The 41465-nt window shown below is 63.8% G+C and carries 40 protein-coding genes and 1 pseudogene; 13 read left to right on the forward strand and 28 right to left on the reverse strand.

Features of this window, described 5'->3' with window-relative positions; translation table 11 throughout:
• Positions 1–242: pseudogene (locus AABE10_RS34545) on the forward strand (amino acid:proton symporter); the annotation flags it as partial.
• A gap of 83 nt (positions 243–325) precedes the next feature.
• Here the strand turns inward: AABE10_RS34545 and AABE10_RS34550 are convergent.
• The 7 genes from AABE10_RS34550 to AABE10_RS34580 form a co-directional block, all read right to left on the reverse strand.
• The gene (locus AABE10_RS34550; RefSeq protein ID WP_342937567.1) at positions 326–1111 is read right to left on the reverse strand and encodes a class III extradiol ring-cleavage dioxygenase; all 786 of its coding nucleotides are present in this window, start codon (positions 1109–1111) and stop codon (positions 326–328) included.
• A 165-nt stretch (positions 1112–1276) separates the two neighbouring features.
• Positions 1277–1876 (reverse strand): UbiX family flavin prenyltransferase, encoded by a 600-nt coding sequence (locus tag AABE10_RS34555; protein WP_342937568.1) that lies wholly within the window; start codon positions 1874–1876, stop codon positions 1277–1279.
• Between the two features lie 25 nt (positions 1877–1901).
• Entirely contained in the window at positions 1902–2213 is a 312-nt protein-coding gene (gene grxD / locus AABE10_RS34560) for a Grx4 family monothiol glutaredoxin (protein ID WP_087732440.1), read from the reverse strand.
• Positions 2214–2323: 110 nt separating this feature from the next.
• Positions 2324–3172 carry a peptide chain release factor N(5)-glutamine methyltransferase gene (gene prmC / locus AABE10_RS34565; protein ID WP_342937569.1) on the reverse strand — a complete coding sequence of 283 codons (849 nt, stop codon included), beginning with the start codon at positions 3170–3172 and terminating at the stop codon, positions 2324–2326.
• Positions 3173–3179: 7 nt separating this feature from the next.
• Positions 3180–4262 carry a peptide chain release factor 1 gene (prfA, locus tag AABE10_RS34570; RefSeq protein WP_342937570.1) on the reverse strand — a complete coding sequence of 361 codons (1083 nt, stop codon included), beginning with the start codon at positions 4260–4262 and terminating at the stop codon, positions 3180–3182.
• Positions 4263–4403: 141 nt separating this feature from the next.
• The gene (gene hemA, locus AABE10_RS34575; protein WP_342937571.1) at positions 4404–5693 is read right to left on the reverse strand and encodes a glutamyl-tRNA reductase; all 1290 of its coding nucleotides are present in this window, start codon (positions 5691–5693) and stop codon (positions 4404–4406) included.
• Positions 5694–5747: 54 nt separating this feature from the next.
• A complete protein-coding gene (locus AABE10_RS34580) occupies positions 5748–6494 on the reverse strand; it encodes a response regulator transcription factor (RefSeq protein ID WP_342937572.1) in 747 nt (248 codons plus the stop codon).
• Between the two features lie 197 nt (positions 6495–6691).
• Here AABE10_RS34580 and AABE10_RS34585 point away from each other — a divergent pair, with 197 nt between their 5' ends.
• The 4 genes from AABE10_RS34585 (at position 6692) to AABE10_RS34600 (ending at position 10077) form a co-directional block, all read left to right on the forward strand.
• Positions 6692–6946, forward strand: coding sequence for a hypothetical protein (locus tag AABE10_RS34585; RefSeq protein ID WP_342937573.1), 255 nt, complete (start codon positions 6692–6694; stop codon positions 6944–6946).
• 19 nt (positions 6947–6965) lie between these two features.
• Positions 6966–8780, forward strand: a complete 1815-nt coding sequence (locus tag AABE10_RS34590; RefSeq protein ID WP_342937574.1) for an aminopeptidase P family protein — start codon at positions 6966–6968, stop codon at positions 8778–8780.
• 125 nt (positions 8781–8905) lie between these two features.
• Positions 8906–9457: an isochorismatase family protein gene (locus tag AABE10_RS34595; protein ID WP_342937575.1), complete on the forward strand. Its 552-nt coding sequence runs from the start codon at positions 8906–8908 to the stop codon at positions 9455–9457.
• Entirely contained in the window at positions 9454–10077 is a 624-nt protein-coding gene (locus AABE10_RS34600) for an HAD family phosphatase (RefSeq protein WP_342937576.1), read from the forward strand. Before AABE10_RS34595 ends, AABE10_RS34600 begins: the two co-directional genes overlap by 4 nt.
• 35 nt (positions 10078–10112) lie before the next feature.
• Here the strand turns inward: AABE10_RS34600 and AABE10_RS34605 are convergent, their stop codons facing one another.
• On the reverse strand, positions 10113–11270 hold the full coding sequence (locus AABE10_RS34605; RefSeq protein ID WP_342937577.1) for a DUF748 domain-containing protein: 1158 nt from the start codon (positions 11268–11270) through the stop codon (positions 10113–10115).
• A gap of 98 nt (positions 11271–11368) precedes the next feature.
• Entirely contained in the window at positions 11369–13036 is a 1668-nt protein-coding gene (gene ettA, locus AABE10_RS34610; RefSeq protein ID WP_342937578.1) for an energy-dependent translational throttle protein EttA, read from the reverse strand.
• On the opposite strand from ettA, the gene AABE10_RS34615 reads away from it, so the two are divergent.
• Entirely contained in the window at positions 12984–13505 is a 522-nt protein-coding gene (locus AABE10_RS34615; protein WP_342937603.1) for a hypothetical protein, read from the forward strand. The genes ettA and AABE10_RS34615 overlap by 53 nt on opposite strands.
• 602 nt (positions 13506–14107) lie before the next feature.
• Here AABE10_RS34615 and AABE10_RS34620 read toward each other — a convergent pair.
• The 5 genes from AABE10_RS34620 to ychF form a co-directional block, all read right to left on the reverse strand.
• Complete coding sequence (locus AABE10_RS34620) at positions 14108–15196, reverse strand: sn-glycerol-3-phosphate import ATP-binding protein UgpC (RefSeq protein ID WP_342937579.1); 1089 nt, start codon at positions 15194–15196, stop codon at positions 14108–14110.
• A gap of 76 nt (positions 15197–15272) precedes the next feature.
• Complete coding sequence (gene ugpE, locus AABE10_RS34625) at positions 15273–16118, reverse strand: sn-glycerol-3-phosphate ABC transporter permease UgpE (RefSeq protein WP_342937580.1); 846 nt, start codon at positions 16116–16118, stop codon at positions 15273–15275.
• Complete coding sequence (gene ugpA / locus AABE10_RS34630) at positions 16115–16999, reverse strand: sn-glycerol-3-phosphate ABC transporter permease UgpA (RefSeq protein ID WP_342937581.1); 885 nt, start codon at positions 16997–16999, stop codon at positions 16115–16117. Before ugpA ends, ugpE begins: the two co-directional genes overlap by 4 nt.
• 84 nt (positions 17000–17083) lie before the next feature.
• Positions 17084–18409 carry a sn-glycerol-3-phosphate ABC transporter substrate-binding protein UgpB gene (ugpB, locus tag AABE10_RS34635; RefSeq protein WP_342937582.1) on the reverse strand — a complete coding sequence of 442 codons (1326 nt, stop codon included), beginning with the start codon at positions 18407–18409 and terminating at the stop codon, positions 17084–17086.
• Between the two features lie 268 nt (positions 18410–18677).
• Positions 18678–19772, reverse strand: a complete 1095-nt coding sequence (ychF, locus tag AABE10_RS34640) for a redox-regulated ATPase YchF (RefSeq protein ID WP_342937583.1) — start codon at positions 19770–19772, stop codon at positions 18678–18680.
• Between the two features lie 431 nt (positions 19773–20203).
• On the opposite strand from ychF, the gene AABE10_RS34645 reads away from it, so the two are divergent.
• The 4 genes from AABE10_RS34645 to AABE10_RS34660 all read left to right on the forward strand — a co-directional run bounded on the left by AABE10_RS34645 (position 20204) and on the right by AABE10_RS34660 (position 24989).
• Positions 20204–21376 (forward strand): UbiH/UbiF family hydroxylase, encoded by a 1173-nt coding sequence (locus tag AABE10_RS34645; protein WP_342937584.1) that lies wholly within the window; start codon positions 20204–20206, stop codon positions 21374–21376.
• A 207-nt stretch (positions 21377–21583) separates the two neighbouring features.
• On the forward strand, positions 21584–22309 hold the full coding sequence (locus AABE10_RS34650; protein ID WP_342937585.1) for a DsbC family protein: 726 nt from the start codon (positions 21584–21586) through the stop codon (positions 22307–22309).
• A 128-nt stretch (positions 22310–22437) separates the two neighbouring features.
• Complete coding sequence (locus AABE10_RS34655) at positions 22438–24228, forward strand: PDZ domain-containing protein (protein ID WP_342937586.1); 1791 nt, start codon at positions 22438–22440, stop codon at positions 24226–24228.
• Between the two features lie 164 nt (positions 24229–24392).
• Positions 24393–24989: an FMN-dependent NADH-azoreductase gene (locus tag AABE10_RS34660; RefSeq protein ID WP_342937587.1), complete on the forward strand. Its 597-nt coding sequence runs from the start codon at positions 24393–24395 to the stop codon at positions 24987–24989.
• 180 nt (positions 24990–25169) lie between these two features.
• Here the strand turns inward: AABE10_RS34660 and AABE10_RS34665 are convergent, their stop codons facing one another.
• From AABE10_RS34665 to rpe, 8 genes are all read right to left on the reverse strand, one after another.
• Complete coding sequence (locus AABE10_RS34665; protein WP_342937588.1) at positions 25170–25979, reverse strand: uracil-DNA glycosylase; 810 nt, start codon at positions 25977–25979, stop codon at positions 25170–25172.
• 87 nt (positions 25980–26066) lie between these two features.
• Positions 26067–26705: a CYTH domain-containing protein gene (locus AABE10_RS34670; RefSeq protein WP_342937589.1), complete on the reverse strand. Its 639-nt coding sequence runs from the start codon at positions 26703–26705 to the stop codon at positions 26067–26069.
• 28 nt (positions 26706–26733) lie between these two features.
• On the reverse strand, positions 26734–27519 hold the full coding sequence (gene trpC, locus AABE10_RS34675; RefSeq protein ID WP_342937590.1) for an indole-3-glycerol phosphate synthase TrpC: 786 nt from the start codon (positions 27517–27519) through the stop codon (positions 26734–26736).
• Between the two features lie 63 nt (positions 27520–27582).
• Positions 27583–28611, reverse strand: a complete 1029-nt coding sequence (gene trpD, locus AABE10_RS34680) for an anthranilate phosphoribosyltransferase (RefSeq protein WP_342937591.1) — start codon at positions 28609–28611, stop codon at positions 27583–27585.
• A 23-nt stretch (positions 28612–28634) separates the two neighbouring features.
• Positions 28635–29222: an aminodeoxychorismate/anthranilate synthase component II gene (locus AABE10_RS34685; protein ID WP_342937592.1), complete on the reverse strand. Its 588-nt coding sequence runs from the start codon at positions 29220–29222 to the stop codon at positions 28635–28637.
• Positions 29223–29234: 12 nt separating this feature from the next.
• The gene (gene trpE, locus AABE10_RS34690; RefSeq protein ID WP_342937593.1) at positions 29235–30728 is read right to left on the reverse strand and encodes an anthranilate synthase component I; all 1494 of its coding nucleotides are present in this window, start codon (positions 30726–30728) and stop codon (positions 29235–29237) included.
• A 387-nt stretch (positions 30729–31115) separates the two neighbouring features.
• Entirely contained in the window at positions 31116–31859 is a 744-nt protein-coding gene (locus tag AABE10_RS34695) for a phosphoglycolate phosphatase (protein ID WP_342937594.1), read from the reverse strand.
• Between the two features lies 1 nt (position 31860).
• Positions 31861–32544, reverse strand: coding sequence for a ribulose-phosphate 3-epimerase (gene rpe, locus AABE10_RS34700; protein ID WP_087732413.1), 684 nt, complete (start codon positions 32542–32544; stop codon positions 31861–31863).
• 308 nt (positions 32545–32852) lie between these two features.
• On the opposite strand from rpe, the gene apaG reads away from it, so the two are divergent.
• Positions 32853–33227 (forward strand): Co2+/Mg2+ efflux protein ApaG, encoded by a 375-nt coding sequence (gene apaG / locus AABE10_RS34705; RefSeq protein ID WP_087732412.1) that lies wholly within the window; start codon positions 32853–32855, stop codon positions 33225–33227.
• Positions 33228–33251: 24 nt separating this feature from the next.
• Here apaG and AABE10_RS34710 read toward each other — a convergent pair whose 3' ends face one another.
• Positions 33252–33422 carry a hypothetical protein gene (locus AABE10_RS34710; protein WP_342937595.1) on the reverse strand — a complete coding sequence of 57 codons (171 nt, stop codon included), beginning with the start codon at positions 33420–33422 and terminating at the stop codon, positions 33252–33254.
• Here AABE10_RS34710 and mltA point away from each other — a divergent pair.
• The gene (gene mltA, locus AABE10_RS34715) at positions 33343–34575 is read left to right on the forward strand and encodes a murein transglycosylase A (RefSeq protein WP_342937596.1); all 1233 of its coding nucleotides are present in this window, start codon (positions 33343–33345) and stop codon (positions 34573–34575) included. The two genes, AABE10_RS34710 and mltA, sit on opposite strands and share 80 nt — an antisense overlap.
• 128 nt (positions 34576–34703) lie before the next feature.
• Here the strand turns inward: mltA and paaK are convergent, their stop codons facing one another.
• The 5 genes from paaK to paaN all read right to left on the reverse strand — a co-directional run bounded on the left by paaK (position 34704) and on the right by paaN (position 40416).
• Complete coding sequence (gene paaK / locus AABE10_RS34720) at positions 34704–36008, reverse strand: phenylacetate--CoA ligase PaaK (protein WP_342937597.1); 1305 nt, start codon at positions 36006–36008, stop codon at positions 34704–34706.
• 77 nt (positions 36009–36085) lie between these two features.
• Positions 36086–36547: a hydroxyphenylacetyl-CoA thioesterase PaaI gene (paaI, locus tag AABE10_RS34725; RefSeq protein WP_342937598.1), complete on the reverse strand. Its 462-nt coding sequence runs from the start codon at positions 36545–36547 to the stop codon at positions 36086–36088.
• Between the two features lies 1 nt (position 36548).
• Positions 36549–37340 (reverse strand): 2-(1,2-epoxy-1,2-dihydrophenyl)acetyl-CoA isomerase PaaG, encoded by a 792-nt coding sequence (gene paaG, locus AABE10_RS34730; protein WP_342937599.1) that lies wholly within the window; start codon positions 37338–37340, stop codon positions 36549–36551.
• A gap of 43 nt (positions 37341–37383) precedes the next feature.
• On the reverse strand, positions 37384–38586 hold the full coding sequence (gene pcaF, locus AABE10_RS34735) for a 3-oxoadipyl-CoA thiolase (RefSeq protein WP_342937600.1): 1203 nt from the start codon (positions 38584–38586) through the stop codon (positions 37384–37386).
• 138 nt (positions 38587–38724) lie between these two features.
• A complete protein-coding gene (paaN, locus tag AABE10_RS34740) occupies positions 38725–40416 on the reverse strand; it encodes a phenylacetic acid degradation protein PaaN (protein ID WP_342937601.1) in 1692 nt (563 codons plus the stop codon).
• A 136-nt stretch (positions 40417–40552) separates the two neighbouring features.
• Here paaN and AABE10_RS34745 point away from each other — a divergent pair, with 136 nt between their 5' ends.
• Positions 40553–41329 (forward strand): enoyl-CoA hydratase, encoded by a 777-nt coding sequence (locus tag AABE10_RS34745; protein ID WP_342937602.1) that lies wholly within the window; start codon positions 40553–40555, stop codon positions 41327–41329.
• Positions 41330–41465: the final 136 nt, after the last annotated feature.

A 41465-nucleotide genomic window follows, 5' to 3' on the forward strand; every position in this document is an offset into this window, starting at 1 on the left:
TCAACCAGGATCTGAAGGCGGCGTGGTGGCTGGTGGCGTACCTGCCGGGCATGGCGATCCTGTCGCTGATCGGCAGCAAGCAGTTCGGCGGGATGGGTGTGCTGCCGTATGGCTGGGACATGCTGGTGGTGATCGTGTTCTCGCTCGTGTTCTACTACTGGGGCGTGCATACGGGCTATCGCACCGGGTATCTGGACGAGCGCGAAGCGCACGACGAGATTCTCGAAGGCATTGGCGCCTGATCGCCGCGAATTGCCTGACTCGCTATAAAGCAAAAGCCCGCCAGAATCCTGGCGGGCTTTTTTTCGTCCGACGACGGCGGCGCTTACGCGTTGCCGAACAAGTAGTTCGTCATCGCCAGAGAGCGCTGGAACGTTCCGAGCGATTGAATGCCGAGCTTGTAGTCGTCGGCTGCTGCGCCGAGCGCCGCGAATACCGGCAACAGGTGCTCATCGGTCGGATGCATGAACGCGGCGTGCGGCGCCTGGCGTCGATAGTCGAGCAGTGCGTCGATATCGCGGGCGACCAGGCGCGTCTCGAACCAGTCGGTGAATTCGATCACGCGCGGATCGGCATCCTCGGGCCGCGCGAAAAAATCCGCCTCGCGCAGATTGTGCGTGATCTGGCCGGAACCGACGATCATTACGCCTTCGTCCTGTAGCGGACGCAGCGCGCGCCCCACGCGGAAGTGATGCGCGGGATCGAGCCGCGGCTGGATCGACAACTGGGTTATCGGCACATCGGCATGCGGGAACATCAGCAGCATCGGCACCCATGCGCCGTGATCGAGGCCGTGCGGTTGCGTTGCCGTCGGCATGCCCTGTTCGCCGAGCAGTTCCGCCGCGCGTCGCGCGACGTCGGGCGCGCCCGGCGCCGGGTACTGGATCTCATACAGCTGGCGCGGAAAGCCGTAAAAGTCGTGAATCGTCTCAGGCGCGTCCGATGTGCTGGCGGCGGGCTGCAGCGTGCCCCAATGCGCGGACAGCATCAGGATCGCCTTCGGGCGCGGCACCTCAGCGGAAAGCGACGCGAATTGCTCGCGCGGCATCGACGGATCGATTGGCAGCGTCGGCGCGCCGTGCGACAGGAAGAGGGAAGGCAAGCGGGTCATGGCGGTGCGGGCCGTTGAGGCCGGAAAGGTTTGGTTGATCCGAATATACGGCCGCACTCGCGATTGATAAACGGCGCCAGGCGGATTTGATTGTCTCGCCGCTGTTGCGAATCACATCGAATGGCCGGATCGCGCGGCAAGTGAGATGAGACAACCGCGCCCGGCTTATTGCGCCGGACTATTCAGCCCTTGCCACGCTGGCGCGAGCGCCGGGCCCAGCGCGAACAGATCGAGCACGCGCGCGACAGTGTCGTCGACCATCTGGTCGATCGTCGCCGGGCGGTTGTAGAACGCGGGCAACGGCGGAAAGATCACGCCGCCCATTTCCGTGACGGCTGTCATGTTGCGCAGATGCGCGAGATTGAACGGCGTTTCGCGAACCATCAGCACGAGCCGCCGACGCTCCTTGAGCGTGACGTCGGCGGCGCGCGTGATGAGATTGTCGGAGAGCCCGTGCGCCACGCTCGCGAGCGTTTTCATCGAGCAGGGCGCGACGATCATGCCGTCTGTCGTGAATGAGCCCGACGCGATGCTTGCGCCCACGTCGCGCACTGAATGAACGACATCCGCGAGCGAATGCACGTCTTCACGCGACAGTTGGAGTTCGTGCTGGATATTGAGCCACCCTGCGCTGGAGATCAGCAGATGGCTTTCGACGCCGCCGAGTTTGCGCAGCGTTTGAAGCAGCCGGACGCCGTAGATCGCGCCCGTCGCTCCCGTGATGGCGATGATGAGACGACGTGGCGCCGCGGCGCGATGTTCCATGGCGTGCGGCGCCCGTCTGCGTGAATCAGGCTGCGGCGAACAGTTGCTGCAATTCGCCCGACTGATACATCTCCATCATGATGTCCGAGCCGCCGACGAATTCGCCCTTGACGTACAACTGCGGGATGGTCGGCCAATTCGAGAATTCCTTGATGCCCTGGCGCACGGCTTCGTCTTCGAGGACGTTGACCGTCTTGAACTGATCGACGCCGCATGCCTTCAGGATTTGCACTGCACGGCCCGAGAAGCCGCACATCGGGAATTGCGCGTTGCCTTTCATGAAAAGCACGACGGAGTTTTCGTCGACGATTTGCTTGATGCGTTGTTGCGTGTCCATGACTGACCTTGCGGTTCCGGTATGTGTTGGGGATAGAGTCAAATGATAGCGGATTTCGCAGATGCCGGCCGGTGGCGGAATCCCACACGGCGCGGGATGTCGTCGCGGTGTCAGCCCGGCCAGCGCCCGCCGCTGATGCGCTCGATGCCCGCCAAGTCGCACTCGGAGCGGACATCCGCGAAACCTTGCGCCGACAGAATCGCGCGGACGGCTTCCGCCTGATCGTAGCCGTGTTCCATCCACAGCACGCCATTCCGCGCCAGTCTCGACGGCGCGCCTGCGACGATCGCGCGGATCGCCGATAGTCCATCGGCCTCGTCGGTGAGCGCGCCGCGCGGCTCGAAACGCAAATCGCCTTGTGACAGATGCGGATCGCCGCTCGGGATATACGGCGGGTTGCTGACGATCACCTCGAACGTAAGCGACGCGTCGAGCGCGCCGTACCAGTCGCCCTGCGCGAACTGCACGTCACCCCCCGGGCGCTTCGGCTCGAGCAGCCGGATCGCGTTGCGCGCGGCGACGGCCAGTGCTTCCGCCGAGCGGTCGACGGCCCAGACCCGCGCATCCGGGCGCGACCACGCAATCGACACGGCGATCGCACCCGTGCCCGTGCCGAGATCGAGCACGCGGGCGCGCGCGGCGTGCGCTTCAAGCGCTTGCACCGCCGTTTCGACGAGCAATTCGGTTTCGGGACGGGGAATGAGCACATCGCGCGTGACGTCGAAATCGAGTCCGAAGAATTCACGCGATCCGATGAGTTGCGCAATCGGCTCGCCGGCGACGCGTTTCGTCTGAAGCTCGCGGAACGCCACGACTTTTTGCGGATCGAGCGCGACGTCGGCGCGCGTGATCAGTTCCGTGCGGCGCCAGCCGAGCGCGTGCCCGAGCAGAATGCGTGCTTCGAGCGCAGGCAGCGGCGATGCGCGCAGCAGCGTGGCGACGGTATCGGCTGTATCCATGCGCGGCTCAGTCCGCGTCGCCGAGCGATGCCAGCAATTCCGCCTGATGCTCGGACACCAGCGCCGCGATCAGTTCGTCGAGATCGCCTTCCATGATCGCTTCGAGGCGATACAGCGTCAGGTTGATCCGATGATCGGTGAGACGGCCTTGCGGAAAGTTGTAGGTGCGAATGCGCTCCGAGCGGTCGCCCGAGCCGATCAGGCTCTTGCGCGTCGCGGCTTCCTTCGCGTGCTGCTCGTGGTACTGCTTGTCCTTGATGCGCGCTGCGAGCACCTTCAGCGCGCGATCCTTGTTCTTGTGCTGCGAGCGGTCGTCCTGGCATTCGACGACGATGCCCGTCGGCAGGTGCGTCACGCGCACGGCCGAATCGGTCTTGTTGATGTGCTGGCCGCCCGCGCCGGACGCCCGGAACGTGTCGATGCGCAGATCGGCGGGATTGATTTCGACTTCGCCGATTTCATCCGCTTCCGGCATCACCGCAACCGTGCACGCCGACGTGTGGATGCGGCCCTGCGTTTCCGTTGCCGGCACGCGCTGCACGCGATGGCCGCCCGACTCGAACTTGAGCTTCGAGTACGCGGCGTCGCCTGCGATCCGCACGATCACTTCCTTGTAGCCGCCCAGATCCGATTCGCTCGCCGACATCATCTCGACCTGCCAGCGGTTGCGCTCCGCGTAGCGCAGGTACATGCGCAACAGGTCGCCCGCGAACAGCGCGGACTCGTCGCCGCCCGTGCCCGCGCGGATTTCGAGGAAGATATTGCGGTCGTCGTTCGGATCCTTGGGCAGCAGCATCTTCTGCAACTCGCCTTCGAGCTTTTCCATCTGTTCGCGCGACGTGCGAATTTCCTCTTCCGCGAAATCCTTCATCGATGCGTCCGACAGCAGTTCCTGCGCCGTCGCTGCGTCGCTCAGCGCCTGGCGCCACAGACCGTAATGTTCGACGACAGGCTGCAGTTCCGCGTGCTCGCGCGTGAGCTTGCGATATTGGTCGATGCTCGACGTGACGTCTTCGCGGCTCAACAGGTCGTTCAGTTCGGCCAGCCGGGTGGTGAGCTGGTCGAGCTTGGCTTGCATGCTCGTTTTCATTGGGGCTGTCGGAGCGGACTCCGGAAAGGACGGCTGGATTCGGGATTCGGGACGAAAACCGGGACGAATGCCCGGGATACTGCGGGTAACGCATCGTGCGAGCCTGGGCGGCAACACGCGATGTGTCAGCGTGGAGCGCCGCTAACGCTCCGTCGAAGAGTGAGCGTGTTTGTAGAAGCCGCCCATCAGCTCGATCAGCTGATCGCGGTTCTCGCTACTGGCGCGATTGAGCGCGTGCGTCGGGCCGTGGATCAGTTTGTTCGTCAGCGCTTGAGACAGCGCTTCCAGCACGACGGCGGGATCTTCGCCGCGCGCGAGCATCTTCTGGGCTTTCTCGACTTCGGCGCGACGCAGCGCGTCGGCCTGCGTATGCATGTGGCGAATGACGGGCACGATGCTGCGCGCGTCGAGCCACTGCATGAAATTCTGCACGCGCGTCTCGATGATCGTCTCGGCTTGCGCGACGGCGGCTTGCCGCGACGCATTGCCTTCGCGGACGATCGCGCCGAGATCGTCGACGGTGTACAGGAACACGTCTTCGAGCTGGCCGACTTCCGGTTCGATGTCGCGCGGAACGGCGAGATCGACCATGAAGATCGGCCGGTGACGGCGCGCCTTCACCGCGCGCTCGACGGCGCCGAGGCCGATGATGGGCAGCGTCGATGCCGTGCACGACACGATGATGTCGAATTCGTGCATGCGGGCGGGCAAGTCGGACAACGGAATCGCGCGGCCGTTGAAGCGGCCAGCGAGGCGTTCGCCGCGCTCGGCCGTGCGGTTCGCGACGACCAGTTCACGCGGCTGTTGCGCGGCAAAGTGCGTCGCGCATAGCTCGATCATTTCGCCCGCGCCGATGAACAGCACGCGCTGGTTCGACACCTTGTCGAAAATGCGCTGAGCGAGGCGCACCGAGGCCGCCGCCATCGAAACCGACTGCGCCCCGATTTCCGTCGTGGTGCGCACCTCTTTCGCGACCGCGAACGTGCGCTGGAACAACTGGTTCAGGTACGTGCCGAGCGCGCCCGCTTCCGAAGCAGTGCGCACGGCATCCTTCAGCTGGCCGACGATCTGCGTCTCGCCGAGCACCATCGAGTCGAGCCCCGACGCGACGCGAAACGCATGGCGTACGGCTTCGGACTGCGGCAGCGCATACACGTGCGGCGCGAGTTCGTCGGAGGCGATGTTGTGATACTTCGACAGCCAGTGGATCGCGGCTTCGCGGGCGGCGTGGTCGTCGGTGGCGCAGTACAGCTCGGTGCGGTTGCAGGTCGACAGGATCGCCGCTTCCGGCGCAGTGCGAGCCGTGCGGCCGACAAAGATGTCCTTGAACGTCGACAGTGCGGGCTTGATCTGTTCGAGCGGAAACGCCACGCGCTCGCGCAGGGCGACGGGCGCGGTGTGGTGATTGATTCCGATCGTTAAGAGTTGCACGGGGACGCTACGGCCTTGCAAGGCGACGTATTGGGGCTATGGTTAGGCCCAATATTATAGCGTTTCCACGAATCTTTCATTGGCGAGCGCCTTATCCGCGCCATCCGCCGTTTCTACGGGAATCTGGTCCAGACGGTAGCCGTACCCATACAGCGGAACCAGCGTGTAGCCGAATTCCGGGCGCAATTCGAGCTTGGTTCTGATGCGCGACGCATGGGTATCGAGCGTACGCGACTTAACGTCGCGGCGGCGCGACCAGACCGTTTCGAGGATGTGCGCCCGCGAAACGGCCCGCGACATATTCGTGAACAGCAGCAGCGCGAACTGAAGTTCCTTCGGGGTCAGCGCTACGCTCTGGCCCCGAAAGGTTACGGTCGAGCGGCCTGCATCGAACGCGTATTCGCCGAACATTTCGCGCGCGCGGTTGCGCGGGCGGCGGATGCCGGCGCGGCGCATCAGCGCGTCGATGCGCGCCAGCATTTCGGGACCGCGCGCCGGCTTCGCGAGACAATCGTCGGCGCCCGCCTGGAATGTCGCAACCAGTTCGCTTTCGCGCGGCGATGTCATCAGCACGACGACGGGCAGACCGGGCAGCACCTCGCGCACCCGCGCGATCACGTCCTCGGCGGCTGCGTCGCCGCAAAACGCGTCAGTGACGAGAAGATCGAAGAATTCGCGCGCAGCGCCTGCCAGAAACGGCGCGCTGGCGGAAAAGTGGTGACAGGCATGCCCACCGGCAAACAGTAGCCGGCCGACGATTTCCGCATGCCGCAGGTCTGGCTCAATAAGGGCGATTCGCATGGAACGAAGGGCGGGACGCAGCGGCCTGGCGCGGGGAGGCTTTCGGCTTGCCTAACCTTGCCCCGGGCCCCTAAACTCAACCGCTACGCAGAAAGCCGTGCTGACCTTCTAGTGAAAGAGAAAAAAATGCTAGCCATCGATAAAACAGCCGCCTATCAGAAGAGTCTTAAATTGATGATCAGCGGCGGAGTGCGCTGATGGGCTGGCCTGGGCTGATCCTCCTTGGCGCTGCTGTCGGTCTGGTCAGCTGGTGGCTGCATCCGCTGCGGCGCGCGAGCCGCGTGAGCCTTTGGGTGGCGCTCCTCGTCGGCGTGGCGGGGGCGGCCATCGCGCACATGGCTGGCAACGTCGTCCAGCTCTTTCATGACGGCGATACGCTCGAATGGCCCGTCTGCACTGCTTTCGCTCTTGTTGCCGTTGCCGTGACGGTCGGCTTGTTATCCCGTCGATGACTCTTTGCAGGTGAAACCGATGAACGTACGACTCCCCGAAACCGCCTCGATCCCCGAGCGCATTGCGCAACTGCGCAGCGCGATGACGCAGCAAGGGCTCGCCGCCTGGCTCGTGCCGTCGGCCGATCCGCATCTCTCCGAATATCTGCCGGGCCGCTGGCAGGGCCGCGAATGGCTGTCCGGCTTCACCGGCTCAGTCGGCACGCTGGTCGTGACGGCCGACTTTGCCGGCCTGTGGGTCGACAGCCGCTATTGGGTTCAGGCCGAAGCGCAACTGGCGGGCACGGGCATCCAGCTGATGAAAATGTTCGGCGGCCAACTGACGGCGCCGCACATCGACTGGCTCGCGCAGAACGTGCCGGCGGGCGCGACGGTCGGCGTCGACGGCGCGGTGCTCGGCGTCGCGGCGGCGCGCGCGCTGAGCGATGCGCTGACGGCGCGCGGCGTCAACCTGCGCACCGACCTCGATCTGCTCGACACTGTTTGGCCGCAGCGTCCGGACTTGCCGATGGGCGCCGTCTACGAGCACGTCGCGCCGCACGCCAGCGTCTCACGCGCGGAGAAACTGGACCGGATTCGCCGCGCGATGCAGGAAAAGGGCGCGCAGTGGCACTTCATCTCGACGCTCGACGATCTCGCCTGGCTGCTGAATCTGCGTGGCGCGGACGTGAACTACAACCCGGTGTTCGTCGCGCATGCGCTGATCGGGCTGGAACGCGCGTCGCTCTTCGTGACGAACGGCAAAGTGCCCACGGAACTGGCAGAGTCGCTGGCCCGTGACGGCATTCTCGTCGAGCCGTACGCCAAGGCCGCCGACGCGCTCGCCGCGCTGCCTGGCGGCCAGACGCTGCTGATCGACCCGCGCCGCATCACGTATGGTTTGCTGCAATCGGTGCCGGCGGCGGTGGAAATCGTCGAGTCGGTGAATCCGTCGACGTTCTTCAAGTCGCGCAAGACGGAAGCCGAGGCCGCGCACGTGCGCGCGACGATGGAGCAGGACGGCGCAGCGCTCGCCGAATTCTTCGCGTGGTTCGAGGGCGCGCTCGGCCGCGAAAAGATCACCGAACTGACGATCGACGAAAAGCTGACGGCGGCGCGCGCGCGTCGGCCGGGCTTTGTCACGCTGAGCTTCGCGACGATCGCCGGTTTCAACGCGAACGGCGCGATGCCGCACTATCGCGCGACACCCGCTTCGCATTCGACGATCGAAGGCAACGGCCTGCTCCTTATCGATTCGGGCGGCCAGTACCTGAGCGGCACGACCGACATCACGCGCGTCGTGCCCATCGGCACGATCGACGACGAGCATCGCCGCGACTTCACGACGGTGCTGAAGGGTACGATGGCGCTTTCGCGCGCGAAGTTTCCGCGCGGCATCCGTTCGCCGATGCTCGACGCCATCGCGCGCGCGCCGATCTGGGAAATGGGCGCCGACTACGGGCATGGCACGGGGCACGGCGTCGGCTACTTCCTGAATGTCCACGAAGGTCCGCAGGTGATCTCGCACTACGCACCCGCCGAAGCGTGGACGGCGATGGAAGAGGGCATGATCACGTCGATCGAGCCGGGCATCTATCGTCCGGGCAAGTGGGGCATTCGCATCGAAAATCTGGTGCTGAACCGTCCGGCGCAGAAAACCGAGTTCGGCGATTTCCTCGAATTCGAAACGCTGACGCTGTGCCCGATCGACACGCGCTGCGTCGCGTTGAACCTGCTGCGCGACGACGAGCGCGCGTGGCTCAACGCGTATCACGAGATGGTGCGCGCGCGCGTGTCGCCGCATGTGTCGGGCGACGCGAAGGCGTGGCTCGACACGCGCACGCAGCCGGTCTGACGCGCAGGACGCCGCCGCACAGCCGCATGTTGCGGCGGCGTCTCGCGCATCGGCGCTGCCGCCTTTTCGCCGTATCGCCTTTTCGCCGTATCGCAACCAAAAGACCAACGAATAGCGAGGCCCGCATGCCCGGTGTTGCCGTCATCGTCATCGACGTCCAGCAGATGTTCTTCAGCGGCCCGTCGGCCGCTCATCGCGCCGTCGATGTGATCGACGGCATCAACAAGCTCACGTCGGCTGCGCGCCATGCGAATGCGCCCGTCTTTTTCGTGCAGCACGAAAGCGATGCAAATGGGCCGCTCGCGCGCGGCAGCGACGCGTGGCAATTACCCGCCGCGCTCGTTCGCGAGCCGCAGGACCGTTCCATCTTCAAGAGCGTCGGCGATTCGTTCCAGGACACGCCGCTCGCAGCGCAACTTCAACAACGCGGCATCGACGGCGCGATCCTATGTGGCTACGCAACGGAGTTTTGCGTCAATGCCACCGCGTGCCGCGCCGAACTGCTCGGCCTGCGCACGACGGTCGTGTCCGACCTTCACACGACCCAGCACAAGCCGCATCTCGCCGCCGACAAGATCGTCGAGCACCAGAACTTCGTCTGGGCCAATTCGTCGATGACGGGCAAGCGCGTCAAAGTGCGTCCCCTCGCCGATATTCTGCAATCGGAGTTCGCATGACCATCAAGGCAGTCGTGTTCGATTTCGGCGGCGTGCTGATCGACTGGAGTCCGGAATATCTGTACCGCGCGCTGATTCCCGACGACGCCGAGCGCCGCTGGTTCCTGACCAATGTCTGCACGATGGACTGGGTGATCCGCCAGGACGGCGGCCAGCCGATCGCGGAAGGCACGGCAGAACTGATCGAAAAGTTTCCGGAGCACGAGCCGCTGATTCGCGCGTTCTACGAGCGCTGGCACGAAATGGTCGCGGGCGTCCTCGACGACGGCGTCGCGACCGTCGAGAAACTCGAAGCCGCTAACGTGCCGCTCTTCGGCCTGACGAACTGGTCGGACGAGACGTTTCCGTATGCGTGGGAGCACTATCCGGTGTTGCGCCGCTTCAGGGACATCGTCGTGTCGGGCCGCGTGAAGATGGTCAAGCCTGACCCGGCGATCTTCGATGAAATGCTGCGCCGGATTCGCGCGCATCTGCCGGATGTGCAGCCGCAAGAACTGGTTTTCATCGACGACAACATCAGGAACGCCAACGCCGCAACCGAACTCGGCTGGCACGGCGTGCATCACACGAACGCCGATGAAACGGAAGCGAGACTGCGAGCGCTAGGCTTGCCCGTCTGAGCGTCGCAAACAGGGCATCGCCGCCGAAGCGGACGTCATTGCCCAAGCAGATTTTTCAGTGCGTTGCCGAGTCCCTTCACCGTTTCGCCCGCGCCCTTCGCGACGCCTTCTGCGCTGACGCCCAGCGCTTTCGCGAAGTTCGCGCGCAACTCGGTCATCAGGCTTTCGTTGAGCTTGAATTTCGGGTCGCGCAAATTGCCGTCGATCGTGAAGTGCAGCGTGATGTCGTCGCCGTGCTTCTTCAGCGCGGCGACGGCGGCGCGGGTCGGAATCTGCATGAAGGTGTCGAGTGGATCGCCCGTGTCGGGCAATTGCAGACGATGCAGTGTGATCGTGCCCGGCGCGTGGATGTGATAGCTGGTCACGCTCGCCTGCATGGTCAGGTCGAGCGTGCCGCCCGTTACCTGCGTCTTCGCGCCCGCCTTCCTCAGCAGATACGGATCGAGCGTGACGACGTCGACGCCGCGCAGCGTCGTGGTCGTCTGCGAGTCTTTGCTGGCGATTTTCATCCAGCCGTCGAACGTGACCTTGCCGGTGTGCGCCGGACCCTTGATCGAGCCACGGACTGACAGGTTGGTCGGTTCGGTGAGATCTGGCAGATGGATGTGGTCGACGCTGGCGCTCGCGTCGCTGACGATCACCTTGTACGGCGGCTTGCTGACCGATTCGTCGTAGAAGACGAACTGGCCGTCTGCAAACGCGATGTGTTCGATGAGCTTTTCGGCGGGCAAGGGCGGCCGGCTCGACGCTGCGCCGCTCGCGCCACTGGCGGCGCTGGCGCCACTGGCCGCGTTCGCGGGCTGGCTCACCGATTGCCGCAGCTTCGGCAGCAGTTCTAGACGTCCGCTCGCCGTGCGCACCAGCGCGAGGCTGAAGCCGCGCACCACGACGCTTTTCATATGCACGCGATGCGCGAGCAGATCGCCGACATCGGGCGTCATCGTGACTTGCTCGGCCGTGAGTGAGTCGGCGGTCGGCCAGTCGTTGGGCGCCGTCAGCCGCACGCGGTTGAGCGTGATCGACGTGAGGCCCACGTCGATGCTCTGCGCGCTGCCGATCGGCGCGAGCGCCTCGACGACGCGTGCTTTCACTTCGTGTTGCACGAAATACAGCCCGCCGAGCGCGATCGCGACGAGCAGCACGATCACGCCTGCCAGGGCCACCACCACGCGCTTGCCCGTCGATATCGCCATGCCATCTCCTCGTCTGCGTGTGACGAGCCAGCAAACCCTATGCCGTTCGCATCGAACCGCGCGAGCGGCCCGTCTGCGGACGGCGGCACAGCGAACGCTTAGCGGGTGATCGGCTTGTAGCGCAGACGCTTCGGACGCGCCGCTTCTTCGCCGAGACGCGCGCGCTTGTCCGCTTCGTATTCCTGGTAGTTGCCGTCGAAGAAAGTCACTTGCGAATCGCCTTCGAACGCGAGGATGTGTGTCGCGATACGGTCGAGGAACCAGCGGTCGTGTGAGATCACCATCACCGAGCCGGCGAATTCGAGCAGTGCGTCTTCGAGCGCGCGCAGCGTTTCGACGTCGAGGTCGTTCGACGGCTCGTCGAGCAGCAGCATGTTGCCGCCCGCGATCAGCGTCTTTGCCAGATGCAGACGGCCGCGCTCGCCGCCCGACAGGTTGCCGACGATCTTCTGCTGGTCGCCGCCCTTGAAGTTGAAGCGGCCGATATACGCGCGCGATGGCGTTTCGTACTTGCCGACCGTCAGCACGTCGGCGCCGCCGGAGATTTCCTCGAACACGGTCTTGTCGGAGGCCAGTGCGTCCCGGCTCTGGTCGACGTACGCGAGCTTGACGGTCGGGCCCTTGATGATTTCGCCCGAATCCGGCTGCTCCTTGCCCGTCAGCATGCGGAAGAGCGTCGACTTGCCGGCGCCGTTCGGCCCGATGATGCCGACGATCGCGCCCGCCGGAATCTTGAAGCTGAGGTTGTCGATCAGCAGGCGATCGCCGTACGACTTGCTGACGTTCTTGAACTCGACCACTTCATTGCCGAGGCGGTCGCCGACGGGAATGAAGATTTCCTGCGTTTCGTTGCGCTTCTGGTATTCCTGGCTGTTCAGTTCCTCGAAGCGGGCAATGCGCGCCTTCGACTTCGCCTGACGGCCCTTCGGATTCTGGCGCACCCACTCCAGTTCCTTCTTGATCGCCTTCTGACGCGCCGATTCCGACGCCTCTTCCTGCTTCAGGCGGTCTTCCTTCTGATCGAGCCAGCTGCTGTAGTTGCCCTTCCACGGAATGCCGTGGCCGCGGTCGAGTTCGAGAATCCACTCGGCGGCGTTGTCGAGGAAGTAGCGATCGTGCGTCACGGCGACGACAGTGCCCGGGAAGCGCGTGAGGAACTGCTCCAGCCACTCGACCGATTCGGCGTCGAGGTGGTTGGTCGGCTCGTCGAGCAGCAGCATGTCGGGCTTTTCGAGCAGCAGCTTGCAAAGCGCGACGCGGCGCTTTTCGCCGCCCGACAGGTGCTCGATTTTCGCGTCCCATGGTGGCAGGCGCAGCGCGTCGGCGGCCACTTCGAGCTGCTGTTCGGCGCTACCGCCGTCGGACGTCGCGAGGATCGCTTCGTACTTCGCCTGTTCGGCGGCGAGCGCGTCGAAGTCGGCGTCCGGTTCCGCGTACGCGGCGTAGATTTCGTCGAGCTTCTTTTGCGCGTTGAACACGTCGCCGAGACCTTCTTCGACGGCTTCGCGCACGGTCTTTTGCGGATCGAGCTGCGGTTCCTGCGGCAGATAGCCGATGTTCAGGTTCGGCATCGGCGTGGCTTCGCCTTCGATGTCCTTGTCGACGCCGGCCATGATCTTGATCAGCGTGGATTTACCCGAGCCGTTCAGGCCGAGCAGGCCGATCTTCGCGCCGGGGAAGAACGACAGCGAAATGTCTTTCAGGATTTGACGCTTGGGCGGCACGATTTTGCCGACCCGGTTCATGGTGAAGACGTATTGGGCCATTTGCGTGAGTTTGGGGGTGTTGAGTGGATACGGCACCAGGCGTGCCGGCGCCCGGGCGGGCGGATGTGTCATTGTACTTGGTGTGCCTGGGGGGCTTTCTGTCTGCGACGCTGTTCGGTATTTTTGCCCTTTCGCTGGCATCCGCGATTGCGTGGCTATTTCGGCGTGCCGCTGGCATCTGCGATTGCGTCGCTATTTCGACGTGCCGCTGGCATCTGCGATTGCTTGGCCATTTCAGCGCGCCACTGGCATCTGCGATTGCGTGGCTGTTTCGGCGTGCCGCTGGCATCTGCGATTGCGTCGCTATTTCGGCGTGCCGCTGGCAGCTGCGATTGCTTGGCCATTTCAGCGCGCCACTGGCATCCGCGATGCGCCTCGCGGCGCGGGCGTTGCGGGGCGGCACCTACTCTTCTTTGCCGCGGCAAAGAAGAGTAGGCAGAAGAAAGCCGCTCACACCGCCAGTCCTTGACCTTTATCCACGGGCTCTCAACGTCCCCGTGTTTCGCGCTGCAGTGTGCTGACCGATGCGCGTTGCCAACTCACTGGTTAATCGCCTCACCCGCTTCATGCACGTTTGGCATGGCTGAGGGAATCGAATGTTTCAGCGCCGCATGTCGGTAGTGAATATGGGTTGTTGTGTCATACACGGCAACATCCTCACTGCCGCCGTATCGCGTAGCGAGGGTGTCCTGTGCGGCGCGACTGCCTACACACAGTTTGCCGCAAAGGGGCGTCGCAATTTTTGATGTCTTGGGCTGCAACGCGGAAGCGCGAAGCAGGTGAGGCGCTAGCGAGAACGTGGGCAACATACATGGGCCAGCATGATGCCATGTGAACTATGGGGACGTTGAGAGCCCGTGGATAAAGGTCAAGGACTGGCGGTGTGAGCGGCTTTCTTCTGCCTACTCTTCTTTGCCGCGGCAAAGAAGAGTAGGTGCCGCCCCGCACAGGGGCAACGCCCGCGCCGGTAGGCGCATTGCGGATGCCAGCGGCGCGCGGAAATAGCCACGCAATCGCAGATGTCAGCGAAAACGCAAAAACGCAAAAAAGCGTCGCAGACAAAAGAAAACCTCAATTCAACCGCCTGCCATCTTCCTCATCAAAGAAATGAAGATGCTGCGCAGGCAGCGTGATCTGAAGCATTTCACCGGCACCCGGCCGGTGCCCATGCGGCAGCCGCACGGTGACTTCATGCTGCCCCCAGCGCCCATGCGCAAGATTGTCCGCGCCGAGCAGTTCGCACGAATCGACGGCAAGCGTGGCAGCCGGCGCGCCGGGCTGCCCAGGCGTCATGTGTTCGGGCCGGATGCCGAGCACGCACACGCGGCCTGCCACCACTTCGCGGCCGATGGACGGCACACCATCGAGCGGCAGCTTCGGTCCAACGCCCGCGACTTCGAACGAAGCGCCGTCATCGGCGATCCGGCCGTTCAGCAGATTCATCCCCGGCGAGCCGATGAAGCCCGCGACGAAAATGGTCGCGGGCCGCTCGTAAACTTCCGTCGGCGCGCCGATCTGCTCCGCGTGGCCGCGATTCATCACTATCACGCGCTGCGCGAGCGTCATCGCTTCGATCTGATCGTGCGTCACGTACAGGCTCGTCGTCTTGAGCCGACCATGCAGGCGCTGGATTTCGAGCCGCATCTGCACGCGCAGCCGCGCGTCGAGATTCGACAGCGGCTCGTCGAACAGAAACACGGCCGGCTCACGCACGATCGCGCGGCCCATCGCGACGCGCTGCCGCTGGCCGCCCGACAGCTCGCGTGGCTTTCTCGCCAGCAGCGGTTCGAGCTCGAGAATCTTCGCCGCCGTCAGCACGCGCGCGTCGATTTTCGGTCTCGGCAGCCCGGCGATCTTCAGCGCGTAGCCCATGTTCTCCGCGACCGTCATGTGCGGATAGAGCGCGTAGTTCTGAAACACCATCGCGATGTTGCGATCTTTCGGCTCGAGATCGTTGACGACCTTGCCGTCGATCGCAATCTCGCCCTCGGTGACGGCTTCGAGACCCGCGACCATGCGCAGCAACGTCGACTTGCCGCACCCCGACGGCCCGACCATCACGACAAACTCGCCGTCGCGCACGTCGGCGTTGATGCCGTGCAGGACGTTCTGCTTGCCGTCGTACGATTTTTTCACCCCTTTCAGCGTCAGTGCAGACATGGTTTTTATCCTTGTTTTTCAGCACTCGTTTTTCGGCCTCATCTTTGAGCCTTATTTGAGCCTTATTTTTTCAGCCTTATTTCTCAGCATCGATGAGGCCGCGCACGAACCAGCGCTGCATCGCCAGCACGACGACGAGCGGCGGCAGCATCGCCAGCAGCGTCGCCGCCATCACGAGATGCCATTCGGTCGCCGTGTCGCCGGATGCAATCATGCTCTTGATGCCGACCACGGCCGTCGTCAACGACTGCTGGCTCGTGATCAGGATCGGCCACAAGTACTGGTTCCAGCCGTAGATGAACGTGATGACGAAGAGCGCCGCGAGATTCGTCTTCGAGAGCGGCAGCACGACGTCCCAGAAGAAGCGCAGCGGACCGGCGCCGTCGATGCGCGCGGCTTCCATCAGTTCGTCGGGCAGCGTCAGAAAGAACTGGCGGAATAGAAACGTCGCGGTGGCGGACGCGATCAGCGGCAGCGTGAGGCCGGCGTACGTGTTGCTCAGATGCATCGACGATACGACCTGCACGGTCGGAAAGATGCGTACTTCGACGGGCAGCATCAGCGTGACGAAGATCAGCCAGAACGCGGCGCTGCGGCCCGGAAAGCGGAAGAAGACGATCGCGAAAGCCGAGACGATCGACACGGCGATCTTACCGACCGCGATGATGAGCGCCATCGCGAGACTGTTGAGCAGCATCGCGCCGAACGGGCTCGCGGCGTTGCCCGTGCCGCGCGTCCAGATGCTCGCGATGTTGTCGAGCAGATGCGTACCCGGCACCAGCGAAAGCGGCACGCTGAACACTTCGTGCTCGTCCATCGTCGCTGCGCAGAATGCGACGTAGACGGGAAACACGACCAGCAGCACGCCGACGATCAGCACGGCGTGGCAGAAGAGGTCGAAGCCGCGTCGATTCTCGATCATGAGTATTGAACCCTCCGCTCGATGAAGCGGAACTGCACGACGGTCAGCCCGACGACGATCACCATCAGCACGACCGATTGGGCGCCCGAGCTGCCGATGTCGAGCCCCTGGAAGCCTTCGGCGAAGATCTTGTAGATCAGCGTGCGCGTGGATTGCGCGGGGCCGCCGCCTGTCGCGGCATCGATGATCGGGAAGGTGTCGAAGAACGCGTAGACGAGATTGACGACGAGCAGAAAGAACGTCGTCGGCGACAGCAACGGCAGCGCGACGCCGAAGAAGCGCCGCACGGGACCGGCGCCGTCGATCGCGGCCGCTTCGATCAGCGAGCGCGGAATCGCCTGAAGGCCCGCATAGAAGAACAGGAAGTTGTAGCTGACCTGTTTCCAGACGGATGCGAGCACGACGAGGAACATCGCCTGACCGGGATTGAGCGCGTGATTCCAAACGATGCCAGCCTTGCCGAGCGCGAAGGTCACGAGACCGATGCTCGGGTTGAACAGGAACGACCACAGCACGGCCGCAATCGCGGGCGCGACGGCGTACGGCCAGATCAGGAGCGTCTGATAGGCTTTTGCGCCGCGCGTCACGCGGTCGGCGCAGGCGGCGAGCAACAGCGAGATCGCGAGCCCCGAAACGGTGACGAGCGCGCAAAAGATCAGCGTCGTTTCGAACGACGAAAGGTACAGCGGATCGGCGAACAGCTGCCTGAAATTGCCGAGCCCGACGAATTCACTCGACGTGCCGAACGCGTCCTGACTTTGCGTCGATTGCCAGAGCGCTTCGCCCGCGGGCAACAGGAAGAACAGCAGCGTAATCGCGAGCTGCGGCGCGACGAGCAGATAAGGCAGGAAGCTGGTGCCGAAGCGAGAGCGCTTGTCCATCGACGTCCTTCCCAACGGTGAGCGAATCACGCGCGCTTCGTTGCTTCACTTCGTGCAGCGGCGAAGGCGCGCCCCTCGTACGGATCAGCTACCGGCTTTCTCGAAACGGCGCAGCAGATCGTCGCCGCGCGACACCGACGAATCGAGCGCATCCTTGGGCGTCTTCTTGTCGGCCCAGACCTGTTCGAGTTCTTCGTCGATGATCGTGCGGATCTGCGGCATGTTGCCCAGACGCAGGCCCTTCGTGAACGGCAGCGGCGGTTTGTTGAGCATCTGCTTGATGGCCGTGTCGCTGCCAGGGTTCTTTTCGTAGAAGCCCTGTTGCTGGCTCAGTTGATACGCCGCCGTGGTGACGGGCAGATAGCCCGTGTCCTGATGCCATTTCGCGGCGACGGGCGGCGAGCTGAGGTAGGCCAGGAACTTCGCGACGCCCTTGTAGACGGCCGGGTCCTTGCCCGACAGCACCCAAAGGCTCGCCCCGCCGATGATCGCGTTCTGCGGCGCGCCCTTCACGTTCGTGTCGTACGGCATCATGCCCGTCCCGAAATCGAACTTCGCGTATTTGCGGATCGTCGCGAGCGAACCTGACGAGTTCGTGATGATTCCGCAGTCGCCGCTGTAGAACTTCGAAACGGGTTCGTCCTTGCGGCCTGCGTAGGTGAACGTGCCTTCCTTGGCCATCTTCTGAAGAAACGCGATGTGGGCGATCTGCAGCGGCTTGTTGAATTCGAGCTGCGCGTCTGCGCCGTCGAAGCCGTTGTTTTCCGTCGCGAACGGCGCGCCGTGCCACGCGCTGTAGTTTTCGAGCTGAATCCAGCTTTGCCAGCCCGACGAATAGCCGCACGACAGGCCTGCTGCCTTCAGCTTCTGCGCATCCTGCTCGACTTCGGCCCAGGTTTTGGGCGGCGCGTTGGGATCGAGACCGGCTTTCTTGAACGCGTCCTTGTTGTAGTAGAGGACGGGCGTCGAGCTGTTGAACGGCATCGAAATCAGATGGCCGGTTTTCGAGTCGCTGTAGTAGCTGGCGATGGTCGGCACGAAGGCTTTTTCGTCGAGCGTCATGCCTGCCTGCTTGAACACGTCGGACACAGGGACGACGGCTTTCCTGGCCTGCATCATCGTCGCCGTGCCGACCTCGTAAACCTGCAGGATCGCCGGCGCATTGCCGCTGCGATACGCGGCGATGCCCGCTGCAAGCGTCTGATCGTAGGTGCCTTTGAAGACGGGGACGATCTTGTAGTCGCTCTGCGATGCATTGAAGTCGTTGGCGATCACGTTCAGGCGTTCGCCGAGCGCGGCTTCCATTGCGTGCCAGAACTGGATTTCAGTGGCGGCATGTGCGCCCTGATGGACGCCCAGGGCGAGAACGGCCGCGACGGACAGCGAACGGAAGAGCGGCTTGCAATGCATCGAGAGTCTCCTTTTAATCGAACGCGCGTTGCGTTGCGCGATTCTGGTTATGGTCGATGACAGGAAAGCGTCGGCGATTTTTTCTAAGTGCCAGATCCAGTGTCGAAAGGGCAATTTAACATCGAACAATGGTGCGAGAAAGCGCGATTACCCGAAGCGCCGATTGGTGTTCGCGCAACGAGGGCGAAAAAAAGCCGCGTCGATGCGCGGCTTTTCTCTGCGTCTGGCATCTCGCGTCATGCGGCGAGATGCATTTGACAATCGTTCGTCAGACGTTGAACAGGAAATTCATCACGTCGCCATCGTGCACGACGTACTCCTTCCCTTCGGCGCGCATCTTGCCCGCTTCCTTCGCGCCCTGCTCGCCCTTGTAGGTGATGAAGTCGTCGAAGCCGATCGTCTGCGCGCGGATGAAGCCGCGTTCGAAGTCCGTATGAATCGCGCCGGCGGCTTGCGGCGCGGTGTCGCCGACATGGATCGTCCAGGCGCGTACTTCCTTCACGCCCGCCGTGAAGTACGTCTGCAGACCAAGCAGCTTGAAGCCCGCGCGAATCACGCGGTTCAGGCCGGGCTCGTGCATGCCCATGTCGGCGAGGAACACTTCCTTGTCTTCATCGTCGAGATCGGCGATTTCGGCTTCGATCGCTGCGCACACGGCGACGACAGGCGCGTTTTCCGTTTCAGCGTACTTGCGCACGGCATCCAGATGCGGATTGTTTTCGAAGCCGTCTTCCTTCACGTTCGCCACATACATCGCCGGCTTGGCCGTGATCAGACAGAACGGCTTGATCAGCAGACGCTCTTCGTCCGTCAGCTCGAGCCCGCGGACCGGCCTTGCCTGGTCCAGTTGTGCGCGAACCTTTTCCAGCACGGCGGCGAGCTTCACCGCTTCCTTGTCGTTGCCCGACTTCGCGGCCTTCGCGTAGCGCGTGAGCGCCTTTTCGACGGTGGCCAGATCGGCGAGCGCGAGCTCGGTGTTGATCACTTCGATATCCGACACCGGGTCGATCTTGCCCGCGACGTGAATCACGTTTTCGTCTTCGAAGCAGCGCACGACATGCGTGATCGCGTCGGTTTCGCGGATGTTCGCGAGGAACTGGTTGCCGAGGCCTTCGCCCTTGCTCGCGCCGGCAACGAGGCCCGCGATATCGACGAATTCCACGACGGCGGGCAGGATGCGTTCCGGCTTGACGATTTCCGCGAGCGCCTTCAGCCGCGCGTCCGGCACTTCGACCACGCCGACGTTCGGCTCGATCGTGCAGAACGGATAGTTTTCGGCGGCGATGCCCGCCTTGGTCAGCGCGTTGAACAGGGTGGACTTGCCGACGTTAGGCAGGCCGACGATGCCGCATTGGAGGCTCATGTGGTTCTCTACAAATCAGGTGGTGACGGGCTTCGGCGAACGGGCGGACTTGCTGCATGGGCTACGCGCGGCGCGGCGCACTGCCGGCTGCGGCCCGCAAGTCCGCTGGCGCCGGAAGGCGCGGCACGGGCGGACTCGTCCGTACTTGTCGTATTGCGCCGGCCGCGCGACGGTGATGCGAAAGCGTGCCGGCGTGCCGGATAACCGAAAACCGCAATTGTAACCCTGACGGGCGGCAGGTTTGCGGCAACGGGGGAACGGCGGCGTCCACCGCGCGACGCCGCGCTGTGCGAGCGCTGCTGCGCGCATTCCGACCCGTCGGTCCCGCCTGCGCCCGACATGCATCAACCATCGGTCGTACAGGGCGCAAACCCGGCCAACCCCTGTCCCGCCGGTCCGTCCCCGGCACCCCTCGCAGCTATAATGCCCGGATGAACGCTCACCACTCATCCTTCGACGTCGCCGTGATCGGCGGAGGGCTCGTCGGCAAGACCGCGGCGCTCGCGCTCACGCAATGCGGGCTGCGCGTCGCGCTGCTCGCGCAGCGTTGCCAGCCGCTGCCCGGCGACGCCGTGTTCGACTCGCGCATCTACGCGCTGTCCGCGAGCTCACAGGCGCTGCTCGAGCGTCTGCGCGTGTGGCAGGCGCTCGACGTATCGCGGCTCTCGCCCGTCTACGACATGCGTGTCTACGGCGACGCGCATGCCGAATTGCATTTTTCGGCGTTTCAGGCTTCCGTGCCGCAGCTTGCGTGGATCGCTGAATCGTCGCTGATCGAACACGCGCTCGACGCCGCGCTGCGCTTTCAGCCCAATCTCACGTGGCTCGACACGCGCGCGCAAGGGCTCGACGTGAAAACGGGCGGCGCGACGATCGGCCTCGCGAACGGCAACGCGCTGGAAGCGGATCTCGTCGTCGGCGCGGATGGCGCGCATTCGTGGGTGCGCGCGCAGATCGGCTCGAAGACGAACCGGCGCGACTACAAGCAGACGGGCGTTGTCGCGAACTTCAAGGCCGAGCGGCCGCACGGCGAGACGGCGTATCAGTGGTTTCGCGACGGCGAGATCATCGCGCTGCTGCCGCTGCCTGACAGCCACGTGTCGCTCGTCTGGTCGGCGCTGACGGATCATGCGAACACGCTCGTCAGGCTCGATCCGGCGCAGCTTGCGGCAGAAGTCGAACGCGCGACGATGGGTGCGCTCGGCAAGCTCGAATGCGTGACGCCCGCTCAAGGGTTTCCGCTCGCGCTGCAAACGGTCGACCGGCTGGTTGCGCCGCGCGTGGCGCTCGTCGGCGATGCCGCGCATCTGATCCATCCGCTCGCCGGCCAGGGGATGAACCTCGGCTTGCGCGACGTGGCTTCGCTGGTGGACGTGATCGCGAAGAAAGAGGCGTTCCGCGATCTCGGCGACACCGTGCTGCTGCGCCGCTACGAACGCTCGCGCAGCGAGGACATCCGCGCGCTGACCATCGCCACCGACGGCCTTCAGCGGCTGTTCTCGCTGCCTGGCAATATCGCGCGCGCGGTCCGCAATACGGGGATGGCGTTCGTTGGGCAGCAGCAACTGGTCAAACGCTGGCTGGTGTCGGCGGCGCTGGGCTGAAACGCCGGGCACGTACGTTGCGCCCTCGATCGGCAGGGCGCATGTGTGACAGGACGGGCCGCGAGGCATACCATCCCATACCATCCGTAATGCGGCTCCCGGTGCGACGCAAGCACGATCGGGAACACGGGCGGAACATAAACACGGGCGTCGCAGGCGGCAGAAGGCCGCGAACGTCGGCGCCCAAATCGAATCAGGAGTAGCAGCATGAAGCAACGTATCCGCATCGCCGCGCTGGCGCTGGCCGTCGTGACGGCCGCGCTCGGCTGTTCCGCGCAGGCCGACCAGACCACCGACAAGCTCAAGGCAACGCTGCAATCGCGCCTCGCCGAAGCGTCGATCAAGAGCGTGACAAAGTCGCCGATCGCGGGCCTGTACGAAGTGAACATCGGCTCGCAGATCATCTACAGCGACGCGACGGGCGACTATCTGCTGCTCGGCGACATGGTCGATTCGAAGACGCGCAAGAACCTGACGGAGGCGCGTCTGTCGGAGGTCAACCGCATCGACTTCGCGAATCTGCCGTTCGCCGACGCGGTGAAGGTGGTGAAGGGCAACGGCAGCCGCAAGATCGCCGTGTTCTCCGATCCGAACTGCCCGTACTGCAAGCAGCTCGAATCGACGCTGAAGTCAATGGATAACATCACCGTCTACACGTTCCTGTACCCGGTTCTGTCGCCGGACTCGACGGTGAAGTCGAAGTCGATCTGGTGTTCCGCCGACCGCGCGAAGGCCTGGGAAGCGTGGATGCAGGACCGCCGCGCGCCGACCGCGCCAGGCACGTGCGATACGGCTGCCATCGACAAGAACCTGAAGCTCGGCCAATCGATGAACGTGAGCGGCACGCCGACCATCTTCCTCGCCGACGGCCGCCGCCTGCCGGGCGCCGTGCCCGCGGAAGAACTGGACAAGGCGCTCTCGTCGGCGCGCTGAGCGACGCGCATCGTCAGTCCGAATCCGTCTGAACAAGGAGGCGCGCGGCGCCTCCAATCACATGCAGCACCGTTGCTGCCCGTTTGAACCTTCCGAATCCCTCCCCGAGTTTTCACACACGAGCGCCGATGAAGCCGATCCGCTACACCATCGTTCCGAAGCAGCCCGCCGCCCATATTTTCGAAGTCACCGTCACCGTCGCCGAGCCCGATCCGTCGGGCCAGCGCTTCATGCTGCCCGTCTGGATTCCGGGCAGCTACATGGTCCGCGAGTTCGCGCGCAACGTCGTCACGCTGCGCGCGTTCAACGATGCGGGCCGCAAGGTGCGCATCGAAAAGACCGACAAGCAAACGTGGCAGGCCGCGCCCATGAAAGGCGCGCTGACGCTGCGCTACGAGGTGTACGCGTGGGACATGTCGGTGCGGGCCGCGCATCTGGACGACACGACGGGTTTCTTCAACGGCACGAGCGTGTTTCTTTCGCCGCTCGGTTTCGAGGACGCGCGGTGCGTCGTCGATATCCAGAAGCCGGCGGGCCCGCAGTTCGGCAACTGGCGGGTCGCGACCGCGCTGACGGAAGCGCGCGGCACGAAGCGCTACGCGTTCGGCGAGTACACCGCGCAGAACTACGACGAGTTGATCGATCATCCCGTCACGCTCGGCGAATTCGCGCTCGCAACCTTCAAGGCGCACGGCGTGCCGCATGACATCGTGATCGCGGGGCGCGTGATCGGGCTCGATATGACGCGGCTATCAGCGGATCTGAAGCGTGTGTGCGAGGCGCAGATCGCGCTGTTCGAGCCGCGTTCGAAAAAAGCGCCGATGGACCGCTACGTGTTCATGACCCAGGCCGTCAGCGACGGCTACGGCGGGCTCGAGCATCGCGCATCGACGGCGCTGATCTGCAACCGTTCGGATTTGCCCGTTGTCGGCCGCGACGAGATGACGGACGGCTATCGCACGTATCTGGGCCTGTGCAGCCACGAGTACTTCCACACGTGGAACGTGAAGCGCATCAAGCCCGCGCCGTTCGCGCCGTACGACCTGACGCAGGAAAACTACACGTCGCTGCTGTGGCTCTTCGAGGGCTTCACGTCGTACTACGACGATCTGATGCTGGTGCGCAGCGGTCTGATCAAGGAATCCGATTACTTCACGCTGCTCGGCAAGACGATCGGCGGCGTGCTGCGCGGCAGCGGACGTCTGAAGCAGACGGTCGCCGAAAGCTCGTTCGACGCATGGGTCAAGTACTACCGTCAGGACGAGAACGCCGCGAACGCGATCGTCAGCTACTACACGAAGGGCTCGCTGGTCGCGCTCGCTTTCGATCTGACGATTCGCGCACAAACGCAGAACCGCAAGTCGCTCGATGACGTGATGCGCCTCTTGTGGCAACGCTACGGGCGCGACTTCTATCGCGGCAAGGCAAACGGCATCGAAGAATCGGAGGTCGAGGCGCTGTTCGCCGAAGCGACGGGCGCCGATCTGTCCGAGCTTTTCGCGGAAGGCGTGCGCGGCACGCGCGATCTGCCGCTCGACACGCTGCTCGAACCGTTCGGCGTGACGCTCGAGGCGGACGTCGACGCGAAGGCGAAGCCGTCGCTCGGCGCGCGCGTGCGTAACGGCGCGGACTGCTCGCTCGCGGCCGTCTACGATGGCGGCGCGGCGCAGAAGGCGGGCCTTTCGGCAGGCGACGTGCTGATCGCGATCGACGGGCTGCGCGTGACGGGCTCGAATCTCGACGCGCTGCTGTCGCGCTATGTGCCCGGCGCCAAAGTGGAAGTGCACGCGTTCCGGCGCGACGAGCTGCGCGTTTCGCAGGTCAAGCTCGATGGGCCCGACGTGTCGCGCTACAAGCTCACGTCGAACGACAGACGCGCGTCGGCGAGCAATGCGCGCAAGCGCTGGCTGGGGAAATAAGGGCGCGCCATCGCTTGCCGGCAGCTGCCGCCGGTCGAAACTGAACGGCGGATTGTTCTATCGATGCAACAATCCGTCGTCGCCGCAGTACTTTTTCCGCGCCGGGTAAAAAAACACAATGACTCCACTCGCGCAACACAGCGCGCCCCTCACTGGAGTCACAGATGACCACGATCCTGCAAATCAACTCGTCGGCTCGCTCGCAAGGCGCTCAGTCGACGCTCCTCGCCAACGAACTGACGGCAAAGCTGCAACAATCGAACCCGGGTGCGCGAGTCGTCGTCCGCAACCTGCACGACGAGGCGCTGCCGCACCTCGACGACACGATCCTCGGCGCATTCTTCACGCCGACCGAGCAGCGCACGGCTGAACAGCAAGCGATCTCGTCGCGCAGCGAAGCGCTGATCGCCGAACTGCAAGCCGCCGACATCGTCGTGATTGGCGCGCCGCTGTACAACTTCGGCATCTCGTCGCAACTGAAGACGTACTTTGACTTCATCGCACGCGCTGGCATCACGTTCAAGTACGGCGCGAACGGTCCTGAAGGCCTGGTGAACGGCAAGAAGGTGTTCGTGGTTTCGGCTCGCGGCGGCAAGTTCGTCGGCACGCCCGCCGACACGCAGACGCCTTACCTGAAGACGTTCCTCGGCTTCCTCGGCATGACCGACGTGAACTTCATCTACGCCGAAGGCCTGAACATGGGCCCGGACGCAGCGACCGCAGCACTGGCGGGCGCACGCGAAGCGATCGCCGCAGCGTAAGCGCTCAGAACTGCCGGCAGCTGGCCGTCGACGCGATACGCTCATCGGCCCGCTCGTCGGCGCGTCTCGCGCCGGCAAAACAAAAACGCCACGGAACACGATTCCGTGGCGTTTTTGTTTTTGCGCGGCATTGTTCGGGCACCCTTCATGGGTGCTTCAACGCTCCAGCGCGGCTCGGGTTCAGGCAAAAACTTCGCCGGTTTCCGGCAAACGCCAGTCGATAGGCGCGCGGTCGTGTGCTTCGAGAAACTCGTTGGCGAGCGCGAAGTGCCGGCAACCGAGGAACCCCCGGTGCGCGGACAGCGGCGACGGGTGCGGCGCTTCGAGCACGCAATGCGACTTGCCATCGAGCAGCGCGCGCTTCGCTTGCGCATGTGCGCCCCACAGCATGAAGACGAGATTGTCGTGACGCATCGCAAGCTCGTGGATCAGCGTGTCGGTGCATTTTTCCCAGCCGCGCTTTGCGTGGCTCGCGGCGCGATCGCGTTCAACGGTCAGCACTGTGTTGAGCAGCAGCACGCCCTGTTTGGCCCACGCATCGAGGCAGCCGTGCTGCGGCGTTTCATAGCCGAGGCTTGCGGCGATTTCCTTGAAGATGTTGCGCAGCGACGGCGGCGGACGCACCGACGGCGGCACCGAAAACGCCAGTCCATGCGCCTGCGGCGTGCCGCGGTCTTCGCCGTGATACGGGTCCTGGCCGAGGATCACGACTTTTACGTCGTCGGGACTCGTCAGGCGCAGCGCGCGGAATACGTCAGCGGGATAGACGGTCTTTCCGGCCGCGCGCTCGCCGTCGACGAAACGGCATAGCGGCGCATAGGTGTCGCTGTCGATGAAAGGCTTCAGGTGCGCGCGCCATGCGGGCGGCAGCGCGTCGAACTGCGATTCGAGCGTCTGCATATCGGCGGCGGGAGAGGGCGCGGCGTCGGCGTCGTCGGCGAACAGGGACGGCTGCGCCGGCTGGATAGGGGAGCGTTTTGCGGAATTCATGGCGGGCTAGTGTGGCAGCAAATGCCCATGCGCTCAAGCCGCGCTGCGTGCACGTCCCGCCTCGCGGCTTGAGCGCGGCGAGCCGCGTTACGGCAAGCTGCCGCCTTCGCGCAGACGATAACCGCGCTGCGCCTTGCTGATGTCGTCGGGGCGCAGGCCGTGAATCGCTTTCGCCAGTTCCGCTGACAACGCATGCAGCGCGCCCGCATCGCCGTGCTTCAGCTCCAGCTCGATCTCGCAGATCGGCGCGCGGCGCGTTTCGCCGTTCACGTCAGCGCGGATTTCGCCCTGGTCGATGGCCGCTTCGATCTCAGCGCCCTCGATGCTCACATGCCACAGCGTTCGCGAGAAATTGGTGCTGAAAAGCGGGATCAGTTCGTCGCGCGCGCGGCGCAATGCATCTTTCGACGGCTCGTCGTCGCAGGCGTCGAGCAGCGCATCGACTTCGAGCGCATTGCCTTTGACGGGCAATTCCCATTCGTGCCGGTTGTGCAAGCCGTCCACCGACGTGCCGACCGTCTTGTAGGTCTGCAGCCAGCCGTCCGGCGTGCGTCGCACGCGCACGGCGCTCTTCGCGCGCGCGAGCGTCAGCGCCGGCGTGTCGAAGTAGCTGTTTTCCAGCGCGATCGTGCGGCCCGCGCGGCCCGCGCGCTGGATGAACCATTGCGTCGCCGCGCCGACCTGGTCCGCAGGCAGCGACAGCTTGATTTCCTGTTCCATGCCCATCGCGTGCTTCGCTCCCGAACTCGCTGAGTCAGAAGAACATTCGCGCAAGTTCCGCGCCCGGCTCTTCGGCGCGCATGAACGCCTCGCCGACGAGGAACGTGTTCACGTCCATCGCGCGCATCCGCTCGACGTCGACGCGCGACAGGATGCCCGACTCGGTCACGACAATGCGGTCCTTCGGGATCATGTCGAGCAGGCCGAGCGTCGTTTCGATCGACGTTTCGAATGTGCGCAGATTGCGATTGTTCACGCCGATCAGCGGCGTCTTCAACGTGAGCGCTTCGATCAGTTCGTTCTTGTCGTGCACTTCGACGAGCACGGCTAGGCCGAGCGAATGCGCGTACGCTTCGAGGTCCTGCATCTGCGAGGTTTCGAGCGCGGCGACGATGAGCAGGATTGCGTCGGCGCCCATCGCGCGCGCTTCGAGAATCTGGTACGGATCGACGATGAAGTCCTTGCGCAGGACGGGCAGCGCGCATGCGGCGCGCGCCTCTTCCAGATACTGCGCGCTGCCCTGGAAGAACTGCGCGTCGGTGAGCACGGACAGACATGCCGCGCCATGCTTCGCGTACGAACGCGCGATGTCGGCGGGCACGAAATGCTCGCGCAGCACGCCTTTCGACGGGCTCGCTTTCTTGACCTCGGAGATCACGGCTGCGAGGCCGGTCTCATGTTTCGCGCGAATCGCACCGACGAAATCGCGCAGATCGTGCGCCGACGCTTGCAGTCGCAATTCTTCGAGCGGCGCGCTTTGCTGCGCGATGCGCACTTCTTCGCGCTTGACGTCGATGATGCGGTCCAGAATGTCGCTCATATGAATCCCGTTGCGTCGTTAAAGCCTGATTGATGCGTTGGTTAATGCGTGGCTAGTGCGTGGTCATTGCTTGAATTGCTGGGTGAAGCGGACCAGTTCGTCGACCTTCGCGCGCGCCTTGCCGCTGGCGATGGCTTCGCGGGCCTGGTGAATGCCGTCCGCGATCGATGCCACGACGTTTGCCGCGTACAGCGCGGTGCCCGCGTTCAGCGTGACGATCTCTCGTGCGACGCCCGGCTTGTTATCGAGCGCTTCGAGCAACAGCTTCTTCGATTCGTTGGCGTCCGCGACCTTCAGCGTCCGGTTCGACACCATCTGCATGCCGAAGTCCTCCGGGTGAATCTCGTACTCACGCACTTCGCCGTCGCGCAGTTCGCCGACGAGTGTCGCTGCGCCCAGCGACACTTCATCCATGCCGTCCATACCATACACGACCAGCACGTGTTTTGCGCCGAGGCGCTCCATCACGCGAACCTGAATGCCGACGAGATCCGGGTGAAACACGCCTTGCAGCTGGTTCGGCGCGCCGGCGGGGTTCGTCAGCGGACCGAGGATGTTGAAGATGGTCCGCACGCCGAGTTCGCGGCGCACGGGCGCGATGTTTTTCATTGCCGGGTGATGGTTCGGCGCGAACATGAAGCCCATGCCCGTTTCGGCAATCGACGCGGCCACCTGTTCCGGTTGCAGATCGATGTTGACGCCGAGCGCTTCGAGCACGTCGGCGCTGCCGGATTTACTCGACACGCCGCGATTGCCGTGCTTCGCGACCTTCGCGCCCGCTGCCGCCGACACGAACATCGTCGCCGTCGAGATGTTGAACGTGTGCGATCCGTCGCCGCCCGTCCCGACGATATCGACGAAGTTCGAGTTGTCCTCCACGTCGACGTGACGCGCGAACTCGCGCATCACCGTGGCGGCCGCGGTGATTTCGCCGATGGTCTCTTTTTTGACGCGCAGCCCCGTGATGATCGCGGCCGCCATCACGGGCGACATGTCGCCGCGCATGATGAGGCGCATCAGGTGCAGCATCTCGTCGTGGAAAATCTCGCGATGCTCGATCGTGCGTTGCAGCGCTTCTTGTGGCGTGATCATGGTGATGTCTCCTTGTGCGCTGCTTATGCGGTGCGAACTGCCGCCTTCGACTGCTTCACGAAGTTTTCGAGCAGTGCGTGGCCGTGTTCCGACAGGATCGATTCCGGATGGAACTGCACGCCTTCCACAGGCAGCGTCTTGTGACGCACGCCCATGATTTCGCCGTCGTCGGTCCATGCGGACACTTCGAGACAATCGGGCAGCGATTCGCGCTCGATCGCGAGCGAGTGATAGCGCGTGACGGTGAAATGCTTCGGCAGGTCTGCGAATACGCCTTTGCAATCGGTTTCGATCTGGCTCACCTTGCCGTGCATGATCGTCTTCGCGCGCACGACGCGGCCGCCGAACGCCTCGCCGATCGCCTGATGGCCGAGGCACACGCCGAGAATCGGATACTTGCCGGAGAATTCGCGCAGCACGTCGAGCGTGATGCCCGCATGTTGCGGATTGCTTGGTCCCGGCGAGAGACAAATGCGCTCGGGGTTCAATCGGGCGATTTCGTCCAGCGTGATTTCGTCGTTGCGATAGGTCCGCACGTCTTCGCCGAGTTCGCCGAAGTACTGGACCAGGTTATAGGTGAACGAATCGTAGTTGTCGATCATCAGCAGCATGGTCAGTCTCCGTCAGAAGTCGCTATCGAGGCCGTCTTGCACTTGCTCGGCGGCGCGCAGCACGGCGCGCGCCTTGTTCTCGGTCTCTTGCCATTCGGATTCGGGCACCGAGTCGGCGACGATGCCCGCCGCCGCCTGCACATACAGATTGCCGTTGGCGATCACGCCCGTGCGGATCGTGATCGCGAGGTCCATTTCGCCCGTGAACGACAGGTAGCCGACTGCGCCGCCGTAGAGGCCGCGCTTCACGGGCTCCAGTTCGTCGATCAGTTCCATCGCGCGTACCTTCGGCGCGCCGGACAGCGTGCCCGCCGGGAACGTCGCGCGCAGCACGTCGAAGTTGGTCATGCCCGGCTTCAGCGTGCCTTCGACGGAACTGACGATGTGCTGCACGTGCGAGTACTTTTCGATCACCATCTTGTCGGTCACGGCCACCGAGCCGATCTGCGCGATGCGGCCCACGTCGTTGCGCGCGAGGTCGATCAGCATCACGTGTTCGGCGATTTCCTTCGGGTCGTTCAGCAGTTCAGTCGCGAGTTCGGCGTCGCGCTCGGGCGTGTTGCCGCGCGGACGCGTGCCCGCGAGCGGACGAATCGTGACGATGCGATCCTCGTTGCGCTTTTCCTGGCGCACGAGAATTTCCGGCGACGCGCCGACCACATGAAACTCGCCGAAGTTGTAGTAATACATGTACGGCGACGGATTCAGCGAGCGCAGCGCGCGATACAGCGACAGCGGGTTGTCGCGATACGGCTTGGTCAGACGCTGGCCGACCTGCACCTGCATCAGTTCGCCGGCGGCGATGTATTCCTTCGCCTTGCGTACGGCGGCGAGATAGTCTTCCTTCTTGAACTCGCGGTAGATATCGGTGCGCACGCTCGCCGACGTGACGGGCGGCTGCACGGTCGTGCGCAGGCGCTGCTTCAGTTCGCGCAGACGCTGCTTCGCGCGCGTGTACGCTTCGGGCGTCGTCGGATCGGCGTAGATCACGAGGTACAGCTTGCCAGCGAGGTTGTCGATGACGGCGACTTCTTCCGTCAGCAGCAGCTGGATGTCGGGCAGATTCAGATCGTCGGGCGGGGCCGTGTGCGCGAGCTTTTTCTCGATGTAGCGCACGGCGTCGTAGCCGAAGTAGCCGGCGAGACCGCCCGCGAAACGCGGCAGGCCCGGACGTAGCGCCACCTTGAAACGGCTCTGGAACTGCTGGATGAATTCGAGCGGATCGCCGTCGTGCGTCTCGACGACCTTGCCGTCCTTCACCACTTCCGTCACGCCGTTGCGCGTGCGGACCAGCGTGCGCGCCGGCAGTCCGATAAACGAGTAGCGTCCGAAGCGTTCGCCGCCCACCACCGATTCCAGCAGAAACGAGTTCGCGCCGTTGCGCTCGGTTTGCGCGAGCTTCAGGTACAGCGAGAGCGGCGTTTCGAGGTCGGCCAGCGCTTCGGCGATCAGCGGGATGCGATTGAAGCCCTCGTTCGCGAGGGACTGAAATTCGAGTTCGGTCATGTTCCGATCCTGTTCGTGCGTCCGGCCGCGGCGGGCGTCGGACAAAGCGGGGCTGCGTTACCGGTCGAATGTGCTCGTCACAGGTGATGAAACCGGCGCGCGCTTTCCCGACGACGCTTGCACGGCTTCACAGCACGACGATAGTACGCAAGGTACGCGACGGCTAGCTGAAACGCGGTACAGCGAAGTTAAGCCGGTCGATTGACGATCGCGGCGGTTCGGGAAAAGCGCGTGAGCGCAGCGAAGTAAAAAACGGGTGCCGAAGACGAGCTTCAGCGTACCTCAGGCGAGGTATCAGCGCGACCAGCGACGCCAGGGCCAGGCTCCCCGGTCGATCGTGCTCAGACTCCGTTTTTTATTCAGAAACATGAGGAAGACTTGGTTAAGTCAGGGATTAGATGCTGCTGCCGATTGTACTGCATTGTGCGCTGCGATCGCCTTGGCGGCGCCCAACAGCGACGCAACTATACCATCGGATTTTATGGTTTGAACAGATTCGCCGTGATTGTAGCCGTATGGGACGGTCAGCGTCGCCATGCCGGCTGCGCGGCCCGCAAACGCATCGTTCTGCGAATCGCCGATCGCGACGGCCGCCTTCGGCTCGACGTCCAGCGCTTCGCAGGCGGTGAGCATCGGCAGCGGATCGGGTTTTTTCGCCGCCACGCTGTCGCCGCCCAGCACGACGCCGAAGTAGCGCAGCAGACCATATCGTTCGAGCAGCTGCGTCGCGAAGCGATGCGGCTTGTTGGTCACGCACGCGAGCTTGAGCCCCGCGTCGCGCAACGCGATCAGGCCCGCCTCGACATCGGGATAGAGCCGCGTATGCAGACCGTTGATCTTCGCGTACTCCTCCTGATAGATCGCGAGCGCCTCGTCGAATCGCGACTGCGCCAGTTCGGTCTCGAAGCGCGGCGCGAGCACGCTGCGGATCAGATGCTCGGAGCCCTTGCCGACATAGTCGATCACTTCTTCGCGCGTGGTTTCTTCCGCGTCGAGTTGCGCGAGCATGCCATTCAGCGATGCCGTGAAGTCGTCGGCCGTATCGACCATCGTGCCGTCGAGGTCGACGATGGCCGCTTGCAGCTTGCCGGCCGGAAAGGCGGGAGCGGGGTAACGGGACGTCGCCTCCATCTCAGCGCCCGACGGAAGCCAGCGCGCCGCGCATCTGGTCGATCACCGACTTGTAATCGGGCTTGCCGAAGATCGCCGAGCCGGCGACGAACGTGTCCGCGCCAGCGGCCGCGATTTCCGCGATGTTGTCGACTTTCACGCCGCCGTCCACCTCGAGATGAATCTCGCGGCCGGTCTTTTCCTTGTAGGCGTCGATGCGCGCGCGCGCTTCGCGCAGCTTGTTCAGCGCCTCGGGAATGAATGACTGTCCGCCGAAGCCCGGATTCACCGACATGATCAGCACCAGGTCCAGCTTGTCCATCACGTGATCGATGTAATTCAGCGGCGTGGCGGGATTGAACACGAGTCCGGCCTTGCAGCCATGATCGCGAATCAACGACAGCGTGCGGTCGATGTGATCCGAGCCTTCCGGATGAAAGCTGATCACGTTCGCGCCGGCCTTCGCGAAATCGGGCACGATGCGGTCGACGGGGCGCACCATCAGATGCACGTCGATGGGCACCTGCACGTGCGGGCGGATCGCTTCGCACACGAGCGGGCCGATCGTCAGGTTCGGTACGTAGTGGTTGTCCATCACGTCGAAGTGGATCCAGTCGGCGCCAGCGGCGACGACGTTGCGGACTTCTTCCCCGAGCCGCGCGAAGTCGGCGGACAGGATGCTGGGAGCGATGCGGAATTGGGTCATGGCTGTGGGGAGGGCGGGAGACGGAAAGCCGTTATTTTAGCGCCGTCATGCGCGCTGCGGCCGTGAGCGAGACGCGTCATCCGGATGGCTGGCCGTGCCGCTCGACGGCCTGTCAGTGCCCTGTCCCGGTCTTGTCCCGGTCTCGTCCATTCGGCCGACGCGGTTGCGAGCGTGCGCGGCATGAAGCAGAATGCCAAACCATGTCATTGCCTCTGCGGGCGCGCCGCGATCAGCGCGCGAGCCGCCTGCAGACGGTCTCGCGCGGTCGATAGCCCGCGTTGCTCACCATCGGAATCAGGCGAATCAGCATGAGCCAGTACGAATTTAGCGTTTCCTCCCAAGTCCGATATATCTCCGAAGAGTCGGACCCGGAGCATCGAAAGTACGCGTTCGCCTATACGCTGAGCATTCGCAACACCGGCCAGGTAACGGCGCAATTGATCGCGCGCCACTGGATCATCACGGATAGCGAAAATCGCGTTCAGGAAGTGAAAGGGCTGGGCGTCGTCGGGCATCAGCCGCTGCTGAAGCCCGGCGAGCAGTTCGAATACACGAGCTATGCGGTGATCGCGACGCCCGTCGGCACCATGCGCGGGGAGTATTTCTGCGTTGCCGAGGATGGCGAGCGCTGGGAAGCGCCCGTGCCGGAATTCGTTTTGCGCATGCCGCGCACGCTGCATTGAACGGAAAGTACCGCGCGCGTTGGGTCAGCGACGCGGTTGCTGCTGCGGCGGGACCGGTTTCGCGTCCTGCTTCTGGCGTGCGGCTTTCTTCTTGCCGGACGCCGTCCACACAACGATGAAAATCAGCAGGAAGAGCGCGAGGAGCGACTCCAGCGCGAAGATGAGCATCGGGTATTCGTCGAACAGATCAGACATGGCAGTTTCCATCAAGAACAATCATTGTATGCGCTTTGCCCGCCGGGCCGCCGCCTGGGCGGGGGCACTGTCGGTGGCGGTATTGCTCGCGTCGTGCGGGGGAGGCGGCGCGTTGCGGCCGTCCGTTTCGCCGCCGACGGGCGCGGCGATCATTCCCGGCCAGATGTCCGCCCAGCGACTGACGGCCGTTGCGTGGCGACAGGTGCCGGGCTGGCAGGACGATTCGCTGATCGGCGCGGCGGCGGCGCTGCGGCAGAACTGCGTGCGCCTCGCGAGCCAGCCGACGTGGCGGCGCGCATGCGCGGCGGCGTTGCTGCTGGACGACCTCGACGTTTCCAGCGCGCGCACCTTCTTCGAAACCTACTTCACGCCGTTTCAGTTCGCCAATACCGACGGGACGCTGGACGGCCTCGTGACAGGCTACTACGAGCCGTTGCTGCGCGGCTCGCGCGTGCGTCATGGCGTGTATCAGACTGCCTTGTACCATTGGCCTTCTGCGTATCGTCCGGGCGCTCCTCTGCCGGCGCGCGCGCAACTCGAGCGCTCGGGCGTGCTGAACGGCAACGAGCTGGTCTGGGTGGACGACCCCATCGAGGCATTCTTTCTACAGGTTCAGGGCTCCGGACGCATCGTGATGGAAGACGGCAGCGTGATGCGCGTCGGCTTCGGCGGGACGAACAACCAGCCGTACAAGTCGATTGGCAGATGGCTGCTTGACCAACGCGAACTCACGCCCGCACAGGCGACGATGCAAGGCATCAAGGGCTGGGCTCGAGCGAACCCGACGCGTGTCGATGCGTTGCTCGATACGAACCCGCGCTTCGTGTTCTTCCGCGAGATGCCGTCGAACGAGCCGATGCCGTCGGGCGGCGCCGATGGTCCGATCGGCGCGTTGGGCGTGCCGCTGACGCCCGAGCGGTCGATCGCCGTCGATCCTTCGTCGATTCCGCTCGGCACGCCAGTGTTCCTGCAGACCACGCGTCCGATGACCAATGCGCCGATGAATCGCCTGGTGTTCGCGCAGGATACGGGCACGGCGATCAAGGGCGGCGTGCGCGCAGACTACTTCTGGGGCCTCGGCGATGAAGCCGGCGATCTGGCGGGGAAAATGAAACAGGCTGGACGGATGTGGCTGCTGCTGCCTAATTCGTAAGCGCTGTTCTTCGCTTGAGCTTCGGTTTCGCTCTTGATGCTCTTGTCGATGAACGGCCCGACGGCGGCTCATATGGCTGCCGTCGGGCTTTGCTTATGCGCTCTGCTTCCGCACGCTAACGTCGATGGTCAGGCATTCGCTTTGCGCTTGTCCACCACGCGACGCGCCTTGCCCACTGAGCGCTCGATGCCGTTGACAGCCAGTACGACGACATTCGCGGTGACGCCGATCATCGCCTTGATGTCGTACGCGAGCGCCTGTTTCGCGGCGCTCAGCGCGGCCGTATCCGGTGCAGTCTCCGGACACGGTTCGACGTTCAGCGTCATCACGTCGAGCGGGCCTTCCTTGGTCAGCACGATCTGATAATGCGGCGCCAGCGCGCGCTGCTTCAGCAGGAGTTCTTCGATCTGCGTTGGGAACACATTGACGCCGCGGATGATCATCATGTCGTCCGAGCGGCCCGTGATCTTTTCCATTCGACGCATCGTGCGCGCGGTGCCTGGCAGCAGACGCGTGAGATCACGAGTGCGATAACGGATGATGGGCAGTGCTTCCTTCGTCAGCGACGTGAACACGAGTTCGCCGAGTTCGCCGTCCGGCAGCACTTCGCCGGTCTCGGGATTGATGATCTCCGGATAGAAGTGGTCTTCCCAGATCGTCGGACCGTCTTTGGTCTCGACGCATTCCGACGCCACGCCCGGCCCCATCACTTCGGACAGACCGTAGATGTCCACTGCGTCGATACCCATCCGCTCTTCGATCGCGAGGCGCATGTCGTTGGTCCATGGTTCCGCGCCGAAGATGCCGATGCGCAGCGAGCATTCCCTGGGATCGACGCCCTGGCGCTCCAGTTCGTCGGCGATCGACAGCATGTAGCTCGGCGTCACCATGATGATGTCGGGGCGGAAATCCTGGATCAGTTGCACCTGCTTCTCGGTTTGCCCGCCGCCGAACGGAATCACCGTCAGGCCAGCACGCTCGGCGCCATAGTGCGCGCCGAGGCCGCCCGTGAAGAGGCCGTAGCCGTAGCTCACATGTACCTTGTCGCCGCGCCGCGCGCCCGCCGCACGAATCGAGCGCGCGACGAGATTGGCCCAGTTGTCGATGTCGCGCGCCGTATAGCCGACGACGGTCGGCTTGCCCGTCGTACCCGACGACGCGTGAATTCGCGAGACCTGCTCCTGTGGCACGGCGAAGAGACCGAACGGATAGTTGTCGCGCAGATCCTTCTTCGTGGTGAACGGGAAACGCGACAGGTCGGAAAGCGACTTCAGCTCTGACGGATGTACGCCTGCTTCATCGAACTTACGACGATAGACGGGCGAATTTTCATACGCATGCGTGAGCGACCATTTCAGCCGTTCGAGCTGGAGCGCAGCGAGCTCGTCGCGGCTCGCCTTTTCGATCGGATCGAGCGGGAGCGGGGTAGTCATCGGGTGTCTCCTTTCTTTCAGAACAGGTTGCCGCGCGAGAGGCGGAGCAGTGATTTGTGGCGCGATCGGGCGCCCCGTCAGTTGTCGATGGGAATCACCGTGCCTTTGATCTGCGCGGACTTGCCGCGAAACATCGCAACGGTCTCGTTTGCTCGATTCGTGACCCGAATGTCGTAGATGCCGCTGCGGCCGCTCAATGTCTGCTCGACCGCTTCCGCAGTGAGGATGTCGCCCCCTTGCACCGGCCGCAGAAACTCGATCGAGCAGCCCGCGGCGACGGTGCTGATGTTGTACGAGTTGCAGGCGAAGGCGAAGGCCGTATCGGCGAGCGTGAACATCAGTCCGCCGTGACAGATCTGATGCCCGTTCAAGAACTCGGGCCGCACGCTCATGCGCATACGCGCGAAGCCTGCGCGTACCTCGACAATTTCGATGCCGAGCGCCTGGCTGCAGGCGTCTTTGGCGTACATGGCGTCGGCGGTTGCGCGGGCGAGTTCGTCGGATGTCATCGTGTTGCTCAGGTCAGGTTGCGTGGACATGTCAGCGGCCCTCGAAGCGCGGCGCGCGTTTTTCGATGAACGCACGGACGCCTTCTTCATAGTCATGCGATGCGCCTAGTTCGCGCTGCATGTCGCGTTCGAGATCGAGTTGCTGGTCGAGTGATTGGGTCGCGCTTGCCCGCATGGCCTGCTTGATCGCCGCGATGGCACGCGTCGGCTGCTGCGCGAGTTGCGCCGCCAATGTGGCTGCTGTGGCTTGCAAGTCGGCATCGTCGACGGCTTGCCAGATGAGGCCCCAGCTTTCCGCCTTTTCCGCGCTGAGCTTGTCGCCCGTGATCGCGAGACCCAACGCGCGCGCCATGCCGACCCGTTGCGGCAGGAACCACGTGCCTCCGGAATCGGGCACCAGGCCAATTTTCACGAATGCCTGAATGAAGTTCGCCGAGCGCGCGGCCAGCACGAGGTCGCATGCCAACGCGAGATTCGCGCCGGCTCCTGCCGCGGTGCCGTTGACGGCTGCGATCACCGGCAGCGGAAGGGCTTGCAGGCGGCGGATCAACGGATTGAAGTGCTGGTCGATCAGGTCGCCCAAATCGGTCATTGCGCCGGGCGTGAAATCGAGATCGGCGAGATCCTGGCCGGCGCAGAACCCGCGGCCCGCCCCCGTCAGCACGAGCGCGCGGGCGCCTGACGCTTCGGCTTCGTCCAGCGCCGCGCTCAGTTCCTGATGCATCGCGCGCGTGAAGCTGTTCAGCTTGTCGGGACGGTTCAGCGTCACAGTTGCGACGCGCGTGGCCGCGTCGATGTCTACGCGGATCGCTTCATATGGCATCGGTTGTCTCCTCGTCTCCATACGGAATTCAGTGTCGCGCCGTTCAGACGCGCTCGATGGCGAGCGCGATGCCCTGGCCGACGCCAATGCACATCGTGCACAGAGCAAAACGTCCATTGATGCGCTCAAGCTGATACAGCGCCGTCGTGATCAGACGCGCACCCGACGCGCCGAGCGGATGGCCAAGCGCAATGGCGCCGCCGTTCGGATTCACTCGCGGGTCGTCGTCGCGCACGCCGAGTTGACGCAGAACGGCAAGACCTTGCGATGCGAACGCCTCATTGAGTTCGATGACGTCGAACTGGTCGAGCGTCATGTCGAGCTGCTTCAGGAGTTTTTGCGTGGCGGGCGCGGGGCCGATGCCCATGATGCGCGGCTCGACGCCGGCCGTCGCCATGCCGAGCACGCGGGCGCGGCGGCGCAGGCCATATTGGTCTGCGGCGGCCTGATTGGCGAGCAGTAGCGCGCACGCGCCGTCGTTGACGCCCGATGCGTTGCCCGCCGTTACCGATCCATCCGGGCGCATGACGCCCTTCAGCTTGCCGAGCGCTTCGAGCGATGTTTCGCGCGGGTGCTCGTCGAGTGTCACGCGAACCGGCTCGCCCTTTTTCTGCGGGATCTCGACGGCGACGATTTCCTGCGCGAGCGTACCGTCGCGTTGCGCGCGGGCGGCCTTCTGCTGGCTGCGCAACGCGAACGCGTCCTGATCGGCGCGACTCACGTTGAAGTCGACGGCGACGTTTTCTGCTGTTTCGGGCATTGAGTCGACGCCGTAATCGCGCTTCATCTGGGCATTGACGAAGCGCCAGCCAATCGTCGTGTCATAGATTTCGGATTGCCGCGAAAACGCGGACGTTGCCTTGCCCATCACGAACGGCGCGCGTGTCATGCTTTCCACGCCGCCTGCGATCATCAATTTCGCTTCGCCGGCTTTGATGGCGCGGGCTGCCGTACCGACTGCGTCCATGCCCGATCCGCACAGACGGTTGATCGTCGCGCCGGGCGCATCCGTCGGCAGTCCTGCGAGCAGCGCTGACATGCGCGCGACATTGCGGTTATCTTCGCCCGCCTGATTCGCGCAGCCGTAGATCACGTCGTCGAGCGCGCGCCAGTCCACGCCCGGGTTTCGTTCGATCAGCGCCTTGATCGGAACGGCGCCGAGGTCGTCGGCGCGGACATCTTTCAGGGCGCCGCCATAGCGGCCGAAGGGAGTGCGGATAGCGTCACAGATAAAGGCGTCAGTCATGTCTGAGTTCCTGCGAAGAGGGGCCGGCGCGGACACCGGCCCATGGACTGCATGTTAGAGCGACGTTTGGCGCGCGATCAGTCGGCCGTACGTCATAGGCCAAAACGTCGGTCGAACGTCCTATATCGTTCGGTCGACTTACGCCGGAACAGCCTTCGGTTCAACATGAACCCGGCTTTGAACGACGCGGAAGCGATTCGCCACGAAGGCTGCGTCGGCGAGCGCGGCGTTGGCGGCCGGGTTGGCGCCCGTGCCGTGGAAGTCCGAGAACGCTGCCGACTGATTGACGAACACGCCGCCCGTCAGGTTGATGGACAGCGCAACGCCGCCGCGAATCGACGCTTCCTCGGCCGCTTCGACCACCTTGTCGTCGGTGCTGTAGACAGAAAGAGTCAGCGCGCCGTGCTCGGCGGCGATACGGCCGGCCAGTTCGAGCGACTGTTCCGTCGAGTCAGTCGCGATCACGAAGGAGATCGGGCCGAACCATTCGCGTGTGAACTGAGCTTCGTCTTTCGCGGCATCGAGTTGCAGAACCAGCGGGGTGCGCACGCGGGCGCCTGCGAACGCCGGGTGGTCGAGTGACTGGCTGTCGGCGAGAACACGCCCGAGCTTGCACGCTTCGTCGATGCGTTGAATCACGCTTTCGTTCTGGATCGCGCCGAGCAGTTCGACGGCGCGGGCAGGATCGGAGCAGAGTTTCTGGACAGCGCCGGCAATTGCCTCGGCGACGGCATCGAAAGTGACGGTGCCTTCGGCGGTGCGAATGCCGTCGCGCGGCACGTAGATGTTTTGCGGAGCCGTGCACATCTGGCCCGAGTACAGGGCCAGCGAAAAGGCGATGTTGCGCGCGACCGATTTGAGGTCGTCGGCGGAGTCGATCACGATCTGATTGACGCCGGCCTTTTCGGTGAACACCTGTGCCTGGTGCGCGTTGCGCTCCAGCCAGGTACCGTTTTGCGTGCTGCCCGTGAAGTCGATCAGCTTGATTTCCGGACGGCGCGCGAGGTTCTGGACGAGTTCTCCGTCGTTTGGATCGGTCGCGAGCAAGGTCACGACATTCGGATCGAAGCCGGCTTCACGCAGCACGTCACGGGCGATGCGCACGGTGATCGCGAGCGGAAGGATCGCGCCCGGATGCGGCTTGACGATGACAGTGTTGCCGGTCGCAAGGTCGGCGAAGAGGCCGGGGTAGCCGTTCCACGTCGGGAACGTGCAGCATCCGAGCACGAGGGCCGTCCCGCGCGGCACGATGTTAAAGCGCTTTTGCATCGTGAGCGGCGGGTTCTTGCCTTGCGGTTTTTCCCAGTGAGCATTGGCAGGAATGCGACGCAGCTGGTCCCACGCGTAGGCGATGGCTTCGAGTGCGCGGTCCTGGGCGTGTGGACCACCCGCCTGGAACGCCATCATGAAAGCCTGGCCGGTCGTGTGCATCACGCTATAGCCGATCTCGAAGCTCGAGCGATTGATACGCGCGAGGATTTCGAGGCTCACGCCGATCCACGCTTTCGGACCGGCTTCGCGCCATTTGCGTTGTGCCTGGGCGGCAGCGGCAATCAGCGCATCCGGCTCTGATTTCGGGTAGCGGATGCCAAGCGGAAAACCGAACGGCGATTGTTCTGCACCAGCGGTCTCGCTCGTACTCGGCTGGTCGAGTTCGAACGTCTTGTTCAGATGTGCGTTGAATGCCGCTTCGCCGTCCGCGTTCGCGGTTTCCCCGTACACTTTGGGACTCGGCACTTCCGGAAACGGACTCCAGTAGCCGCGGGTCTCGATGGCGGTAAGCGCTTTCTGCAGCGTGTCTTCGTGCTTCGTAAATAGCGGATGGGTCATAGCGGGCGAGGTGCTCATTGAACGTTAGAGGAAACCTTGTCGATTCATTGACCGACCGGTTGGTTGGTGAATGTTAGCATTATTAGGATGCAGCGCGAGCCCCTCGCGTCTGCAGGTAAACACTTAGGAGGAGTGCATGGCTTTCGAGAACATTCTGGTTGAGACACGTGGCCGCGTAGGTCTTATTACGTTGAACCGTCCGAAAGCGCTCAACGCGCTTAACGACGCTCTGATGGATGAGTTGGGTGAAGCGCTGCGCACGTTCGACTCGGACGAAGGTATTGGCGCCATCGTCATCACCGGGAGTGAAAAGGCGTTTGCGGCGGGTGCGGACATCGGCATGATGTCGACGTATTCCTATATGGACGTCTACAAGGGCAACTACATCACGCGAAACTGGGAAGCCGTCCGATCGATTCGGAAGCCGATCATCGCAGCAGTGGCCGGATTTGCTTTGGGTGGTGGCTGTGAGCTCGCGATGACGTGCGACATCGTCTTTGCAGCCGACACGGCAAAGTTCGGTCAGCCGGAAATCAAGCTGGGGATCATGCCCGGGGCGGGCGGCACTCAGCGACTGCCGCGCGCAGTATCGAAGGCGAAGGCGATGGATATGTGCCTTACGGCCCGGTTTATGGATGCCGCTGAAGCCGAGCGCGCGGGGTTGGTGTCGCGTGTGATTCCCCCAGCGACGTTGATCGATGAGGCCATTGCGGCGGCAGCGACGATCGCCGAGTTTCCGATGCCAGCGGTGATGATGGTGAAGGAGTCCATCAACCGCGCTTACGAAACAACGTTGGCCGAGGGTGTGCATTTCGAGCGCCGGCTGTTCCACTCGTTGTTCGCAACCGAGGATCAGAAGGAAGGGATGGCTGCGTTCGTCGAGAAGCGCAAACCCGTCTTCAAACATCGTTGATGACGATGATCGAAAAACCGCTTGCAACGGCGGAGGCGAGCGCCTAGAATCTCGCTCTTTCGCGCGGCGGACGCCGCGGCGCGAGGGAAGCGGGAAAGGCGGGAGGGCCGGCAGTGATGCGGTTGTCCGGCGATGT

It is taken from the genome of Paraburkholderia diazotrophica (assembly GCF_038900755.1).
Classification (GTDB): domain Bacteria; phylum Pseudomonadota; class Gammaproteobacteria; order Burkholderiales; family Burkholderiaceae; genus Paraburkholderia; species Paraburkholderia diazotrophica_A.

Excerpts from the sequence above, each read along its gene's own strand:
- AABE10_RS34550 (WP_342937567.1), bottom strand. The coding sequence starts at position 1,111 with ATGACCCGCTTGCCTTCCCTCTTCCTGTCGCACGGCGCGCCGACGCTG.
- AABE10_RS34555 (WP_342937568.1), bottom strand. The coding sequence starts at position 1,876 with ATGGAACATCGCGCCGCGGCGCCACGTCGTCTCATCATCGCCATCACG.
- grxD (WP_087732440.1), bottom strand. The coding sequence starts at position 2,213 with ATGGACACGCAACAACGCATCAAGCAAATCGTCGACGAAAACTCCGTC.
- prmC (WP_342937569.1), bottom strand. The coding sequence starts at position 3,172 with ATGGATACAGCCGATACCGTCGCCACGCTGCTGCGCGCATCGCCGCTG.
- prfA (WP_342937570.1), bottom strand. The coding sequence starts at position 4,262 with ATGAAAACGAGCATGCAAGCCAAGCTCGACCAGCTCACCACCCGGCTG.
- AABE10_RS34580 (WP_342937572.1), bottom strand. The coding sequence starts at position 6,494 with ATGCGAATCGCCCTTATTGAGCCAGACCTGCGGCATGCGGAAATCGTC.
- AABE10_RS34585 (WP_342937573.1), top strand. The coding sequence starts at position 6,692 with ATGGGCTGGCCTGGGCTGATCCTCCTTGGCGCTGCTGTCGGTCTGGTC.
- AABE10_RS34590 (WP_342937574.1), top strand. The coding sequence starts at position 6,966 with ATGAACGTACGACTCCCCGAAACCGCCTCGATCCCCGAGCGCATTGCG.
- AABE10_RS34595 (WP_342937575.1), top strand. The coding sequence starts at position 8,906 with ATGCCCGGTGTTGCCGTCATCGTCATCGACGTCCAGCAGATGTTCTTC.
- AABE10_RS34600 (WP_342937576.1), top strand. The coding sequence starts at position 9,454 with ATGACCATCAAGGCAGTCGTGTTCGATTTCGGCGGCGTGCTGATCGAC.
- AABE10_RS34605 (WP_342937577.1), bottom strand. The coding sequence starts at position 11,270 with ATGGCGATATCGACGGGCAAGCGCGTGGTGGTGGCCCTGGCAGGCGTG.
- ettA (WP_342937578.1), bottom strand. The coding sequence starts at position 13,036 with ATGGCCCAATACGTCTTCACCATGAACCGGGTCGGCAAAATCGTGCCG.
- AABE10_RS34620 (WP_342937579.1), bottom strand. The coding sequence starts at position 15,196 with ATGTCTGCACTGACGCTGAAAGGGGTGAAAAAATCGTACGACGGCAAG.
- ugpE (WP_342937580.1), bottom strand. The coding sequence starts at position 16,118 with ATGATCGAGAATCGACGCGGCTTCGACCTCTTCTGCCACGCCGTGCTG.
- ugpA (WP_342937581.1), bottom strand. The coding sequence starts at position 16,999 with ATGGACAAGCGCTCTCGCTTCGGCACCAGCTTCCTGCCTTATCTGCTC.
- ugpB (WP_342937582.1), bottom strand. The coding sequence starts at position 18,409 with ATGCATTGCAAGCCGCTCTTCCGTTCGCTGTCCGTCGCGGCCGTTCTC.
- ychF (WP_342937583.1), bottom strand. The coding sequence starts at position 19,772 with ATGAGCCTCCAATGCGGCATCGTCGGCCTGCCTAACGTCGGCAAGTCC.
- AABE10_RS34645 (WP_342937584.1), top strand. The coding sequence starts at position 20,204 with ATGAACGCTCACCACTCATCCTTCGACGTCGCCGTGATCGGCGGAGGG.
- AABE10_RS34650 (WP_342937585.1), top strand. The coding sequence starts at position 21,584 with ATGAAGCAACGTATCCGCATCGCCGCGCTGGCGCTGGCCGTCGTGACG.
- AABE10_RS34655 (WP_342937586.1), top strand. The coding sequence starts at position 22,438 with ATGAAGCCGATCCGCTACACCATCGTTCCGAAGCAGCCCGCCGCCCAT.
- AABE10_RS34660 (WP_342937587.1), top strand. The coding sequence starts at position 24,393 with ATGACCACGATCCTGCAAATCAACTCGTCGGCTCGCTCGCAAGGCGCT.
- AABE10_RS34665 (WP_342937588.1), bottom strand. The coding sequence starts at position 25,979 with ATGAATTCCGCAAAACGCTCCCCTATCCAGCCGGCGCAGCCGTCCCTG.
- AABE10_RS34670 (WP_342937589.1), bottom strand. The coding sequence starts at position 26,705 with ATGGGCATGGAACAGGAAATCAAGCTGTCGCTGCCTGCGGACCAGGTC.
- trpC (WP_342937590.1), bottom strand. The coding sequence starts at position 27,519 with ATGAGCGACATTCTGGACCGCATCATCGACGTCAAGCGCGAAGAAGTG.
- trpD (WP_342937591.1), bottom strand. The coding sequence starts at position 28,611 with ATGATCACGCCACAAGAAGCGCTGCAACGCACGATCGAGCATCGCGAG.
- AABE10_RS34685 (WP_342937592.1), bottom strand. The coding sequence starts at position 29,222 with ATGCTGCTGATGATCGACAACTACGATTCGTTCACCTATAACCTGGTC.
- trpE (WP_342937593.1), bottom strand. The coding sequence starts at position 30,728 with ATGACCGAACTCGAATTTCAGTCCCTCGCGAACGAGGGCTTCAATCGC.
- AABE10_RS34695 (WP_342937594.1), bottom strand. The coding sequence starts at position 31,859 with ATGGAGGCGACGTCCCGTTACCCCGCTCCCGCCTTTCCGGCCGGCAAG.
- rpe (WP_087732413.1), bottom strand. The coding sequence starts at position 32,544 with ATGACCCAATTCCGCATCGCTCCCAGCATCCTGTCCGCCGACTTCGCG.
- apaG (WP_087732412.1), top strand. The coding sequence starts at position 32,853 with ATGAGCCAGTACGAATTTAGCGTTTCCTCCCAAGTCCGATATATCTCC.
- mltA (WP_342937596.1), top strand. The coding sequence starts at position 33,343 with ATGAAAATCAGCAGGAAGAGCGCGAGGAGCGACTCCAGCGCGAAGATG.
- AABE10_RS34710 (WP_342937595.1), bottom strand. The coding sequence starts at position 33,422 with ATGTCTGATCTGTTCGACGAATACCCGATGCTCATCTTCGCGCTGGAG.
- paaK (WP_342937597.1), bottom strand. The coding sequence starts at position 36,008 with ATGACTACCCCGCTCCCGCTCGATCCGATCGAAAAGGCGAGCCGCGAC.
- paaI (WP_342937598.1), bottom strand. The coding sequence starts at position 36,547 with ATGTCCACGCAACCTGACCTGAGCAACACGATGACATCCGACGAACTC.
- paaG (WP_342937599.1), bottom strand. The coding sequence starts at position 37,340 with ATGCCATATGAAGCGATCCGCGTAGACATCGACGCGGCCACGCGCGTC.
- pcaF (WP_342937600.1), bottom strand. The coding sequence starts at position 38,586 with ATGACTGACGCCTTTATCTGTGACGCTATCCGCACTCCCTTCGGCCGC.
- paaN (WP_342937601.1), bottom strand. The coding sequence starts at position 40,416 with ATGACCCATCCGCTATTTACGAAGCACGAAGACACGCTGCAGAAAGCG.
- AABE10_RS34745 (WP_342937602.1), top strand. The coding sequence starts at position 40,553 with ATGGCTTTCGAGAACATTCTGGTTGAGACACGTGGCCGCGTAGGTCTT.